At 71.6% G+C, this 57671-nt stretch carries 43 protein-coding genes and 4 pseudogenes (1 of these 47 running past the window's edge); 25 read left to right on the top strand and 22 right to left on the bottom strand.

Annotated features, from left to right (window positions below):
- A protein-coding gene (locus FM051_RS41385; protein WP_238413020.1) for an RICIN domain-containing protein crosses the window boundary here: on the bottom strand, nt 1–191 show its start. The gene continues 1249 nt to the left of window position 1, outside the view; 191 of the gene's 1440 nt are visible here — the first part of the coding sequence; the start codon lies at nt 189–191; the stop codon falls past the left edge of the window.
- A gap of 177 nt (nt 192–368) precedes the next feature.
- Nucleotides 369–1679 (bottom strand): RICIN domain-containing protein, encoded by a 1311-nt coding sequence (locus FM051_RS50995; protein WP_202919288.1) that lies wholly within the window; start codon nt 1677–1679, stop codon nt 369–371.
- A 1416-nt stretch (nt 1680–3095) separates the two neighbouring features.
- On the opposite strand from FM051_RS50995, the gene FM051_RS41375 reads away from it, so the two are divergent.
- The 5 genes and pseudogenes from FM051_RS41375 (at nt 3096) to FM051_RS54190 (ending at nt 9339) form a co-directional block, all read left to right on the top strand.
- A complete protein-coding gene (locus FM051_RS41375; protein WP_158852569.1) occupies nt 3096–4190 on the top strand; it encodes an SGNH/GDSL hydrolase family protein in 1095 nt (364 codons plus the stop codon).
- A 566-nt stretch (nt 4191–4756) separates the two neighbouring features.
- On the top strand, nt 4757–5410 hold the full coding sequence (locus tag FM051_RS41370) for a (2Fe-2S)-binding protein (RefSeq protein WP_238413019.1): 654 nt from the start codon (nt 4757–4759) through the stop codon (nt 5408–5410).
- A gap of 6 nt (nt 5411–5416) precedes the next feature.
- Nucleotides 5417–6397: an FAD binding domain-containing protein gene (locus FM051_RS41365; protein ID WP_158852568.1), complete on the top strand. Its 981-nt coding sequence runs from the start codon at nt 5417–5419 to the stop codon at nt 6395–6397.
- Nucleotides 6394–8028, top strand: a pseudogene (locus FM051_RS54195) (xanthine dehydrogenase family protein molybdopterin-binding subunit); the annotation flags it as partial. The gene FM051_RS41365 and the pseudogene FM051_RS54195, both read left to right, overlap by 4 nt.
- Before the next feature lie 286 nt (nt 8029–8314).
- Nucleotides 8315–9339: pseudogene (locus FM051_RS54190) on the top strand (LLM class flavin-dependent oxidoreductase).
- Nucleotides 9340–9772: 433 nt separating this feature from the next.
- On the opposite strand, the gene FM051_RS41350 reads toward FM051_RS54190, so the two are convergent.
- Nucleotides 9773–10456: a TetR/AcrR family transcriptional regulator gene (locus tag FM051_RS41350; protein WP_158852567.1), complete on the bottom strand. Its 684-nt coding sequence runs from the start codon at nt 10454–10456 to the stop codon at nt 9773–9775.
- Nucleotides 10457–10573: 117 nt separating this feature from the next.
- On the opposite strand from FM051_RS41350, the gene FM051_RS41345 reads away from it, so the two are divergent.
- The 5 genes from FM051_RS41345 to FM051_RS54185 all read left to right on the top strand — a co-directional run bounded on the left by FM051_RS41345 (nt 10574) and on the right by FM051_RS54185 (nt 13491).
- A complete protein-coding gene (locus FM051_RS41345) occupies nt 10574–11284 on the top strand; it encodes a dioxygenase family protein (protein ID WP_158852566.1) in 711 nt (236 codons plus the stop codon).
- Nucleotides 11281–11721: a nuclear transport factor 2 family protein gene (locus FM051_RS41340; protein ID WP_158852565.1), complete on the top strand. Its 441-nt coding sequence runs from the start codon at nt 11281–11283 to the stop codon at nt 11719–11721. The genes FM051_RS41345 and FM051_RS41340 overlap by 4 nt, the downstream gene beginning before the upstream one ends.
- Before the next feature lie 39 nt (nt 11722–11760).
- Nucleotides 11761–12441 carry an SDR family NAD(P)-dependent oxidoreductase gene (locus tag FM051_RS41335; protein ID WP_158852564.1) on the top strand — a complete coding sequence of 227 codons (681 nt, stop codon included), beginning with the start codon at nt 11761–11763 and terminating at the stop codon, nt 12439–12441.
- Nucleotides 12442–12572: 131 nt separating this feature from the next.
- Nucleotides 12573–13055 (top strand): alcohol dehydrogenase catalytic domain-containing protein, encoded by a 483-nt coding sequence (locus FM051_RS52445; RefSeq protein WP_238413016.1) that lies wholly within the window; start codon nt 12573–12575, stop codon nt 13053–13055.
- Between the two features lie 256 nt (nt 13056–13311).
- A complete protein-coding gene (locus FM051_RS54185) occupies nt 13312–13491 on the top strand; it encodes a zinc-binding dehydrogenase (protein WP_420803657.1) in 180 nt (59 codons plus the stop codon).
- A 118-nt stretch (nt 13492–13609) separates the two neighbouring features.
- Here the strand turns inward: FM051_RS54185 and FM051_RS41325 are convergent, their stop codons facing one another.
- Nucleotides 13610–14521: a helix-turn-helix transcriptional regulator gene (locus FM051_RS41325; RefSeq protein ID WP_158852563.1), complete on the bottom strand. Its 912-nt coding sequence runs from the start codon at nt 14519–14521 to the stop codon at nt 13610–13612.
- 178 nt (nt 14522–14699) lie between these two features.
- On the opposite strand from FM051_RS41325, the gene FM051_RS41320 reads away from it, so the two are divergent.
- Nucleotides 14700–15740, top strand: a complete 1041-nt coding sequence (locus FM051_RS41320; RefSeq protein WP_158852562.1) for an NAD(P)-dependent alcohol dehydrogenase — start codon at nt 14700–14702, stop codon at nt 15738–15740.
- On the opposite strand, the gene FM051_RS50180 is transcribed toward FM051_RS41320, so the two are convergent.
- Nucleotides 15707–15973 carry a hypothetical protein gene (locus tag FM051_RS50180; RefSeq protein WP_162470792.1) on the bottom strand — a complete coding sequence of 89 codons (267 nt, stop codon included), beginning with the start codon at nt 15971–15973 and terminating at the stop codon, nt 15707–15709. The genes FM051_RS41320 and FM051_RS50180 overlap by 34 nt on opposite strands.
- Nucleotides 15974–16261: 288 nt before the next feature.
- On the opposite strand from FM051_RS50180, the gene FM051_RS41310 reads away from it, so the two are divergent.
- The 4 genes and pseudogenes from FM051_RS41310 to FM051_RS54180 form a co-directional block, all read left to right on the top strand.
- Nucleotides 16262–17401, top strand: coding sequence for an ABC transporter substrate-binding protein (locus FM051_RS41310; RefSeq protein WP_158852560.1), 1140 nt, complete (start codon nt 16262–16264; stop codon nt 17399–17401).
- Between the two features lie 180 nt (nt 17402–17581).
- Nucleotides 17582–17722, top strand: coding sequence for a hypothetical protein (locus FM051_RS41305; protein WP_158852559.1), 141 nt, complete (start codon nt 17582–17584; stop codon nt 17720–17722).
- 9 nt (nt 17723–17731) lie between these two features.
- Entirely contained in the window at nt 17732–17941 is a 210-nt protein-coding gene (locus FM051_RS41300) for a hypothetical protein (RefSeq protein ID WP_158852558.1), read from the top strand.
- A gap of 29 nt (nt 17942–17970) precedes the next feature.
- Nucleotides 17971–18288 (top strand): annotated as a pseudogene (locus FM051_RS54180) (histidine kinase dimerization/phosphoacceptor domain-containing protein); the annotation flags it as partial.
- A 356-nt stretch (nt 18289–18644) separates the two neighbouring features.
- Here the strand turns inward: FM051_RS54180 and FM051_RS41290 are convergent.
- Nucleotides 18645–19322, bottom strand: coding sequence for a hypothetical protein (locus FM051_RS41290; protein ID WP_158852557.1), 678 nt, complete (start codon nt 19320–19322; stop codon nt 18645–18647).
- Between the two features lie 118 nt (nt 19323–19440).
- Between FM051_RS41290 and FM051_RS41285 the strand changes: the two genes are divergently transcribed.
- Nucleotides 19441–20274, top strand: coding sequence for an alpha/beta fold hydrolase (locus FM051_RS41285; RefSeq protein WP_158852556.1), 834 nt, complete (start codon nt 19441–19443; stop codon nt 20272–20274).
- A gap of 110 nt (nt 20275–20384) precedes the next feature.
- Here the strand turns inward: FM051_RS41285 and FM051_RS41280 are convergent, their stop codons facing one another.
- Entirely contained in the window at nt 20385–21353 is a 969-nt protein-coding gene (locus FM051_RS41280) for a methyltransferase (RefSeq protein ID WP_158852581.1), read from the bottom strand.
- 114 nt (nt 21354–21467) lie between these two features.
- On the bottom strand, nt 21468–21998 hold the full coding sequence (locus tag FM051_RS41275; RefSeq protein ID WP_158852555.1) for a hypothetical protein: 531 nt from the start codon (nt 21996–21998) through the stop codon (nt 21468–21470).
- 411 nt (nt 21999–22409) lie between these two features.
- On the opposite strand from FM051_RS41275, the pseudogene FM051_RS54175 reads away from it, so the two are divergent.
- The 3 genes and pseudogenes from FM051_RS54175 to FM051_RS52435 form a co-directional block, all read left to right on the top strand.
- Nucleotides 22410–22559, top strand: a pseudogene (locus tag FM051_RS54175) (ATP-binding protein); the annotation flags it as partial.
- Nucleotides 22560–22641: 82 nt separating this feature from the next.
- Nucleotides 22642–23055, top strand: a complete 414-nt coding sequence (locus FM051_RS52440; RefSeq protein WP_238413015.1) for a hypothetical protein — start codon at nt 22642–22644, stop codon at nt 23053–23055.
- 361 nt (nt 23056–23416) lie between these two features.
- Nucleotides 23417–23746 (top strand): hypothetical protein, encoded by a 330-nt coding sequence (locus FM051_RS52435; RefSeq protein WP_238413014.1) that lies wholly within the window; start codon nt 23417–23419, stop codon nt 23744–23746.
- Between the two features lie 51 nt (nt 23747–23797).
- On the opposite strand, the gene FM051_RS41265 is transcribed toward FM051_RS52435, so the two are convergent.
- Nucleotides 23798–24328: a YbhB/YbcL family Raf kinase inhibitor-like protein gene (locus FM051_RS41265; RefSeq protein WP_158852553.1), complete on the bottom strand. Its 531-nt coding sequence runs from the start codon at nt 24326–24328 to the stop codon at nt 23798–23800.
- A 353-nt stretch (nt 24329–24681) separates the two neighbouring features.
- Here FM051_RS41265 and FM051_RS41260 point away from each other — a divergent pair, with 353 nt between their 5' ends.
- Nucleotides 24682–26094 carry a SulP family inorganic anion transporter gene (locus FM051_RS41260; protein ID WP_202919293.1) on the top strand — a complete coding sequence of 471 codons (1413 nt, stop codon included), beginning with the start codon at nt 24682–24684 and terminating at the stop codon, nt 26092–26094.
- A gap of 2 nt (nt 26095–26096) precedes the next feature.
- Here the strand turns inward: FM051_RS41260 and FM051_RS41255 are convergent, their stop codons facing one another.
- Nucleotides 26097–27035 carry a S41 family peptidase gene (locus FM051_RS41255; RefSeq protein WP_158852551.1) on the bottom strand — a complete coding sequence of 313 codons (939 nt, stop codon included), beginning with the start codon at nt 27033–27035 and terminating at the stop codon, nt 26097–26099.
- 257 nt (nt 27036–27292) lie between these two features.
- On the opposite strand from FM051_RS41255, the gene FM051_RS41250 reads away from it, so the two are divergent.
- Entirely contained in the window at nt 27293–28114 is an 822-nt protein-coding gene (locus FM051_RS41250; RefSeq protein ID WP_158852550.1) for a bifunctional DNA primase/polymerase, read from the top strand.
- A gap of 9 nt (nt 28115–28123) precedes the next feature.
- Here FM051_RS41250 and ligD read toward each other — a convergent pair whose 3' ends face one another.
- Complete coding sequence (ligD, locus tag FM051_RS41245; protein WP_158852549.1) at nt 28124–29065, bottom strand: non-homologous end-joining DNA ligase; 942 nt, start codon at nt 29063–29065, stop codon at nt 28124–28126.
- Between the two features lie 631 nt (nt 29066–29696).
- Between ligD and FM051_RS41240 the strand changes: the two genes are divergently transcribed.
- The gene (locus FM051_RS41240; RefSeq protein WP_158852548.1) at nt 29697–31859 is read left to right on the top strand and encodes an AfsR/SARP family transcriptional regulator; all 2163 of its coding nucleotides are present in this window, start codon (nt 29697–29699) and stop codon (nt 31857–31859) included.
- A gap of 4 nt (nt 31860–31863) precedes the next feature.
- On the opposite strand, the gene FM051_RS41235 is transcribed toward FM051_RS41240, so the two are convergent.
- Nucleotides 31864–32142, bottom strand: a complete 279-nt coding sequence (locus tag FM051_RS41235) for a winged helix-turn-helix transcriptional regulator (RefSeq protein ID WP_338019523.1) — start codon at nt 32140–32142, stop codon at nt 31864–31866.
- Nucleotides 32143–32319: 177 nt separating this feature from the next.
- Nucleotides 32320–33846, bottom strand: a complete 1527-nt coding sequence (locus FM051_RS41230) for an aspartate aminotransferase family protein (protein WP_158852546.1) — start codon at nt 33844–33846, stop codon at nt 32320–32322.
- Nucleotides 33847–34028: 182 nt separating this feature from the next.
- On the opposite strand from FM051_RS41230, the gene FM051_RS41225 reads away from it, so the two are divergent.
- Both FM051_RS41225 and FM051_RS41220 read left to right on the top strand, forming a co-directional pair.
- Nucleotides 34029–34547: a flavin reductase family protein gene (locus tag FM051_RS41225; protein WP_238413013.1), complete on the top strand. Its 519-nt coding sequence runs from the start codon at nt 34029–34031 to the stop codon at nt 34545–34547.
- A gap of 19 nt (nt 34548–34566) precedes the next feature.
- Nucleotides 34567–34977, top strand: a complete 411-nt coding sequence (locus FM051_RS41220; protein WP_158852545.1) for a YybH family protein — start codon at nt 34567–34569, stop codon at nt 34975–34977.
- Between the two features lie 146 nt (nt 34978–35123).
- Here the strand turns inward: FM051_RS41220 and rfbH are convergent, their stop codons facing one another.
- The 9 genes from rfbH to FM051_RS41175 form a co-directional block, all read right to left on the bottom strand.
- Complete coding sequence (gene rfbH / locus FM051_RS41215) at nt 35124–36428, bottom strand: lipopolysaccharide biosynthesis protein RfbH (RefSeq protein ID WP_158852544.1); 1305 nt, start codon at nt 36426–36428, stop codon at nt 35124–35126.
- A gap of 14 nt (nt 36429–36442) precedes the next feature.
- Complete coding sequence (locus FM051_RS41210; protein ID WP_158852543.1) at nt 36443–37519, bottom strand: glucose-1-phosphate thymidylyltransferase; 1077 nt, start codon at nt 37517–37519, stop codon at nt 36443–36445.
- Between the two features lie 16 nt (nt 37520–37535).
- Nucleotides 37536–38792 carry a nucleotide disphospho-sugar-binding domain-containing protein gene (locus tag FM051_RS41205; RefSeq protein ID WP_158852542.1) on the bottom strand — a complete coding sequence of 419 codons (1257 nt, stop codon included), beginning with the start codon at nt 38790–38792 and terminating at the stop codon, nt 37536–37538.
- A gap of 180 nt (nt 38793–38972) precedes the next feature.
- A complete protein-coding gene (locus tag FM051_RS41200; protein ID WP_158852541.1) occupies nt 38973–40409 on the bottom strand; it encodes a flavin monoamine oxidase family protein in 1437 nt (478 codons plus the stop codon).
- A gap of 177 nt (nt 40410–40586) precedes the next feature.
- Nucleotides 40587–41765, bottom strand: a complete 1179-nt coding sequence (locus FM051_RS41195) for an acyl-CoA dehydrogenase family protein (protein WP_158852540.1) — start codon at nt 41763–41765, stop codon at nt 40587–40589.
- A 336-nt stretch (nt 41766–42101) separates the two neighbouring features.
- Nucleotides 42102–42983, bottom strand: coding sequence for an NAD(P)-dependent oxidoreductase (locus FM051_RS41190; protein ID WP_420803656.1), 882 nt, complete (start codon nt 42981–42983; stop codon nt 42102–42104).
- 100 nt (nt 42984–43083) lie between these two features.
- Complete coding sequence (locus FM051_RS41185; protein ID WP_158852538.1) at nt 43084–43443, bottom strand: nuclear transport factor 2 family protein; 360 nt, start codon at nt 43441–43443, stop codon at nt 43084–43086.
- Entirely contained in the window at nt 43440–44843 is a 1404-nt protein-coding gene (locus FM051_RS41180; RefSeq protein WP_158852537.1) for an FAD-dependent oxidoreductase, read from the bottom strand. The genes FM051_RS41185 and FM051_RS41180 overlap by 4 nt, the downstream gene beginning before the upstream one ends.
- Nucleotides 44840–45262 (bottom strand): YybH family protein, encoded by a 423-nt coding sequence (locus FM051_RS41175; RefSeq protein WP_158852536.1) that lies wholly within the window; start codon nt 45260–45262, stop codon nt 44840–44842. The genes FM051_RS41180 and FM051_RS41175 overlap by 4 nt, the downstream gene beginning before the upstream one ends.
- Before the next feature lie 276 nt (nt 45263–45538).
- Here FM051_RS41175 and FM051_RS52430 point away from each other — a divergent pair.
- The coding region (locus FM051_RS52430) for a type I polyketide synthase (RefSeq protein ID WP_238413012.1) at nt 45539–57671 on the top strand (12133 nt) is incomplete at its 3' end.

Below are 57671 nucleotides of genomic sequence, written 5' to 3'. Positions count from 1 at the left end.
TTGGCCCGTACCGTCGCGTTGCTGTCGGACTGGCTCAGGCCCTGCACGACGAGCGTGCCGGTGCTGAAGTTGTCACCCAGCACGGCCCAGTTCATGCCGCGGAATTGGCTGGTGGCGGCCTGGGCCGGCGACGCGACGACGACGAGGCTCGCCACCGCGGTGAACGCGGCCACCGCAAGGGTGATCAGCAACCGGCGTAACGGCCGAGTGCTTCGCGGTGGTCCTGATGGGTGACCACCGGACGCCATGATCAATCTCATCACATGTCCAATCACTAGAACTGTGCTGGGTGCGAGTGGCGTCGCCGGCCTGCGACGACGCGGAGAGGCCCGTGGGTGCTGCGACGGCGCTCGACTTGCCGGTCGGACTCAGACCTGGGTGCGGCTCCACTGCTGGTTGTTGCCGCTGCCGCAGGTGTACTGCTGGATGTCGGCGCCGTCGCCGGTACCGGAGTTGACGACGTCGAGGCACTTGCCGCTGTGCCGTGCGACGATCCGGAAGTAGCTTCCGGTGGCCTGCCACTGCCATTGCTGGTTCGTGCCGCTGCCGCAGGTGTACTGGATGATGTTGGCCCCGTCCGCGGTTGAGCTGCTCGGCACGTCCAGGCACTTGCCGCTGTTCTGGTTGACGATGCGGAAGTAGCCGCTGCCGGCGTCCTGGAACTCCCACTTCTGGTTGCCGCCGCCGTTCCAGGTCCACTGCTTGATCTCGGCGTTGTTCGCGGTGGAGGCCGACACGACGTCCATCACCTTGCCGCTGTTGCGGTTGGTCACGCGGTAAGCCGGCGCCGAGCCGGGCACGTCGGCTACCGGCAGGATCGTGCCGTGGCGGCAACCGGGGCACGTGATCTGGCTCAGGCCCGACCAGGAGTTCAGGTTCGAGCTGGTGGCCGTCCAGATGCCGCCGTTGGTGTACTTGTCGATCCAGATGCGCCAGGAGCCGTCGCTCATCCGCAACACGGCCGGTCCCTCGTAGCCCGAGCTCCACAACTGGCCCTGGTTGCTCCACCCGCTGGTGAGGCTCGTGCTGGTCCAGTGCTCGATGTACTTGGAGGTTTCGTTCTTGGTGAAGGCGTGGTAGGTGCTGCCCGACTTCACCACGTAGGTGTCGATGTAGTTGTAGCCGAGGCCACCCATCTGCACCGGCCCGCTCCAGGAGGTCAGCGAACTGTTCTGGGCGGTGAAGATGTAGGGACGAAAGCAGTTGGAGCACGTCGTCTGGGAGATGCTCACGATGATCCGGATGGTGCCGCCCTCGACGTAGAACTCGGGCGCCCACGTGAATCGCGTGTTGGCGACGCCGGAGTTGACGCTGGTCACGTGCGTCCAGTTGACCAGGTCGGGGCTGGAGGCGATGTTGAAGTGTGTTGAGTTCGTGGTCCATGACTGGACGGTGTGGGCGATGTAGTAGAGCCCGTTGTGCTGGATGATGCTGGGGTCGCGCAGCACGCCGGACGGGCCGCGGTAGTTGGTGTCGGCCAGCACGCTGAAGTTCGTGCCGTTGGCCGATGAGTAGACCCAGAGCTCCTGGTCGGCAGCGGCGTCTCCCTTGAACGTGGTGTAGACGTAGCCGGGGGCGGCTTGTGCGGGTGATGCGACGGCCACCGCAGTGCCGGCGGCGGTGAGCGCCACGAGGCTGAGTCGGGCCAGCCAGCGTCTGACCTTCAGCTGTCTGTTCACGGATGATCTCCTCGCAGGTGAAGTGCCGGCGAAAGTCGGCCTGGGACGAGGCGACCGCCGGGCAGGGCACTGTGTGGTTTCGGCAGAGCTGTCGCGCGGCTGCGGCTAGCGCTGGAAGTCGCACCGCTCCAGGGCCGTCGGGCGACATCGGGAACACGAGGATCGTGGTGGGTGTGCGCGGCACTGGGCGGTCGACATCGGCGTCTCCACTCGTGTGTCCGCCGACGTGGTCGGCGCAGGCGGCGGCTGAGCCCGGGAAGCGGTGCAGCGGCCCTGTCGAGGAGGGGCACTGTTTGGCGGTGTGACGGGCGCCACCGTTCTGTGCGGACGCTAACAGGACGTGGCCTGCCCGCTCAAGAGTGAATTCTGGACTACGGGCAATGCACGCCTGGTGGATTGTCGATGCGTTTCGCTATCTCTGTTATCGCTAACGGACCGCGTCGGACTTGTGGTCTGTGACGATCATGTCGACGACCGCCGGGCGTACAACCTGGACCCGGCTACTTCTCGTGCCTGGCACGCCATCAGGGGAGAAGGGTCAGGTGGCAGCTTGACGGTCTCGTCAGGCCCGCTCTATGGTACGACAGGTAAGCGCTTTCCGCGAGCTCCGCAACACCGCTTCTTCTAGACCGTCGGCCCCAGTCGTGGCGATGTCGGCTGCCATGTCACCTGTTGGCCTTTCGAAGGAAGGTCGAATCCGTGTCGAATAAGGAATCGAACACATCGACACGCAGGTCGCCACCGCACGGTACGGCTATCGCCGGATCGTCCCGGTGCTGTCGGAGATCACGGTGGCCGCACCCAAGTAAGACGGAGTCACCCCATCCACAACGGCACCGCGGTGGCCCTGTTCGTGGACCAGGCGGACGATCTCGCCGTCCCCCCCGCGGTGATGATCGGCACTCGACCGCCTCATCACCGGGGGCTGACCGAACGCCCCGGAGGTCCCATCGCGACGGCGGCCCGCTACGAAGCCGCAGCAGCGACCTCCACATGCGACTGTCTCACTGAGGCCAACCACGGCGACTGCTGCGGCACCGGCAACGCGCTTGGCGCGACAGCGCGATCGGCCGTGGCGTGGGGCACGCACTGCGTAGGCGGACCTGGGGCACGCCGCCACGACCGTGACCGTCGACGGCTGAGGTGCCGGCCGGGCACTTGACGGCGTCGGCGCGGTCAGCGGCGGTGGCGGCAACAGCCACCGGCCGTACGACTACCCGGAGCCGAGGCGCACCCTTGGGCAACCAGAGCGCCGGCAGCGCGTATCTGTACAGGGACCTCGGCCGGTGAGGTCAAGTGGAACACCGGTTCGACCGATGCCACAACGGCCGGACCGGGCGGCCGACGGGGGGACTGCAGCGGCCGGACGGACCAGTAGGGGATCGATTCTGAAACCCTGATCACGGAGGAGAAGCAATGCGGACACTCGTCAGATCGCTGGTCGCCGTCGCGGCCCTGGTCGCCGGGGCGGTGTCGTCGACCGGACCCGCGGTTGCCGAATCGAACGGCGGGGTGCGCGTGATGCCGTTGGGTGATTCGATCACCGACGGGTTCAACGTCCCCGGTGGTTACCGGATCGGGCTGTGGCAGCGGTTGGGGTCGGGCAATTACCGGGTGGACTTCGTCGGCTCGCAGTTCAACGGTCCGGCTTCGCTCGGGGACCACGACCACCAGGGCCACTCCGGCTGGCGCATCGACCAGATCGACGCGAACGTCGTCACCTGGCTGCGGAACACGACCCCGCGCACGGTGCTGCTGCACATCGGCACCAATGACGTCATCCAGAACCGCGATCTCGCCAACGCGCCGGCCCGCCTGTCGGCGCTCGTCGACCGCATCACCGCGACGGTGCCGAACGCCGACGTGTTCGTCGCGACGATCACCCCGCTGTCCAACTCCGGGCAGGAGTCCGCCGTCCGCACGTACAACGCCGCGATTCCCGGCATCGTGCAGAGCAAGGTCAACGCGGGCAAGCGCGTGCGCCTGGTGGACATGCACGCCGCGTTGACAACGGCCGACCTGGCCGACGGCATCCACCCGACCGCCACCGGCTACGACAAGATGGCCGCCACGTGGTACTCGGCGCTGCGGTCCGTTCCGGGATCGATCGGCGACCCGACCGCTCCGTCGGGTCGGCAGATCGTCGGTGCGGACTCGGGCCGCTGCGTGGACGTGCCGAACGGGAACACCACGAACGGCACGCAGGTCCAGCTGTGGGACTGCAACGGCCAGTCGAGCCAGTCGTGGACCTATACGTCCGGCAAGCAGTTGATGTCCGGCGGCAAGTGCCTCGACGCGTACGGCAAGGGCACCGCCAACGACACGAAGGTGGTCGTCTGGGACTGCAACGGCCAGACCAACCAGCAGTGGAACGTGAGCTCGAACGGCGCCATCACCGGCGTCCAGTCGAACCTGTGCCTGGACGCCTCCGGCCACGGAACGACCAACGGCACCAAGCTGATCCTCTGGTCGTGCAGCGGCCAGGCGAACCAGCAGTGGGCCCTGCGCTGACCGGATGACACCTCCGTCCGCGGCGGTGCGGACGGAGGTGGTCGCTGTCGTCCGGCGACCACCTCCGACCCGGAGACCTGCCCACGTGCTCCGACGCCAACCCGTCGTTGGCCGGGACACCCGGCGTCCTGTCGGCGGTGCCCGGCATTTGCTCTCATCCACTTTGATCGCAGCTCGGGTTGGTGGGCGTCCGGTGCGTCGACGCGCGGTGTGGTCCCGCTTTGGGGCCACGAATCTGCGGTGACCGCGAACCAGAACCGGAATGTTCGGAGTCCTTCGATCACCAGAGCATGCTCTCAAGCGGGCGTCTGTACTGCTCCACCAGCGAGGACGACTTTTCGAGCGGCACAGCCGTGGACGTTGCCGCCGGCAATTGCCTGTAGCAGTCCTGTCGTCAGATTGCTGTGAGGGCATGAGTGTGGCGTCCAGCCAAACAATGTTACCGGTATTCCGGTCGGCGTGGGAGGCCCTGATAACTCGATTGCGGACAGGCCCCCTCACAATGGTCGGGGGTGGACGTAGCGTTCTGATGACGCCACTGGCCTTCATCGAATTGAGAAGCACGCATGCCTACTGAACTTCCCGATTCCGGTGTTCCTCCCACCACACGCACCCCGTCAACGTCGTCGACGTTGTCCCGGCGCGCGTTCATCGCGACCACCGGTGTCGCGGCGAGCGGTGCGGTCGTCGCGCCGTCGTTGCTCGGCACCGCCGACTCGGCGACTGCCGCCGAGTCCGCGGCAGCCACCGCGGGACCGGGCGGTCGCGTCTCGTTGACCGTCAACGGCGCCCGGCAGACCGTGACGCTCGACAACCGGACGTCGCTGCTGGACCTGCTGCGCGAACACCTCGGGCTGGCCGGGACCAAGAAGGGGTGCGATGCCGGCGCCTGCGGGGCGTGCACGGTGTTGGTCGACGGCCGCCGGGCCAACGCCTGCCTGACGCTGGCCGTCCGCTTGGAGGGCGCCGAGGTCACCACGGTCGAAGGGCTCGCGGGCGACAAGTTGCACCCGTTGCAGCAGGCTTTCATCGACCAGGACGCGTTCCAGTGCGGCTTCTGCACGCCGGCCAGATCATGTCGGGCGTCGCCTGCATCCGTGAGGGCCACACCCCGCTCGGCGGAGGAGATCCGCGAGTGGATGAGCGGGAACCTCTGCCGCTGCGGCTGCTACGTGAAGATCGTCAGGGCGGTCCAGCAAGCCGCTGCACAGGGGCGGTGACGCGGCATGTTCCCCTTCTCCTGCACCAAGGTCTCGACCGTGCGCGAAGCGCTCGCGGCAGGGCAACGGGGTGGTCGCTTCATCGCCGGCGGGACCACGCTGGTCGACCTGATGAGGGAGACCGTCGAACGTCCTGGCGCGCTGGTCGACATCAGCGCTCTGCCGATGCGGGACGTCCGGGTCACGGACGGCGGCGGTGTGCGGATCGGCGCGCTGGTGCGGATGGCCGACGCCGCCGTCAACCGGACGGTGCGCGCCGCTTACCCGGTCATCGCCGAGGCACTGGAGCTGAGCGCTTCCGCGCAACTGCGGAACATGGCCACGATCGGTGGCAACATCATGCAGCGCACCAGGTGCACGTACTTCCGGGATGTTTCCGCACCCTGCAACAAGCGCCGGCCGGGTTCGGGGTGTGCGGCGTTGGGCGGGTACAACCGCACGCACGCGATCCTCGGCGGCTCGGAGCACTGCGTGGCCACCCATCCCTCGGACCTCGCCGTGGCCTTGACCGCGCTGGAGGCGACCGTGCACCTGGCAGGACCGGCAGGGGAACGCCGGGTGGCCTTCGCCGACTTCCTGCTCCGGCCGGGGAACACACCGGATCGGGAACAGGCCCTGCGCCCCGGTGAGCTGATCACCTTCGTGGAGGTCCCGGGGCTTCCGCGCACGTCGCGATCCGGGTACCTGAAGGTGCGCGACCGGCAGAGCTACGAGTTCGCCCTGGTCTCCGCGGCGGTCGCGCTCGACATCCGCGGTGGAGTGATCCGCACGGCGAGGGTCGCCGCGGGCGGGGTGGGCACGGTGCCCTGGAAGCTGTCCGCCGTGGAGCAGCACCTGGTGGGCAACCGACCGTCGGCGAAGCTGTGGGCCGAGGCGGCCGAACGGGCGGCGGACGGGGCTCAGCCGCTGGAGCACAACGGATTCAAGGTGGACTTGCTCAAACACACCGTGGAACGCCAGCTGCGCGTCGTGGGAGGCAACAAGTGAACCAGGCCGTCGGGGCGCCCCTGTCCCGTGTGGACGGAAAGCTGAAGGTGACCGGACAGGCGCCCTACGCCGCCGACCACCACGTCGACGGCGTCGCCTACGGGGTGATCGTCGCGAGCACCGTCGGAGCCGGGCGGATCACCGGTATCGACACCGGACCCGCCCTCGCGCAGCCCGGCGTGCTGACGGTGATCACGCACGGCAACGCGCCCAGGCTGCCGTACCGCCCCTACCGCAACTTCCTCGTCCCCCAGGGCGAGCGGCTGCACGTCTTGCAGGACGACCAGGTCCACTTCTTCGGTCAACCGGTCGCGGTCGTGGTCGCGGAGACCCTGGAGGCCGCGCAGCACGCCGCGAGCCTGGTCGACGTCGCCTACGACAGCCGGCCGCCGACCCTCGACTTGACCGGCGCCCCGACCAACGAGCCCTTCACCTACGCGCGGGGGGACGCGGAGGGCGCGCTGGGTTCGGCCGAGGTTCGGCTGGAGATGACCTACCGGGCCGCCCGCAACCACCACAACGCCCTGGAGCCGCACGCCACCATCGCCCGCTGGGACGGCGATCGGCTGACCGTGTGGGACAAGACCCAGTACCTGGTCGGCACGCAGGGCGAACTCGCCGCCGTGTTCGACATCCCGGTAGAGGCGGTGCGGGTCATCTGCCCGTTCATCGGTGGCGCGTTCGGCAACGGCCTGCGGTGCTGGCCGCACACCACCGTCGCGGCGCTCGCCGCGCGCGTGACCGAACGCCCGGTCAAAGTGGTGCTGACCCGCCGGCAGCTGTACTTCGGCGTGGGATACCGGCCCACCTACGAGTACGGCGTGCGTCTCGGCGGCGACCGGCAGGGCCGGCTCAGCGCCATGACCCACGACGCGAGGTTCGAGACCTCACGCTACGAGCGGCATGGCGAAGGCATCCAGGCCCTCGGGCAGATGCTCTACGAGACGCCCAACGTCAGCCAGACGTTCCGGAACGTGCCGTTGGACGTGAACACCCCCACGTGGATGCGCGGGCCCGGCTACTCCACCGCCGCCTACGCCATCGAGTCGGCGCTCGACGAACTCGCCCATGAACTGGGTGTCGATCCGATCGAGCTGCGGCTGCGCAACGAACCCGACGACGACCCGGCCAGCGGGCTGCCCTTCTCGACGCGGCGGCTGCGCGAGTGCCTTGCGGTCGGCGCCCGCGAGTTCGGCTGGCACAAGCGCAAACCCGAACCGCGCTCCACGGTCGACGGTGACCGGCTCATCGGCATCGGCATGGCCGCCGGCGCCTACCACACGCTGCGGGGCGCGGCGCGGGCCTACGCGCGGCTGACCGCCGAAGGCACCGCACTGCTCCAGGCAGGGGCCGGCGACATGGGGCCGGGCACCTACACCTCCATGACCCAGATCGCCGCCGACGCGCTGGGCATGCCCATGAACACCGTGCGGTTCGAACTCGGCGACTCCACCATGCCCCAGGTTCCGCCGCACGGCGGCTCGCAAACCATGGCCAGCGTCGGCTCCGCCGTCCAGAACGCCTGCGACCAGCTCCGACAACAGGCCATCACCCTCGCTGTCACCGACGAACGGTCGCCTCTGCACGGGGTCAAGCCCGAGGACGTCATCGTCCGGGACGGCCGCATGAGGGTGAAGAACGACCCCACGCGCGGGGAGACCACACCGTCATCGCCATCTGGGCCAACCCCGACGCGGCCACCCTCGATCGTGCTGTCGGCCGGCACGTCGACGGGACCAGCCGGGTGCACCTGCAGTACACCTATCAGCTCGACCAGGCGCCGGCCGCCTTCGCGGCGTTCACCGGCGGCGCGCTCGGCAAGCTGGTCATCACGACCGCCTGAGCCCACGAGGCGGGGTCAGAGCCGCAGGGGAGTGACCCCGCCCCCCAACACTCAGATCCAGCAGGGAGCACCTCATGGAGCTCGGCGTGATCTCGCTCAGCGACATCCAGACCGACCCGGCGACCGGCCGGCCGTTCCCCTACCAGCAGCGGGTCGAGGAGATCGTGGGGTACGCCACCCTGGCCGACCGGACCGGCCTGGACGTTTTCGCCCTCGGCGAGCACCACACCCTCGACTTCGCGGTGTCCTCACCGGCGGTGGTGCTGGCCGCGGCCGCCGCTCGCACGAGCAGGATCCGGCTCACCAGCGGGGTGACCGTGCTGCCGGTGCTCGACCCGGTCCGGGTCTACCAGGACTTCGCCACCCTCGACCTGCTCTCCGGCGGTCGCGCCGAGATCACCGCCGGTCGCAGTGCCTTCACCGAACCCTTCGACATCTTCGGTGTCGACCTCGCCGACTACGACGCCGTGTTCAGCGAGAAGCTCGACCTGCTCCTGCGACTGCGCGAGGACGACCACGTCACCTGGTCCGGCAAGTTCCGCCCACCACTGCACCACGCCCCCGTCACCCCGCGCGCGGTCCAGCAGCCGCTGCCGGTCTGGCTCGGGGTGGGCGGCTCCCGGACAGCGCCGAACGGGCCGGCCGGCTCGGCCTGCCCATGGTCCTCGGCTACATCGGCGGCCCCCTGTCCCACGCCCGCCACGCGGTCGACATCTACCGCGCCGCCGGCGAGCGCGCCGGTCACCCCGACAAGCTGCGAGTCGGCATCTCCACCCACTTCTACGCCGCCGCCACCCCCGAGGACGCTCGGCGGACCTTCCCGTACTACCACGAGTACCTGCGTCCCAAGACCCCCGGCGGGCGCGGGTTCGTGGTCGACCAGGCCCAGTTCGACGCCGGAACCCGGCGCGGCAACGCCATCATGATCGGCTCCAGCGAACAGCTCATCGAGAAGATCCTCGACGCCCACCAAACCCTCGGCTTGGACCGGTTCCTCGGCCAGATCGACTGGGGCGGCCTGCCCCGCGCCGCCGTCTCCGACTCCATCCACCGCTACGCCGAAGAAATCGCCCCCGCCGTCCGCGCCACCACCGCCTGATCCACGCAGAAAGGTCATCGCCATGCAGGCCGCTGACGTACGCCGTTTCGTCGGACTGGCCACCCCAGCGTGCCCGACCCCCGCGACCAGCCCACCCTCAAGGCACGAGTACTGCCCGTCCTCGCGAACCTGATGTTTTCCAACGCCCTCCGCGACCTCCGCGGCATGACCCAGGCCGTCACCGACTCCGGCCTGGACTGGACTGGACTGGACTGGACGATCGCGCGAATCACCAACCCCGCCAACAAACCCGCGACCGGAACCATCCGAGGACGTCGCCGACATCGTGGCGTTCCTCGCCTCCGACCAAGCCCGTTGGATCACCGGGGCGTTCATCGACGCCACCGGTGGCAGCCTTCTCGGCTGACGCTGCCCGACGCCGATGGCACGCCGTTCCCGGCCGACCGCCTCCCCGGGGCAGCGAGGTGACGCCTCACAGCTCGTTCGTGGCGGGCCGTCCGAAGCGGGTCATGGCGCGGTCCAGGTCGGTGGGCGGGGGTGCTTCCGGCAACGGGGGGAGTGGGGCGTCGGGCGTGGCGTAGGCGCGGAGCATCTGTCCGACGAGCCGGCGCCAGGTCTCGGGTGCGTCGTGGCCGGTGGCGGCGATGACGCCGGCGTTGGCCATGAGCAGGACGACGAGGTCCTCGGCGACGAAGTCGGCGCGGAGGTGTCCGGTGGTCTTGGCGCGGGTGATGAGTTCCAGGAAGCCCTGGTAGGACTCGGCGCGTCGGGCTTCGAGGGCCTCGGCGGTGGGGAAGGTCATCACGAGGACGTCGGCGAAGCCGCGGTCGGCGGCCTGCATCGCGCAGACGGCCTCGATGTAGCGGGTGAAGCCGTGCCAGGGATCGGGGTCGGCCAGCGCCTCGGCGGTGGCGGTGGCGTAGCCGTCCATGCGGTCGGCGAAGACCGCGTTGATCAGGTCCTCGCGGGTGGCGAAGCGGCGGGACAGGGTGGCTTTGCCGACACCGGCCTCGCGCGCCACCGAGGCCATCGACACCCCGAGCCCTTCGGTGGCGTACAGGCGGCGGGCGGCGGCCAGGATGCGTTCGCGGTTGCGCTCGGCGTCCGCACGCAGGGCGGTTTCGGACTGCTGACCTGGCGCTTCGGGCGGTGTCATACCGGCACTCTACTAAGTGGACCGTCCTTCCCGCTTTTCTGCTACGGTGGTGACATAGAAACGGGAAGGCCGTTCCACTTGTTGGTTCCCCTTGGAATCTCGGAAGGGATCTTCGGCATGACCTCAACGACCCCTGCTCCGTGGGAGACCGTCGACCCGGCCCTGATCAACCCTCGTGCGGTGCGTCTGGTGGAGGCGTTCAAGGACGCCCTCGCGCGCCTGCGTGACGAGCACGGCCTCACGTTCGACGACCTGCACACGGTCACCACGCTGCTGACGCAACTGCGCGACGCCACCGGTGTGCCGCTGTCCCTGTGCGCGATGCCGCTGTTCAGCGAGGTCTTCCAGGGCGGCGGCGACGGCTACACGATCTCCGAGGACGTCGACAGCCCGACCTACATCCCCGGCTCACCGCTGATCGACAACCCGGGCCGGCTGCCGATGCGCCCGGACGAGCCGGGCGTCCCGTTGATCGCGTCCGGCCGCGTCCTGGACGGGCACGGTCGCCCGCTGGCGGGCGCGGAGCTGGTGATCTACCACGCCTCCAACGACGGCATCTACTCCGGCATCTGGGACGACGGCCAGCCGAAGGACAACCTGCGCGGCCGCCAGCGCACCGACGCCGAATGTCGTTACGCGTTCACCACCGTCACCCCGGTGCCCTACTCCAACGCGCCGAGCGAGGCGGTCGAGGCCGTAGCGGCGGCTGCCGCGGCGCTGGGCCGCAGTCTCTACCGGTCGGCCCACATCCACTACGAGATCCACTTCGTCCTCAAGACCCGCACCAGCCCCGAGACCGCCGCCGTCCGTCCACAGGAGACGGCATGACCACCGGCAACATCGAAGACGCGGTCGCCTGGAGTCTGGCTCGACTGAACACCGCGTTCATCCACCACTACGACCGCCGTGAGTACGACGAGGTCCTGGCGCTGTTCACCCCGGACGCGGTCTACCAGGTCCGTGGCCGGGCACTGCACGGCCACGCCGAGATCAAGGCGGCACTCGACGCCCGTCCCGGACCCGAGCTGACCGTGCGCCACCTCGTCACCAACCTGCCCTTCCACACCATCACAGACACCTACGCCCACGGCAGTTCCTGCCTGACCGCCTACGCCGGCCCCACCGCCGGTGTAGGCCCGGCCCGCTACCCGGCCGCGAACGCGGGCCACATCGTCCAAGTGACCGACCGCTACACGGTGCACGACGGCCGCTGGAAGATCGCCAGGCGCATCGCCGACGAACTTCTCGCCCCAGCCGCCGGCTGACAAACCCCCTGGTTCCCAAGCGAAGTTGAAAGGATTGCCGTGCCCACCATCGCCATCGTCGGAGCCGGCCCCGGTATGGGCCTGGCCATCGCCCGCACGTTCGGCACCCGGGGCTTCGACGTCGCCCTTGTCTCCCATAACCGCACCAAGCTCGACGACCTGGTCGGCCAGTTGAAGGGGGATGGCATCACCGCCGCGGCGTTCACCGCGGACGTGCTCGACCGTGACTCGCTCACCCAGGCACTCAAGGATGCCGCCACACGCTTCGGCGGCATCGACGTACTGGAGTACTCGCCGGCCCCACATTCCCCGGTGCCCGGCTTCACCACGGCCGCACCGTCGGAGGTCACGGTGGACAACCTGCAGCCGCAGATCGAGTACAACTTCTACGGCGCCGTCACGGCCGCCCAGGCGGTACTGCCCGCCATGCGGGAGGCCGGCGCCGGGACCCCGCTGTTCACCACCGGCGGTGGCTCCGTGGACCCGGTGCCGATGTTCGGCAACGTCAACGCGGCCGGCGCCGCTCTGCGCAACTGGGTGATCAACCTGAACAAGGAGCTGACAGGCAGCGGCGTGTACGCCGCCCACATGGCGATCAACGTCTGGATCGGCAGGGGCGGCCCGGAGGGCATCCCGACGGCCACGCCCGAGCAGATCGCCCCCCTGTACTGGGACCTGCACGAAAACCGCGACCGCTCCGAGGCCGTCTTCAACGTCTGACCGGCCGGCCCACCCCGCTCCCGAGAGGGGCCTGCACCTCGCCCCACCCAGCGATACCGCGTCGTGGACAACGACCGAGCCCTCGTCTTTCCAGCCACTCGAATATTCCGAAATCGAGCGAACGAGGAGCCATGCCCAAGGCATACGTCTTCACCGAGTACGGCGGTCCCGAGACGCAGACCTTTGTCGACCTGCCCAGGCCCGTTCCCGGACCGGGTCAGCTTCTGGTCGCGGTGCACGCGGCCGGGGTGAACCCGGTGGACTGGAAGCTGCGCGCCGGTTGCCTGCGGGAGGTTCTTCCTCTGACGCTCCCGGCAGTCTTGGGTACGGAGGTCTCCGGTGTCGTCGAAGAGATCGGCGACGGGGTCGAGGGGGTCGGGATCGGAGACGAGGTCTTCGGGGCTCTGCCGTTGGTCGGCGGCTACGCCGAATACGCGCTGCTGCCGGCCCAGGCCGCAGCACACAAGCCGGCCGCCGTGTCGTTCACGGACGCCGCGAGCCTGTCGGTGTCGGCGGCCACCGCCCACCAGGGCACAGGCCGACTGAACCTCAAGCCCGATGCCACCCTGCTGGTGAACGGGGCCGGTGGTGGTATCGGTGTTGCCGCCGTATAGATCGCCCGCGGCCGGGGCGTCACCGTGGTCGGCACCGCCGGCCCGGGTAAGGCGGAGTTCGTTTCCTCCCTCGGAGCCACCCACGTCGCCTACGGAGAAGGAGTGGCCGACCGGGTTGCCGCGGTCGCCCCGAACGGCGTGGACGCCATCTTCGATCTGGTCGGCGGCGAGGCCCTGTACGCCGTCGCGGGTCTCGTCGGGGACAAGTCCAGGATCATTACCGCTGTAGATCCGACGACAGCGTCCGAACTCGGCGGTGGCTACTTCCAAGTGGTGCAGAGCGGGGAGGTGCTCTCCCCCCCTCGCTGGACTCGTCGAATCCAGTGCGCTCGACCCCCACGTCACAAAGGCCGTGCCCTTCGCTGAGGCAGCGACGGCTCTTGCCGCGGTCGAAGCCGGCCACGCTCTGGGTAAGACCGTCCTGAAAGTGCGGTAACGGACGCGGTACAACCGACCCGGAGGGTTCCGCGGCGTCCACGGATTCGTCTGCCCAGAAGCCCCGGCTGTCGGCGATGCGGCGGCTGATGCGGGAGGACCTGGGCGTCGGCGACTGATCACACCTGAGGGGCTGCCGACCCCTTGCCCGCCCGCGTCGCGTCCGCCCCCCAGCTCGCCAGCAGGCGCAGGGCCTCGGCGGAGGGGGAGCCCGGTTCGGCGTGGTAGGTGATGAGGAGCTGCTCCGTGCCGTCGGCGAGGGGGAACGTCTCGAAGTTCAGGGTCAGGTCGCCGACCAGCGGGTGGCGCAGCTGTTTGACGCCGTAGTTCTTCTCCTTGACGTCGTGGGTGGCCCACAGGCGTCTGAACTCCTCGCTCTTGACGGAGAGTTCCCCGACGAGGGCGGACAGGCGGGGGTCGTCGGGGTGGCAACCGGCGTCCATGCGTAGATAGGCCACCATGTCGGTGGCCTTCTGCTCCCACGGCATGAACATCTCCCGGTACTCCGGCTTCAAGAACACCATCCGGGCCCAGTTCCGCTCCTGCGGCGGCAGCTCCGACCAGTCCCCGAAGAGCGCCGCCGCCATCCGGTTCCAGGCGAGGATGTCCGACCGGCGCCCCAAGACGTACGCCGGGACCTCGATCAAGTCCAGCAGCTGCCGTACCGACCCGCGCACCTGCTCGGTCCGCGCGGCCGGCTTCTTCTTGTGCTGCTTGGGCTTGGCCAGGCGGGTGAGGTGCGTGTGCTCGGCGTCGGTCAGCCTCAGCGCGCGGGCGATGGAGTCGAGGACCTCCGCCGAGACGTTGTGCCCGTTGCCCTGCTCCAGCCGCGTGTAGTACGCCACCGAGACGCCCGCCAGCTGCGCCAGCTCCTCCCGGCGCAGCCCGGGCACCCTGCGGTGCCGCCCGAAGTCCGGCAGCCCCACGTCCTCGGGCTTCAGCCGGGCCCGCCGGGTGCGCAGGAACTCGCTGAGCTCGGCGCGCCGGTCCGGTGAGCCGCCGCCGGGCTGTTCCTCCACCGGTTCGTCCATATCTCCAGTATCAACGGTCCTACGCCCAGCACCCTGTCCCCGCCAGTAGTAGGACCAGTGGACGTACGCAAAGCCGTGACCTGGGTGGACGGTGATCCGCGCGGCAAGCTGTGCAACGTGCCCGGACGGATGGACAGAAGGCAGCCGGGCACACACCCTTTCCGAGGAGAACCCCTTCATGACCGCTGTTGCCGCATACGCCGCTTCCGCCGCCAAGGCCCCCTTGGAGCGCACCACCATCGAGCGCCGCGCGGTCCGCGAGTTCGACGTGCTGATCGACATCAAGTTCGCGGGCATCTGTCACTCCGACATCCACCAGGTCCGCGAGGGCTGGGGCGAGGCCGTCTTCCCGATGGTCCCCGGCCACGAGATCGCCGGTGTCGTCTCCGAGGTCGGCCCCGGTGTCACGAAGTACAAGGTCGGCGACCGCGTGGGCGTCGGCTGCCTGGTCGACTCCTGCCGCGAGTGCGAGAACTGCAAGGCGGGTCTGGAGCAGTACTGCACGGGCGGCATGGTGCCCACGTACAACGCCCTCGACAAGGACGGCGAGCCCACATACGGCGGCTACGCCGAGAAGATCGTCGTCGACGAGAACTACGTCGTCCGCATCCCCGACGGCCTGTCCCTGGACGTCGCCGCGCCGCTGCTGTGCGCCGGCATCACCACGTACTCCCCGCTGCGCCACTGGAACGCGGGCCCCGGCAAGAAGGTCGCCGTCGTCGGTATGGGCGGCCTCGGCCACATGGGTGTCCAGCTCGCACACGCCCTCGGCGCGGAGGTCACGGTCCTCTCCCAGTCCCTGCGCAAGCAGGACGACGGCCTGAAGCTGGGCGCCGACCACTACTACGCCACCAGCGACCCGAAGACCTTCCAGGAGCTGAGCGGCACCTTCGACCTCATCCTCTCCACGGTGTCGGCCCCGCTGGGCCTGGACTCCTACCTTTCCCTGCTCAAGACGGACGGCGCCCTGGTGAACGTCGGCGCCCCCGAGGAGCCGGTCAGTCTCAACCTGTTCTCGCTGCTGGCCGGCCGCAAGACCCTCGCCGGCTCCGGCATCGGCGGCATCCGCGAGACCCAGGAGATGCTCGACTTCTGCGCGGAGCACGGGATCGGCGCGGAGATCGAGCTGATCACCGCCTCCGAGATCAACGAGGCGTACGAGCGGGTGCTCAGCAGCGACGTGCGCTACCGGTTCGTGATCGACGCGGCGACGATCTGAGCGCTCTGACAGACTGACCCGATCCGTTGATCGGACCAATTGAGCAGCCGGGAGAAGGCCGGTTCGGCCTCGGTGATGTGCCGCTCGACCGCTGGGACAAGACGTGCGACGTCCGCGTCGTCGAGCACGTCCGGGTGCGCGCCGCGCCACCACTCGATGCTCTCGGCGAACCGCGCCGACAGGGACATCCACATCCCGGCCCACGCCCCCCACGGCCCGTGTATCGGCTTCATCGGCGTCCTGCCCGAACACCGGGGTCACGGCTACGCCTATCGATGTCCCCTGACCAGCCGCCGAACGCCTCTTCATCCGCGAACTCGCCTGCTGGAGCAAGAGAATCACATCACACTGGGGTCGGCAGATACCTGACGAGACAGATACTGTTGCGTCAGGTGGATTGCTGGGCTTCCGCCGAGCCCGCATTCCCCTTCCTGCTGACAGGAGCCGTGACGAGCACGGTCGATCGACCGTTCTCGATCCCGGCTTCGACACCCCCTTCCCACTCAGAAAGGGTTGCCCCAGTGACCAGCCTTCCCAGTCGGCGGCGCTTCCTCGCCGCCGGAGCGGGCGCAGCGCTCGGCATCGGCACGCTCGGTGCCACCGCCTCCATGGCCGCAGCCGCCCCCGCCGACACTCAGCACGACTTCGGCGCCGAGGAGACCAGGACCCTCGACGAGTTGTACCGGGACGCCCTCGCCGAGGGCGGCAAGCTCGTGATCTACGCGGGCGGGGACCTCGCCAACTCGGGGAGCGGCGCGGGTGCCCGAGCGGCCTTCCGCCAGCGGTTCCCGGAGATCGACCTCAATCTCATCGTGGACTACAGCAAGTACCACGACGTCCGCGTGGACAACCAGTTGGCGACCAACACCCTGGTCCCCGATGTCGTGCAGTTGCAGACGCTGCACGACTTCACCCGCTGGAAGCGCGAGGGGCGGCTGCTGCACTACAAGCCCGCCGGATTCGGCAAGCTCCACAGGAAGTTCAAGGACCCCGACGGCGCCTGGGTGGCCGGAATGGTCATCGCCTTCAGCTACCTGTACGACGTGGCGGCGGCTGGGACCAACGCGCCGCAGACGCCGCTGGACCTGGTCGACCCGCGCTGGAAGGGCGCCATCGCCTCGTCCTACCCGCACGACGACGACGCGGTGCTCTACCTCTACGCCCTCTACGCCGAGACCTACGGCTGGGACTGGGTCGCCGGCCTCGCCGCCCAGCAACCGAAGTTCGCCCGTGGCTCCTTCTCGCCCGGCACCGCGATCAACAACAAGGAGGCGATCATCGGTGTCGGCACGGGCGGCAACCCGACCAGCACCGGCCCGGTCCGCATGGGGATGGCCGACGGACATTCGTTCATGGCGTGGGGCCAGCGGATCGCGATCCTCAGGCAGGCCGCCAACCCGACAGCGGCCAAGCTCTACCTGAACTGGCAGCTGTCCACCGAACGCCAGACCTCCAACAACTGGTCGGTGCGCACGGACGTCGCCCCGCCGACGGGCCTGAAGCCGATCTGGGAGTACCCGAACGCCAACGTGGACGGTTTCCCCCGGTTCATGGAGGACCGTGCCCGGGTCGAGCGGCTGAAGCAGACCTTCGCCCTGTACTTCGGCGAGGTCAAGGGTGACCCGACGCCCGGCTGGCTCGGCCTGCACCCCGGAGCCTGACCCTCCGCAACACACCTTGACATCTCCTCGAACGGCCGCTTCCGCCACGGCGGAAGCGGCCGACAACCCCACGAAAGGATCACCGTGCCACGGATGTCCAAGCGAGCAGGTCGCGAGTGAACTGTTCGGCGCCAACGGGCTGCCGACCTGCGGCGATCGCGCATCACCGTCGGCTTGGCGGTGGGCGGCGTCTGGGAGCCGATGTCGGCGGTCACGCTGTGGGGGATCTCGGCGTTGCACGCGGTGACCGGGGTCGCCGGGGGTCTCGCGGTGTGGCACTGGTGGTTCGTGGTGGCGCACCCGCAGTGGTGGGACCGCTGAGTGTGGCCGATGGTCGGGTACTTCGTCGGCCTGCTCGCGTTCACCTCCGTCCTGGTGCTGCGCGGCGAAGCGTTCCAGCTGTTCGTCCCCATGTGCTACGTGCTCGCGTTCGTCGCGCTGCCGGGGTGGCCCGCGTACGCCGGCGTGGTCGCGGCGAACATCCCGTGGCTGATGGTCCTCGGACGGACCCGCGCCGGTTGCTGCTCAACCTCGCCCTGAGCACGTCGCTGGCCGCGCTGGTCGGCGGCATGATCAGGGCGATGGAACGGGAGGCGATCCGGCGCCGGGAGACCAACGCCGAACTGGTCGCCGTGGCCGCGGAGAACGCCCGGCTGCAAGGGCTCCTGGTCGAGCAGGCCAGGGCCACCGGAGTCGCCGGGGAACGCGCGCGGCTGGCCCGGGAGATCCACGACACCGTCGCCCAGGGGCTGACCGCGATCGTCACGCAGCTGGAGGCGATCGACGAGCGCGCCCTCCCACCCGGTCCGGCGCGTTCCCGGCTGGAGATCGCCGGCGGCCTGGCGCGCACCAGCCTGGTGGAGGTCCGCCGCTCGATCGAGGCGCTGCGCCCCGGACCGCTCCAGGACGCCCGCCTGGGTGACGCCGTGAGGCAGGCCGTGGCGACGTGGCGGGAGCAGTACGGCGTCCCCGCCACCTTCACGGTGACCGGAACACCCCAGCCGCTGCACTCGGAGGTCGAGGTGACCGTCCTGCGCGCCGCCCAGGAGACCCTGTCCAACGTGGGCGGACACGCGCGGGCGCAACGCGTGGACGTCATCACCGTTGGGACCACCCCCGCTCGCGCGGGGAAGACCAGATCGGGCACGCTCCGCGCCATCTGCGGCAGTTCCTCGACGAGAACTTCGCGATCTTCGGCCACGGGGCCGCGGTGTGCCGGCGGAACGACGTCCGGCGGGCGGTTTCAGCGCGATCCGGTGAACAGGTCGACCAGCGGGTCCCACCGGTTGCGGCGGCCCGGTGGGAACCTCCGCAGCGCCTTGGCCAGCCGTCGCGAGCCCGGTCGGTACCAGCGGCGGGCCCACGGTGATCCCGGGCGGGCGACGCGGCACGTGGCGAACAGGGCCAGCAGCGGCACGAACAGCCCGCAGATGCCCAGCAGCGTCCGTCCTTTCAGGATCGCGATCACGGCGAACACCAGGTTCACCGCCACCACCAGCACCGCGGCGAGGCTGCCGTCGTCGGGGTCGTCGTCGAACGGCGAGAACCCGGCGAGCAGCAGCAGCCCGACGACGACGGTGACCAGCACGGCGTCCACCGACCGCCGTCCCTCCGGCCCCCAGTACACGTCGTCCAGCCGCAGCCACAGCGCGAACTCGTCCAGCGTCAGCGCCGCCCCGATCCCGAACCCGACCGCGGTGGCGTCGGCCCAGCCGTCCGCCGGGCGGAACACCAGGGAGATGGCGCCGGTGCCCAGGAGCAGGAAGATGCCGAACACCTGGTGGTGCACGTGGACCCCGCCGGCGCTGATGTCCCGGAACGGCCCGCGCCCGGCTCGGATCATCCGCGTCACCAGCCGCGTGACGACGAACGCGACCACAAAGGCCACGAGCATCCACGCCACGACCGACCGATCCGCCACGCCAGGCACTGTCCCACTCCGCCCGCGTTCCCGCAGGACGTCACAGCACGTGAGGCCCTCTCCGGTCACCACGATCTCGATCAGGTGAACTGCGGGAGGCTGCTGTTACGCTCCGCTGGTGGTAGCGGAGATCGATGTCGAGTTGGACGACGGCCGCACGCTGCACGCGTACGACTCGGGCGTGGGCGATCTGGCGGTCTTCTGGCACCACGGCACGCCGAACACCGGTGCACCCCCGACCCCGCTCTTCCCCGACGCCGCACGGCTCGGCATCCGGTGGGTGTCCTACGACCGCCCCGGTTACGGCGGGTCGACGCCGCACCCCGATCGGGATGTCGCGTCCGCCGCCACGTGCGCCTCCGCCGTCGCCGACGCCCTGGGCATCGACCGGTTCGCGGTGTTCGGGCACTCCGGTGGCGGGCCGCACGCTCTCGCGTGCGGCGCACTGCTGCCGGAACGGGTCCTCGCCGTGGTGAGCGCGGCCGGGCTCGCCCCGTACGGCGCGGACGGGCTCGACTGGTTCGCGGGGATGGCGGCGTCCGGGGTGGCGTCGTTGCGGGCGGCGGCAGCGGGCCGTGCGGTGAAGGAGCGGTTCGAGGCGTCGGACGTCGTGTACGACCCGGAGTTCACCCCGGCGGACCTGGCCGCACTCTCCGGCGACTGGTCGTGGTTCGACGACGTCGTAGGGCCTGCCGTGAAGGCCGGGCCCGGTGCCCTGATCGACGACGATCTCGCCTACGTCAACCCGTGGGGCTTCGACCCCGCCGACGTGACCGCGCCGGTGCTGCTCCTGCACGGTGGACGCGACCGCGTCGTGCCCAGCTCGCACGGCGAGTGGCTGGCACGCCGGTGTCCAACGGCCGAGCTGCGCGTGTCCGAACAGGACGGCCACATCTCGGTCCTCACCTCGGCCGCATCCGCTCTGGACTGGCTCCGCGCGCGGACCGGGTGACGCCGAACGCCGCCGACCGTTGGCTGGTGCACTGTCCGCACCTTCGAGCACTGACCCGAGCTGTCGGGCACCGCGACGCCGTCGTTATCTCATCGGCCGGCGGCGAAATCTCATTGGCCGGCGGCGAACTGGAATTCGAGAAGGCAGCGTTGATCGGTCAGGTCGGTCACAGCGTCGAGGACCAGGCCGTGCGACGAGGCGAGCGCGCGGAACTCGTCGATCCGGCGCTCGCGACCGCCGAAGATCACGAGCATGTCCAGGTCGCTCTGGCTGTTGGCCCGCAGCCCGCCGACCCCTTCGATGACCAGAACGCGCCCGACTGGGCGAGCGGCCTCAACGCAACGGCTCAGGATGCGGTGGGCGTGCTCGTCGTCCCAGTTGTGGAGGATGTCGAACAACAAATAGGCATCCGCTCCTGCCGGGAGCGGGTCGAAGAAGCTCCCCGCCGTCACCTGCGTCCGCTCATCGAGATCGTGCGCGCTGAAGGTGTGGCGGGCCTCGGCGGCAGTCGGTTCGAGATCGACCAAGTGGCCGTGCATCCCAGGATGGGCCGCCAGGATCGCGGCGAGCAAGCTGCCTTGGCCACCACCCACGTCGACGATGGTGGAAAACCGGGACCAGTCGAAACCGGCGACGATCCGCGGAATCTGCTCGCGGAACCGGTGCGTCATCTGCCGGTCGAACGACTCACGGAGGTGCGGATACTCGGCCAGATCGGCGTAGAAGTCCTGCCCGTAGCGGCGTGGGTAGGCCGCTTGACCGGTGCTGACGCTGTGGGCGAGTTCGACAAAAGCCAGTTCGGCGCGGCCACCGGCGGTGTCCAGACGCAGGAGGTCGGTCAGGCCATTGCCGGCATCGACACAGAGGTTCGCGCCGTACGCGGTCGTCCGGTAGCCGGTGGAGGTGCGCTCGACGACCCCGAGGGTCGCGAGGTGGTTCAGCAGGAGGTCGAGCGCGACCGGGGCAACGTCGAGCTCGACCGCGAGTTCGTCGATGGAAGCGCCGTCGCCGAGTAGCCGATCCGGCAGACCCAGGGTCACCGCGACCCGCAGCGTCATCGGCGTAGCCAGCCCGGCCATACGACGGATCGTGTCGATGTCGTTGTGTTCCACGAAAATCCACTATGTCGTACGTGTCAACGGAAAATCGATCCTGCCCTTGCTGCGCCGGCCTCGATCCTCTTCGCGGCGTGATCACCCGACCCCGCACTGGCCGTCCGATTCCGCCATCCGTCGACCCTGTGGGCGGCCGTAGAGGCCCGGGTAGTCGCAACCGGTGAAGTAATCCGCGAAGGGGCGGATCGCGGCGGTGAGTCGGATCAGGGCGCCGTCGCGTTCCAAGGTGTGTTGGATCACCGGGAAGTGGCCGGGGTGCGCGCCGAGCACCACGATCACTTCGGCCACGTGTTCCGCCTTCACCGCCTCGCCGATCGGCGCGAGGCATTCGCGCACGGCCGCGGCGTCGGCGCGGGCGATCCGCCGGCCCACGTCCGCCATCCTGGTCGGGTCCGCGGTGAGCGCCGCGGTGAATCCCCGCACCGCGATCTCGTCGCACGCCACGTCGCCGAACTCCGCGAGCAGCGCCAACGACAGCATCTCGTACCCGGCCCGGACCCGTTCGGCGCCGATCGACTGCGGTGCGATGCCGAACCCGCGCACCAACCGCTCCGCCGTCGCGACCACGTCCCGCCGCCGCACGATGCCATCGACATTGGAATCGAACAACCGCAGTCGGTGCGCAAATCTTTCGACGAGGTCACTGTCTGCGTGACGAACCTCAATGTGATTCATGAGTTCCCCCTGTACCGATGTTATCGGCAGCGGCCACTCATTATCACTACCCGAAGGGATGAAACACGTTCCGATTTCCCGACGCATCCACCGCGACTCAAGTCGAACAGGTCTTACGCCTCCTTGACGTCCTCGAACCGACCTTCCGCCCGGACGACCGCCTCTACGACAGTCGGTCATGGCTCGACCACATGGAGGTGATGGTGGGCGCGATGTGGAGGGCGACCGTCGCGGCGGTCCGCGCTTTGGCGGCCACCGACAAGTCCGGTCATAGTGTTTGAACGCTCGAAGTTGGGGCTGTTCCGAGAGGTAGGGGACACGCTGGGCTCAGGGGCGGTGGCGTTGATGCGAACAGAGCTGGTCGGACGGGAGCGCGAGTTCGCCGTGCTGGCGGACGGTCTCGCGGCGGCGCTCGACGGCCACCCACGCGTCGTGCTCTGCCTGGGCGAGCCGGGCATCGGCAAGACACGCTTGGCCGAGGAGTTGTGCCGGTGGGCCCGGCACCAAGGACGTCTCAGCGGTCTGGGACCGAGCGGCGGGCTCGGCGGGCACGCCGCCGTACTGGCCGTGGCGGCAGGTGCTGCGCGCCGCGTCCACCATCGTCGACCTGACCGCGATTGCCGACGAGCACCGACTGACCCGGGATCTCGGCCCGCTGGCACCGGACGTCTTCACCGGCGCCGAGGAGCGTGCGGACGGCACCGCATCGGTCGAGGACCGGGTCCGGCGGTTCGATGCGGTGGCAATCCTGCTGCGGCAGGTGAGCCTTCGATTCCCGCTGGTGGTCGTGCTCGACGACCTGCACGCGGCGGATCGGCCATCGCTGCTGCTACCGCGGCATGTCGCGGGAAACCTGAGTGGCGAGCGACTGCTCATCGTGGCGAACCATCGCGACAGGCCGGCGCGTCGGCCACACCGGTCACCGCCGGCGTGCGGGACGCGATCAGTGCGCGGCTGGACCGACTCCCGTCGGAATGCGTCCGGCTGCTGAGGGCCGCCTCGATCGTCGGCCAGGAGTTCTCGCTGGCCGTCGTCGCGGAGATGGTCGATCTGCCGGTGCCAGCGTGCCTCCACGCGCTCGACGAGGCAGCCGCGGCGGGGGTGGTCGAGCCTGCCTCCACTCCGGCGCGGCACCGCTTCTCGCACGCCATCATCCGTGATGCCGTCGAAGCCGGCCTGGGCACTCCCGAGCGGGTGACGCTCCACCGGACGGCGGCTGAGGCCGTCGAGCAGGTGTTCGCGGGACGACTCCAACCGCACGTGTTCGACCTCGCGCGCCACTGGGCGGTTGCGGCGGTCCTCGGTGACTCGGCCAGGGCGTCCGGCTGGATCGAGCGCGCCGGGACGAGGCGATGCGCCGCCACGCCTACGAGGAGGGCGCCCGACTGTTCCGCTTGGCACTCGATGTCGGCGCCGGTGAACTCGACCAAGCCGGTCGCTGTCGCCTCCTGCTGGCCCTCGGCGGGGCGCTTTACCTGTCGTCCGACCTGCCCGGCGGTCTTGACGCGTGCCCGGAGGCCGCGGCTCTCGCGGCCGACATCGGGCGACCCGACCTCGTGGCGCGAGCGGCACTCGTCACCGAGCCCACCTTCCAACCGGAGACCGACCTCGTCACCGTCGAGTTCATCCCGGTGATGAACGCCGACGACCTGCAACGGGGACTCGCACAGTCGCGGGCCTGATGCCGCCGAGGTGTGTGGTGCCGGGTGGTCGGGCCACCCGGCACCAGGCGGTCAGCGGCCGAACAGGCCGACCAGCGTGCCGTGGGCCAGCACGTGTCCCTCGACCGCGCTGCGCAGGTCGTCCGCGGTGAGGCCCTCGCCGAGGCCGAGCGGTCGGTCCACGGCGTACAGCCGGAAGAAGTAGCGGTGCGGCTCGTCGCCCACCGGTGGCCGCGGCCCGGCCCAGCCCTGCTTGCCGAAGTCGTTGCGGCCGACGACCGCGCCCGGCGGCACGGAACCCTCTTCGATCGCGGTCACGTCCGCGGGGATGCCCGCGACCACCCAGTGCACGAACGTCCCGCCCGGCGCGTCGGGGTCCTCGCACAGCAGTGCCAGTTCCGCCGTGCCCGCCGGCACGTCCGACCACTCCAGCGGCGGCGACGTGTTGCCGCCGTCGTACGAGTACCGGTCGGGGATCATCGTGTGACCGCTGAACGCGGCGCTGCGCGCGTGCAGGCCGCCGTCCTCCTCGACTCCACCCCCGCCGCCGGCCGGACCGGCCGCGCGGCGCACGTCGTAGGCATGGCTACCGGGATCGGGCATGGTCGGCTCCCTTCCGATCGTCCGAACTAGGGGCCTACCCACGTCCTCCGCCGGTACACCTGCCTCCCCACTCGGGCGGGTGCCTGCTCACGGGCCGGTAGGATGCCCGCGGTGGTGAGGCCCGCGCCCACCCCGAGACCGGTGCCGACGACGTCCCGGTTCCACTCCACCCGATTCCCGACCGCCGTGGTCACCCCCTGACCGGCGAGCCCACGTTTCGCGCGCCTCGGAGCGCGCCCGAGCACGACAGGGTGGTTGTGAACCCCTCCGCACCGAACACGCCTCCGACCTCGCCGGACGTCCACTCGGCACGACGCCCGGCCTGGCTGGACCCGAAGGTGCTGCGCACCGAGGTGCTGGCGGGGCTGGTGGTCGCCCTGGCGCTGATCCCGGAGGCGATCTCGTTCTCGGTCATCGCCGGGGTCGCGCCCAGCGTCGGCCTGTTCGCCTCGTTCACCATGGCCGTGGTCATCTCGGTCGTCGGCGGACGTCCGGCGATGATCTCGGCCGCCACCGGCGCGGTCGCCCTGGTCGTCGCGCCGCTGACCCGTGAGCACGGCCTCGGCTACCTCTTGGCCGCGGTCATCCTGGGCGGGCTGATCCAGATGGTGCTCGGCGGGCTGGGCGTGGCCGGGCTGATGCGGTTCGTGCCGCGCTCGGTGATGGTCGGGTTCGTCAACTCCCTGGCCATCCTGATCTTCCTGGCCCAGGTGCCGGAGCTGGTCGACGTGCCGTGGGTGGTCTACCCGCTGGTGGTCGGCGCGCTGGTGCTGATGGTGCTGTTCCCCCGGCTGAGCAAGGTGGTGCCCGCGCCGCTGGTGTCGATCGTGGCGCTGACCGCGTTGACGGTGGGCGCGGGCATCGCCGTGCCGACGGTCGGCGACCGGGGCGAGCTGCCGTCGTCGCTGCCGGTGCCCGGCCTGCCCGACGTGCCGTTCACGCTGGAGACGCTGCGGATCGTCGCCCCGTACGCGCTGGCGTTGGCGCTGGTCGGGCTGATGGAGTCGCTGATGACGGCGAAGCTCGTGGACGACCTCACCGACACCCGCTCGAACAAGACCCGCGAGTCGATCGGTCAGGGCGTCGCCAACGTGGTGACCGGCTTCTTCGGCGGTATGGGCGGCTGCGCGATGATCGGCCAGACCATGATCAACGTGAAGAACGGCGCCCGCACCCGGCTGTCGACGTTCCTGGCCGGGGCGTTCCTGATGGTCCTGTGCGTGTCGTTCGGGCCGGTCGTGTCGGAGATCCCGATGGCGGCGCTGGTCGCGGTGATGGTGCTGGTGTCGTTCGCGACGTTCGACTGGCACTCGATCAAGCCTGCGACCCTGCGCCGGATGCCCGCCGGCGAGATCGGCGTCATGGTCGTCACCGTGGCGGTGGTCGTGGTCACGCACAACCTGGCCATCGGTGTCGTGGTCGGCTCGGTGGTCGCCATGGCGGTGTTCGCCCGCCGTGTCGCACGGGTGGCCACCGTCGAGGCGCTGCTCGACCCCGACGGCGACCAGGTCGTCTACACGGTGACCGGCGAGCTGTTCTTCGCGTCCAGCAACGACCTGGTGCACCGGTTCGACTACGCGGGCGACCCGGACCGGGTGGTCATCGACCTGACCGCCGCGCACATCTGGGACGCCTCCTCGGTCGCCGCGCTGGACGCCGTCACCGCGAAGTACGCCGACCGCGGCAAGACCGTCGAGATCACCGGTCTCAACCGGCACAGCGCCAAGCTCCACGGCACCCTCACCGGCGAGCTGAGCAGCCACTGACCTCAGCCGTGCAGGGCGGCGCGCACCTCGGCCAGTGCCGGTGAGTCGCCGCCCCGGCGGTCGAGTTCGGCCAGCGCCTCGCGGTGCGCGCGGTCGAGGGCGTCGGCGGCCGGGACGTCGATGTCCGGTGCCACGCCGACCAGTTCCCAGTTCGTGCCGGACACCGGGTTGACCGCCCGCGCGGTCGGGATCGTCGCCTCCAAGTGCGGGTGGACGGTGAAGCCGCGGCGTGGGTGCGCGCCGCCGCCGGTGCGCTCGCCGACGATCGTGGCGCGGCGGAGTTGCTGGAGGTCGTACGCCAGCTCCTCGGCGCCGGAGAACGTCTTGCCGCTGGTCAGCACGTACACCGGTTTACTGCCGCCGAACCGCCTGCCCGGCACGTGCGTCTGGCTCCAGAACTGCCGGGAGGCCTCGCCTGCCCGGTCGTGCATGGTGTTGAGGTGGGTCGCCTCGTCCAGCAGGTGGGTGCACACGAGTGCGACGGTCTCCGGGTCGCCGCCGGTGTTCCCGCGCAGGTCGATGATCAACGCCTCGCCGCGCGACGCCAGCGTGAACGCGGCGGTGATGCCCTCGGCGGCCCACTCGACCGGGAACAGCGACGGCGCCAGCTCCAGGTGCACCACCCCGCCCGCCAACCGGCGCAGCTGCGGGACACCGCCCAGGGACAGGTCGAATTCGCGGGCGACCTGCTGCATGACCGCCGAGTCGTCACCGTCGGGCACCTCGTCGGCGTGGAACTTCAACCGCAGGTGCCGGTCGCCGTTCACCGACTGGAGATCCGCAGTGACCACGGCACCCAACTCCTCGGGTGACGCCACCTCGTACGCGCCCGAGGCCAGCCGTGCGGCGAGCAGCGCGTCCAGCTTCTCGGCGACGTCGGGGAAGACGTAGTGCTCGACCAGCAGCTCACGGGTCCGGTCGATGATCGCTCTGGTGTCCACACCGCGAAGTAGAGCACGGGCCCGCGCTGCCGGACGCCCGCTTTTCGCACCAGGCCGCGCACCCGTGCCGACCAGCCGACTCGGCGCTCGGCCCGGTTGCCGACGAAGTCCGGCGGGTACCCCGGAACCAGTGCCGGTGTAGCGGGACGACGAAGCCGTGCACGGCGTCCTGGTGGCCCTGTACCGGCAGTCCTGACACCGGCACACTGGAAACCGGCGGCGCTTCCCCCGTTGCCCGAACACTAGGGGGAACGACCATGACCAGGTACCGGGCGGCGTTGGCCGCCGCCGCGCGAGGGTGGCCCGTGATGCCGTTGCGCCCGCACGGGAAGGTGCCCGCGCTGCGCGGCTGGGACGAGGAGGCGACCCTCGACCGGGACCGGATCAGGCACTGGTGGTCGCGCCGGGCCTACAACGTCGGCATCTCGTGCGGCCCGGCCGGGTTGCTGGTGGTGGACCTCGACGTGCCGCACGGCCGCGAGGCGTTCGCCCGACGCGCCTGGCAGCACGGCGAGGAGGACCCGCGCGACACGTACACCGTGGCCACGCCCAGCGGGGGAGAGCACCGCTACTTCCGGGCACCGGACGTGCCGCTGGGCAACACCGTCGGCAAGATCGCGCCGCACGTCGACACCCGTGGCGTCGGCGGGTACGTGGTCGCCGCAGGTTCGCTGCTCGGCCACCACAAGTACCGCGTGGTGCGGGACGCCCCGGTCGCGCCCGCCCCGGAGTGGCTGGTCGCCGTGCTGACCCCACCGCCGCCCGAGGACCTGCCGATCCCGGCCCAACGGCCGTCGCCGCGCCGGGTCGACGCCTACCGCGCCGCCGTGGTGGACGGCGAGGTGGAGCGCGTGCACGAAGCCCGACCGGGTGCACGGGCGCACATCGTGTTCACCGCCGCCTGCCGGCTCGGCGAGCTGGTCGGCGCGGGCTGGCTGGACGAGGCGACCGCGACGTCACTGCTGTTGGCCGCCGCCTCGACCCACAACGGCATCGAGGGGTGGACCGAGCGGGAGGCGCTGCACCACATCGGGAACGGCATCGCGCTGGGCCGCCGGCAGCCGCGCGTGCTGCGGTGAACCGAAAGCTCATTCGGGCGGTTCGACGCCGTCCCGGTCAGCCCACTCCAGCAACGGTTCCAGCGAGAACACCGCGTCGTCGATGCCCGCGTGCAGGTCGCCCAGTTCCGCGAACCGGGCGGGCACCGACGCGATGGTGAAGTCACGCGGGTCGAGCGAGTCGATCTCGTCCCACCGCACGGGTGTGGACACGGTCGCCTCCGGCACGCCCCGCACCGAGTACGCGCTGGCGATCGTGTGGTCACGCGCGTTCTGGTTGTAGTCGATGAAGAGGCTGCGCGGGTCGCGGTCGCGCCGCCACCACGTCGTGGTCACGTCGTCGGGCACCCGCCGCTCCACCTCGCGGGCGAACGCCAACGCCGCGCGCCGCACGTCGGCGAAACCCCACTCGGGCTTGATCCGCACGTAGACGTGCAGCCCGGCCCCGCCCGAGGTCTTCGGCCAGCCCACCGCGCCCAACTCGTCCAGCACCTCGTGCGCCACGTGCGCGACCCGCCGCACCCGGGAGAACGGGCAGTCCGGCATCGGGTCGAGGTCGATGCGCCACTCGTCCGGCTTCTCCGTGTCGGCGCTGCGCGAGTTCCACGGGTGGAACTCCACGGTGGACATCTGCACCGCCCACACCACGTCCGCGATGTCGGTCACGCACAGCTCGTCGGCGTGCCGGTTGTACCGGGGGAAGTGCACCCGCACGGTGCGCACCCACGGCGGCGCGCCCTGCGGCAGCCGCTTCTGGTGCACCTTCTCGCCGGTCACCCCGGACGGGAAGCGGTGCATCATGCACGGCCGCTCACGCAGCGCGCGGACGATCCCGTCGCCGACCGCCAGGTAGTACCGGGCGAGGTCGAGCTTGGTCTCCCCGCGCGCGGGGAAGTAGACGCGATCCGGGTTGGAGATCCGCACGGTGCGGTCCCCGACCTCCAGCTCCACCGAAGGCACCTTTCCGGCCATGCGGGCAACCTAACCCGGATCACGCCGATCAGCGCGTCACCAGCCTCCTCTCGGCGTGGTCACCGTCGGCACATCCCAGCGAGGTGGAGAGCGACCCGCGCTCGGGTGAGGAAAATGAGCACAAACCCCAGTCCGGATCGGCCCGCCGGCGGACCACCCGCTCGCGCGGGGAAGGCGGGTGGTCGGCGACTTCCTGCGAGACGCGCGGGCTCGGGGTCGCGTCGATATGAACTCCGGGGCGAACAGATTCTCCCCCTTCGGACTGGCGATTGTTCCTCATCACATTTGTGGCAGTTACCTCCTGGTAGCCGGATAATGGCGCATCCACGCGTCGCGAGCGCCTTGCCCGCAATTCGCTCCGAGTGTCACTCGAATGGTCTAGTTCTAAGGTTGCGGTTTCGTCGGAAGTTGACCTGATCGCTTACCTCCAGGTCAGTACTTACCCTGCGGTTGGGTGTCCGCTATGGTCGGTTTCAGGGTGCGGCAATGCGGCCGATCTGCCGGCCGATCTGGGGGCTCACTGGTCAGGCCCTCCTGCCGTGCCCGTGGTCGACGATCTCGTGAATCAATTTCGCGACGTCTGCCGGGCGATTTGACAACACAATTTGGGGGAATTGTGCACTTCCGTGTCTTGGGGCCGCTCGAGGTTTCCGACGGATACGAACTGCTGTCCCTGGGCGGGACGAAGCAGCGGGCCACGCTCGCCTACCTGCTGCTGCACGCGAACCGCGTGGTGCCGACCAGCCAGCTGCTGACCGCGCTGTGGTCCGTCGACGGCGCGCCCACCTCGGCCCGCAAGATCCTGCAGAACGCGGTGTGGGGCTTACGCCGGGTGCTGTCGCCCGCCAACCAGCGCGAGCAGGGCGCGCGGCTCCTCACGCAGGCGCCGGGCTACCAGCTCGCGCTCGACCCCACCACGGTCGACCTGCACCGCTTCCAGCAGCAGGTGGAGGTGGGTCGGCAGCGGCTCGACGCGGGCGACGCCGAGGCAGCGAGCCGGCTGTTGCGCGAGGCCACGGGCCTGTGGCGCGGCCGGGTGCTGGCGGACCTCGCCGAGGCGGGCGTGACCTGGCCGGAGATGGGTGCCGTGCAGAACACGCTGTGGGACGCGATGGAGGACTACTTCGAGGCCGAGTTGCGCTGCGGTCGCCACCTGGCGATCGTGGGCGAGCTGGAGGTGATGATCGAGAGCGCGGCCGTGCGGGAGCGTTCGTTCGGCCAGCTCATGCTCGCGCTGTACCGGGCGGGCAGGCAGGTCGACGCGCTCGGTGTCTACAGCCGCGCCCGAGCCAAGATGATCGAGGAGCTGGGCCTGGAACCGGGCCGTGAACTGCAGAAGCTCCAGCAGGCGATCCTCGCTCACGACCCGGCGCTGTACCAGGTCCCGAGCACCGGGGCGAGACCTCGGGTCGTGGTGGAGGTGCCCGCCGCCGAGGTCGCGCCCGTGTCCGAGGTCGTGCCCGAGGTCGCCGCCGCGCCCGAGCCGCCGCTGGTGCCCAGGCCGCGGGAGGCCAAGCCCGAGCGCGGCGTGGTCAGCGTCGTGCTGGTGCGCGCCCAGGCCGGGCCGCTGCCGTCCCGCGACCCGCACGCCGTCGACCAGCTGCTGGAGGACGTGTCGCAGCACGTCCGCGACACCGTCGAGCACTTCGGCGGCACGCTCTCCGCCATCGTCGGGTCCGTGTCGGTGGCGTTGTTCCACGACTGCGGCGCCGTGGACGACGACGCCGAGCGCGCCGTGCTCGCCGCCCTGGCCATCCGCGACGACCTCGAGGCGTGCGCGGCCGATGACCCGTCCTGCGGGCTGGTCGTCAGCGCCGCCGTGGTCACCGGCGAGGCGCTGCTGCGCTCCCGGGACGGGGCGCGCGCGGGCTCCGCCATCCGGGGCGCGCTGCTCGACCGGGGGCACGCGCTGCTGTCGTTGGCCGAGCCGGGGGAGATCCGCGTGTGCGAGGACACCCGGGCGGCCGCCGGGGCGACGATCGGCTACGAGCGCACCGCCGACCGCGCTTACTGGGCGGTGCAGGGCATCCGGCTCGACGCCATCGGGCAGAACCACGTGCCGACCGTCGAGCGGGAGTTCGACCTGGAGGTACTGCGGTCCCTGCTGGACCGCGCGGGGCACTGGTCCACCGCGCACCTGGTCACCGTCCTCGGTGAGGCGGGCACCGGCAAGACGCGGCTGCTGGCGGAGTTCGGCCGGTTGCACGGCGACCGCGCGCACCTGGTGCACCTGTGCCTCGGCCGCATCGCCGCGTCCGGCAAGGACGCCACGCAGGTCGTGCAGGATGAACTGGCTCGGGCCATCCGTGCGGCCGAGGGCGCGGCGCCGTCCGTCCCGGACGGTCGGATCAACGTGGTCGGAGGGGACGGCACGAGCGTGTCCTGGCACCGGGTCCTGGCGCACGCGGCGCTCGACCAGCCGGTGGTGCTGGTGATCGACGACCTGCACCGCGCCGACGACGCCCTGCTGGACTTCGTGGACGGTCTGGCCGACCACGCCGACACGCCGCTGCTGGTGGTGGGCAGCGCCCGGCCGGACCTGCTGCGCCGCCGCCCCGGGTGGGGCCTGGGCAAGCGGCACAACAGCACGCTGACCCTGGAGCCGCTGACCGACGCCGGGGTGGACCGGCTGATCGACGGGCTGGTGGCGGGCGAGAACGTGATCAGGTGGATCCGCTGGCACCGGGCCGGGACCAACTCGTGGAACACGGTGCAGAGCTGGGGGCCGCTGCTGGACGTCCTGTCGACGCGCCGACAACAGGGTGGCCGAGTGGCCGACGCCGTCGGCCGGTGACCGATCAGACGCGGACGAGGTAGCGCAGGCTCCAGTCCGTGAGCGGTTGCAGCGCCTTGGTGAGCTCGAGGCCGGCCTGCGTGAGCGAGTACTCCACGCGAGGCTGGGCGCCGTCGTGCGACTCGCGGCTGACCACGCCGTCGGCCTCGAGCTCCCGCAACTGCTGGACGAGGACCTTCTCGCTGATACCGGGAACAAGGCGGCGGAGTTCGCCGAACCTGCGCGGTTGCTCGCGCAGCTCCCACAGGATGAGGATCTTCCACTTCCCGCTCAGGACGTCCATCGCGGCGTCCAGACTGCAGAAATGAGGTCTCGCCCGCGGGCTCATGCTCACACCGCCTTATCCACGTGTCGTTCGATCGAGGGCGGCTGACACCACCGGCTACTTGAACAGAGAGTAGCAGCGGAGTGATGCCTTGTGACTGATACGTCCGGATTCGCCGACAGTGGTCTGAACCGGTCAGCCGCCCAGCAGGGCCTGCCCGTCAGCCCTGGAGAGCAGGTCGCACACGGTGCGCAGGGCCACGTCGAGCCGGTCGACCTCGGCGTCGGTGAGTTGCAGCGACGGCTGGAAGCGGAGCGTGTTCACGGCGCTGGCGGTGGGGAACGTGCGGATGCGGTGCTCGCGCAGCAGGTGGCCTGAGATCGCGTACCCCAGGAAGCCCGCACGCGCGCTCGCGCCGATGGCCTCGGACGCGGAACCCGACTGGTCGTGGAACTCCAGGCCGGCCATCAGGCCGCGCCCGCGCACGTCCTTGACGACGTCCGGGAAGTCCGCGCGGATCGCCCGCAGCGCCGACAGCAGGCGCTCGCCGCGCTCGGCGACGGTGCGGTACGCGCGACCGCCGTCGGCCTCGAGCAGGTCCAGCACTTTGAGCGCGATCGCGCTGGAGAAGCCGTCCTTGGCGAACGTCGAGCTGTGCACGAACTCGAACTCCGGCCGGTACCGCGACTGCCGGACCAGCACCGCCGAGGTCTTGGCCAGGCCGCCGCCCAGGCTCTTGCCGAGCGCGACGTAGTCGCCGAGCAGGCCGATGTGCGAGGCGGCGAAGAACGCCCCGGACCGGCCCGTGCCGCTCTGCACCTCGTCCACGATCACCGGGCAGTCGACCTCCGCGCACACCCGCCGCACCTCGTCGGCGAACTCGCGGGTGAGCGAGGTGATGCCGCCCTCGCCCTGGATCGGCTCCAGGACGAACGCGCAGAACGCGGGCGCGGGGCGGTCCACGACGCGGACCGCGGCGCCGTCCACCACGACGTCCCGCAGCGTCAGCGACTCCTCGTCCACGACCCGCTTCAGCTCCTCCGGCCGCCCGGCGGGGACGAACCGGGCCTGCGCGCCCAGGGCCGCGAACGGCTCGCGGAACTGCGGGTTGTGGGTGAGCTGGACGCTGCCCATCAGCTTGCCGTGGAAGCCGCCCTCCAGGGCGAGGAACAGCGGCGGCCGGGCCAGCTGCTCGGCGTTGTGGCGGGCCACGTCGTCCAGGTCGACGTCGCCGTCCGGCACCGCGCCGTCGGCCAGGGCCGCCCGTGCGCGTTCGACGTTGGCCGCGATCTCGGCGGTGACGGCGCCCAGGCGCAGCACGCGGTCCAGCTCGGCGTGCTTGATCGCGGCCTCGATCGCCTCCGCGCCGGTGTTGGCGAACACCACCTGGTAAGGCTCGTGGGTGTCGAACTCGCGGTGCAGGATGGCGTTCAGCCTCTCGGCCACCCGGTCGGCGAGCGGGTGCCGGGACAGCTGCGCCAGCACCGGCGTCCCGGCGTCGAGCACCCGCTTGGCGTGCTCGACCAGCTCGGGGTGGTGGTGGCCGAGCAGCAGCGAGCCGTACCCGCCGGTGAGGTCGAGCACGGGGACCTCGCGGCCCTGCTCGTCGAGCCGGTAGAGGGTGGTCCCGGCCGCGCGGACGTACTCCACGTCCAATCCCACGGTGGACAGCCAGTCGCGCATGTGCGGTTCGGCGAGTCGGCGGTCGACGGACGAATTCATTTGCAACACCCATTTCGCGTTTCGGCGACTGTCGGGTACTTTTCGCGCCAGCCTAGTGGCGGCGCGTTCCGGTCACGGGTGCGCGCGGTAATGGGGTGGTAATCGACCGGTTGATTACCTGCCGGTGGATCCGCGTCGATACCGTTGGGGTTCCGTTTTGAGGAGCGCTTCAGGGGATCGACGTGTCTGATGATGACGGGATCGGCGCGCTGGCGGTCCGCGAGGACGTGCCGCTGCGAACGGCCATGGCGAGGTTCGCCAGTGGCGTCACGGTGCTCACGGTGGCCGGCAAGCGCGTGCACGGCATGACCGCCAACGCCTTCTCCTCGGTGTCGCTCGACCCGCCTCTGGTGCTGTGCTGCGTCGCCCACAGCGCCGTCATGCACGACGCGGTCGTGGAGGCCGGGCACTTCGCGGTGTCGATCGCGGCGGCGGGGCAGCAGGCGGTGGCGAGCCACTTCGCGGACAAGGCCCGCCCGGACGGCCTCGCGCAGTTCGAGGGGATCGGCTGGGCACCGGGGCCGCACACCGGCGCGCCGTTGCTCACGGGCGCGGTCGCGTGGCTGGAATGCGCTTTGGTGGAATCGCACGTCGCCGGCGACCACACCATTTTCATCGGTGCGGTGCTGCAATCCACGTGCGGTCCGGACCGAGAGCCGTTGCTGTACTTCGACGGCGGATACCGACGGGTTTCAACGTGAACCGGAACGGAGTTTACCGATGACCGCCAGTGTGAACCTGGACAACCTCGAGCTGACCGACGACCCCGAGATCCAGAACGCGGTGTTCAAGGCCGCGTTCAACTCGGGGCGGGTGGAGGTCTTCGACGGCCTCTACCGGGAGGACTCCATCTCGAACCTGTCGGGCGTGCCGCTGAGCGGCGACGCGCGCCGCGAGGCCGCCGCGCAGATCCTGGCCTCCGGGCCCAAGATCGACCCGAAGATCCGCTACGCGCACCGCGCCGGTGACGTGTCGCTGGTCGTCGTCGACTTCACGCTCGACATCACCGGGCCGGACGGGCAGCCCGTGCGGCTGACCGGCAGCTGCACCGACGTGCTGCGGCGGGACCCCGACGGCACCTGGTACATGTCGGTCGACCGGCCGGTGCTGGACCAGGAGCTGCCCTGGTGACGCACGCGACCCGGGGCTGACGGAGACCACCGCGGGCGCCGGGACCGGTCACACGACCGGTCCCGGCGCCCGTTCCCGCACCACCACCCGGACATGCCGGTGCCCGCCCCCGGCCGTCGCCGGCCGGGGGCGGGCATCGCGGGCGGTCACCGGTTGCCGTCGACGAACTCCCGGATCGAGGCCACCACGTAGTCGACCATCTCGTCGGTGATGGCGGGGTACACGCCGACCCAGAACGTCCGCTCGGTGACGACGTCGCTGTTGGTCAGCTCGCCGGATACCCGGTAGTCGCGCCCGGCGTAGGCCGGGTGGCGGGTGAGGTTGCCCGCGAACAGCAGCCGGGTGCCGATCCGCCTGTTCTCCAGGAAGTCCACCATCTCCTTGCGGCCGAACGGGGCCGCCGGGTCGATGGTGATCACGAAGCCGAACCAGCTCGGGTCGCTGCGCGGGGTCGCCTCGGGCAGCACCAGGTGCGGCACGCCGTCGAGACCCTCCCGCATCCGCCGCCAGTTCCGCCGCCGCGCCGCGCCGAACTCGTCCAGTTTGGACAGCTGGCTCAGGCCGAGCGCCGCCTGGATGTCGGTGGCCTTCAGGTTGTAGCCGACGTGGGAGAAGATGTACTTGTGGTCGTAGCCCTCGGGCAGCGTGCCCATCTGGTAGTCGAACCGCTTGAGGCACTTGTTGGTCTCGCCGGGCTCGCACCAGCAGTCCCGGCCCCAGTCCCGCAGCGACTCCACGATCCGCGCCAGCGCCAGGTTGGACGTCAGCACGCAACCGCCCTCGCCCATCGTGATGTGGTGCGCCGGGTAGAAGCTCACGGTCGTCAGGTCGCCGAACGTCCCGGTCAGCTTCCCGTCGTAGGTGGAGCCGACGGCGTCGCAGTTGTCCTCGATCAGGAACAGCTCGTGCTCTTCGGCCAGCTGCGCCACCTCGGTCGCCTGGAACGGGTTGCCCAGCGCGTGCGCGATCATGATCGCTCTGGTCCGAGGCCCGATCGCCCGCTCGATCCGCTCCGCGGTGGTGTTGTACGTGCCCAGCTCGATGTCCACGAACACCGGCTTGAGGCCGTTCTGCAGGATCGGGTTCACGGTGGTGGGGAAGCCGGCCGCCACCGTGATCACCTCGTCGCCCGGCACCAGTCGGCGGTCCTCCAGCAGCGGCGAGGTGAAGGCCGTCAGCGCCAACAGGTTCGCCGACGAGCCGGAGTTGGTCAGGTGCGCCTTGCGGTGGCCCAGCTTCCGCGCGAACGCCGACTCGAACCGCCGCGAGCTGACGCCCGCCGCGATCCGCATCTCCAGCGCGGCCTCGACCAGCGCCGCCCGGTCGTCGGCGTCGAGCACCGCGCCGGATGGCCAGATCTCCGTGACACCGGGCGTGAACCCCGCCACGCCCTCCCGATCGGTGTGGTACTTGCGGGCGTGGTCCAGGACGGACTGCTTGTGATCGCTCAAGGCGGTTCCTTCCTTCACGCGGCGATCTCGACGCTGGAGTGGTCGCCGAGCACCAGGCGGAGCCCGGTGTCCGGCTCGGGCCGCGCGGACCGGGCGGTCACCGTGGCCGACTTGCCGATCAGCGAGTGCGACAGGCCCGGCACGGCGTCGATCGCGGCGCCGTCCAGGACGATGGAGTCCGCGATCCGGCTGGCCCGCAGGACGCAGCCGCGGCCGACGGCGGTGTTCGGGCCGACGTGGCTGTCCTCGACCAGCGTGTCCGGGCCGATGATCGCGGGACCCTCGATGCGCGACCGGACCACCCGCGCGCCCGACCCGATCACGACACCGGCCCCGACCCGGCTCGCCGCGTCCACCTCACCCGCGACGTGCGAGCGCAACCCGCCGAGGAGGTGCGCGTTGCACGCCAGCACGTCCTCGATGCGGCCGGTGTCGCGCCAGTACCCGTCGTACTCGCTCGCGGTCACCGCCCGACCGTTGGCCAGCAGCCACTGGATGGCATCGGTGATCTCCAGCTCGCCGCGCGCGCTCGGCGCGATCGCCGCGACCGCCTCGTGGACGGCGCGGGTGAAGAAGTACACGCCGATCAGGGCGAGGTCGCTGCGCGGCTCCTGAGGCTTCTCCACCAGCTGCAGGATCCGGCCGTGCGCGTCGAGTTCGGCGACCCCGAACGCCCGCGGGTCGGGCACCTTGTGGACGACCACGTGCGCGGCCGGCCGGGACGCGCGGAACGCGTCCGCGATGTCGACCACGCCGTCGGGCAGCAGGTTGTCGCCCAGGTACATCACGAAGTCGTCGTCGCCGAGGAAACCGCGCGCGATCCGCACGCAGTGCGCCAGGCCCAGTGGGCGGTCCTGGCGTAGGTAGGTGATCCGCGCGTTGAACCGCGCGCCGTCACCGATCGCGTCGGCGATGACGTCCGCCCGGTCGCCGACGACGATCCCGATGTCCTCGATGCCGAGGGCGCGGATGTTGTCCAGGACGTGTTCGAGCACCGGGCGGTTCGCGACGGGGATCAGCTGCTTGGGTGTGGAGTGGCTGAACGGCCGCAGGCGGGTGCCCGCCCCGCCCGAGAGCACGAGTGCCTTCACGATGCCTTCTCCCGGCTCACCGGCGGGCGCGGTGGCGCTCGGTCAGCCGCTCCAGCATCGGCACCAGGTCGGTCGGCGCCGGCGCGTTGAGCACCTCGTCGTGCAGCGCCCGCGCGCCCGCCGCGTAGGACGGGTCCTGCACGACCTCGTGCACCTGCTTGCGGATCTCCTCCACCGACGAGGCGATCGGGTCGACCCCGATGCCCGCGCCGCGCGCCGCGACGAACTCGGCCGTGGTGACGGCGAGCCCGGCCTCGTCCACGGCGATCACCTGCGGCACGCCGTGCACCAAGGCGGCCGTGAACGTGCCGGTGTTGCCGTGGTGGACGACCGCCGAGCACGTCGGCAGGAGCTGGTTGAGCGGCACGTACGCCATCGTGCGCACGTTGTCCGGGATCGGCGGCAGGCCGGTGAGCTGCGACTCGTCCAGCGTGGCGACGACCTCGATGTCGAGGTCGCCGAGCGCGCTCAGCAGCCGCGCGATCCGCTCCTCGCTGTCCTTGTAATACGTCCGATTCGTCACGCCCAGGGTGAGGCAGACGCGGGGCCGCTCGGGCTGCCGGTACAGCCACTCGTCGAACGGCGCGGCGCCGTTGTAGGGCGCGGGGCGCATGGGGACGTAGAGCGTGTCGACCGGCAGGCGCATCCGGCCCGGCATCTGGTCGATCGTCCAGTGGCCGAGCACCAGCTCGTCGTCCACCTCGACGCCGTGCCGCTCGGCCAGCGGGCGCACCAGCTCGTCGATCGGGTTCTCCGACGCCCCGGCCGCGACGAACCGCTGCCGCGCCCAACCCATCATGTCCGGGCCCCACAGCAGGCGGGCGTGGGCGGCGCCGGCGACGCGCGCCGCGACCGGCGAGCTGACCCAGGTCGGGTCCCACAGCACGAGATCGGGCCGCCATTCCTTCGCGAAGTCGACCAGGTCGTCAACCAGCAGGCGGTACTCCTCGGGCGTGGTGTTCTCGTCCGGGCGGAACCGGGACAGCTCCGGGAGCATCATGTCGTACACCGTGTCCCAGAGGTGCCGCTCGTCCGCGGACAAATTCAACTCCTCGCCGGACCGGCGGGCTTTCTCGGCGTCGAACCGCTGTTCCGGAATGAGGTCGTCGGCGCCGAGCACCACGGCGGGCAACCCGACCGTCGTGGCCTCCTCGACGACGTCGCTGTGCGCGGCGAGGCACACCTGGTGGCCCGCGGCCTGGAAAGCCCAGGCGAGGGACACCACCGGGTACAGATGGGCGGACGCGGGCAGGATGGTGAACAGAATGCGCATGGATGCCTCTTCGGACAATTCCGATCGGAAAATTCCTGGCGTTCGCGACGCTAGCGCAGGGCCGACCACCCGCCGCCCATCGCCAAGTAATCGGGAATCCGGTCCGCGAGTAAAAGAAAAAGTCGTCCGACGCGCCGGTGGTGGGCGCGCGGACGACGGGTGGTCGGCCGGTGACCGGGGTCAGGCGGCCATTCGCGACATCATCGACACGACCTGGTCGGCCGCGCGCTGCCCGGACTCGATGGCGCCGTCGATGTAGCCCGACCACGCCAGGGCGATGTCGCTTGTGGCGAACGTCAGCCTGCCGCGCGGTGCCTGCACAGCCCGCAGGCTCGTCGTCATCTGGCCCGGTCGGCGGAACGACCAGCCTCCGAGGGAGAACTCGTCGGAGCCCCAGTCCTGCCCCTTCACCGACACCACCTGGGCGTTCGGCGCGAACACCCGCACGCCCCTCTCGATCGCCGCCCGGTCGTTGACGTTCAGCGCCGGGTCGACGCTCGACGCGATCATGATCTGGCCGTCCGACACGTCCCGGTACGGGAACACCGCGGCCAGCGGGCCCGCGCCCTCCGGTGATTCGCCGAGGAAGTGCCCGACGTCGCCGCGCACGTGCAGCCACATCTTCTTGGCGTTCGGCGCACCGACCGTCTGCGTGGACAGGCTGGTGTGCTCGGTCGGCAGGCCGGGGGTGAAAGAGATCCGCTTCCACACGTTGACCGGCACGGCGACCACCGCGGCGGACGCGGTGAACTGCTCGCCGGACCGCGTGGTTACCCGGACGGTCCGCCCGTCGTCGTCCACCGACTTCACCGGCGAGTTCAGCTTCAGCGTCGCCTTGCTCGCCTCGGCGAGCATCGCCTTGGCCAGGGCGTTCATCCCCGGCGCGAGCCGCTGCACGTTGATGCTGCCCAGGCCCTCGTACGTCCGTCCGCACAGCGCCCACCAGTGGGCGAGCATGGTCAGCGCGCCGCGTGCGCTCGACCCGCCCGCGTACGACGAGGTGAGTCCGTTGATGGACAGCTCCTCGTCGGCGGTGAGGTTGAGCTGGTTGAGCCGGTCGCGCAGCGACAGCCCGTCGACCGAGGCGAGCAGGTCGGACCGGGAGAACGCGTCGTACGGGTCGGGCAGGTAGTCCTGCGAGCCCTCCATCAGCCGCTGCACCAGCGGCGCCTGGCGCTCGACGACCTGGGACATCGTGAACCGCTGGTACCCCGAGGACGTCGGCAGGATCGCGAACTCGGCGTCCAGGTCGGTGACCAGGGGCATCCCGTGGCGCTGGACCTCGCGCCACGTGTTGGGCTGCTTCGGGTCGACCCAGGTGCCGCCCATCTCCACCTGCATGTCGTTGAACGTGGTGGTCCACGCCCGGCCGCCGATGCGGTTGCGCGCCTCCAGGACCAGCGGGCGCAAGCCCCTCGCGCTCAGCGCGCGGGCGGCGGTGATCCCGGCGAACCCGGCGCCGATGATGATGACGTCGTACGTGGTGGACTCGCTCGCGTGCGCGGTCCACACGCCGCCGGAGGCCGCTGCCGCCGCCAGGCCGGTGAACCCGGCCCGGAGGAGCGTGCGCCTGCTGAGACCGGACCGGGTGCCCGGCGACTGGTGACCTGATTCCATGACTTCCTTCGATCTGATCTGTGCGGTGGGGACTGATCTGGTGCGACAGGTGACACTCTGTTCGCATTAGCGAACGTGTGACCGCGGCGGTCGTTCGGGCGGTCGAGTCGTGGCGCGCGAGCGCGGCTGGTCGTCGTCGCGGTCGCGGGAAGGGGGGAGGCGGGCGCCGTGCGGCGCTCAGAGCAGGTCGGTGTCCGGCGAGAGGCCGAGCAGGACGCGCCCCTGCACCTCGAGGTTCGCGTTCGGGGTCATCATCCCGTGCAGCGACAGGCCTTCGAGATCGCGGTAGAACCGCTGGAAGTGGGCCTTGCGGGCGATCGCCGAGCCGCCGCTGATGTCGTGCAGCCCTTCGACGGCCTCCTTGACCAGCTGGATGGCGAACCCGCACTGACCGCGGATGGCCGCGCGCTCCTCCAGCGTTGGCTGCACGCCTGCGTCCGCGCGTTCCTGGAGCAGCCGCAGGTAGCCGTCCGCGAGCGCCTCGGCGGCGGCGATCTTGTTCGCCGCGGTGGCGACCCGGATCTGGGTCAGCGGGTGCTGGCTCTGCTCGGCCCAGTTCGTGTAGGCGATGCCCTTGCCCGGGAGCTGGGCGACGAACAGCTCGTACGCGGCCTTGGCCATCCCGATGTAGGTGGCGACGGACTCGGCCATCACGACGCCGACCAGGCCGTAGTTGCGGCCGGTCGCGCCGGTGTTCGAGCGGTCGCCCGTCGTGCCGGCCAGCGCCTCCGCGGCGTCGGCCACCCGGTGCGCGGGCACGAACACGTCGGTCGCCGTCGTGGTGGAGCTGCCCGTGCCGATCGCGGCGGAGACGTGCCAGTCGTCGGCGATCGTCAGCTCCGACATGGGGACCATCGCGTACATCGGCTGGTACTCGCCGCCGGGATGCTCGATCAGCGCCGCCAGCAGGTCCCAGTCCGCACCGCGGCACCCGGAGTTGAACCGCCAGCTGCCGTTGAGGATGTACCCGCCGTCGGTCGGCACGAGGGTGGCGGATGGCGTGAAGCCGCCGGAGACGCGCACCGAACCGTTGGCGAAGATCTCCTCCTGCGTCTTGTCCGGGTACAGCGTGGCGAGCCAGGCGCCGGACACCCAGGCGACCGACACCCAACTCGTCGAGCCGCAGCCCCGGGCGATCTCGGTCAGCACCCGCACCTGGTCGGCCAGCGGGAGGTCAAGGCCGCCGAACCGGCGGGGCACCGCCATCCGGAACACGTCTGCCTGTTCCAGAAGTTTGACGTTTTCGTCGGGGATCCAGCGGCGGTCCTCTGCCTCGACGCCGTTGTTCCTGAGCGTGGGGACAATTTCCCGGACCGCGTTCAGAATGCGTTCGGCCTCGGCCGTGATCGAGCCCATTCCAAACTCCTCTTCCACGGGTTCTCAAAGCGGTGGTGCGGGGTTTTCCCGGACCGCGGCGGCGGTGTGGACCGCTACGCCGAATCGGCTGCCGGAATCGCGATGGCGACTCCGTCCCCGCCGGCAGAAGCGACCCTACCGTCGGTGACGGCGGGCAGTGGAAAACTCCGCTCATGGAGTGGTAATCGGACGCGGCTTACCGGCTGATGGGTGAACGATTACCGCTTCGAGATCACCGGGCGTGACGACGGCCCGGCGCGGAAAAGAAACCGGGAGGATCGCCGCGGCGATCCTCCCGGTTCGGGGAGAGGCGGCTGGGGTCCGCCTGTGGTGTGGTCAGGCGTGATCCTTGATCGACTGGATCGGCGCGATGACGTCGGGTGCCACGCCCTGCGTGGCGGCCGTCTCGATGATGTTGGCGAGCGCCACCTGCTCGACGAGCTTGCGCTCGTGCGAGATCTCCGCGCCCGAGTCGACCTCCTCGGCCAGCATCGGCAGGACCGCGACCATGGAGTTCAGCCACGGCATGAGCAGCGACTCGGTGAACTCGACCGCGGTGACCTTCTCGGTGCGCACCATCGCGATGGCGTTGTTGACGCCCGCGAACATCCCGTACATGGCGCTGAGCAGGGCGAGGTCGTGCAGCGCGGCCAGGCCCGCGTCGGAGCCGAGGAACCTGCTGGTGCCCCACGTGGCGAGGGCGTCGGCGTGCTTGTCGAAGGCCTCGCGCGACCCGCTGTAGAGGATCACCGCCTCGGGCGAGCCGATCACCGGCGGGATGGCCATGATCCCGCCGTCGACGTACTCCGCGCCCAGGCCAGCGGCCCACTCGGCGGTCGAGCGCGCTTCCTGCGCCGTGCCGTTGGTGACGTTGACCAGCACCCGGCCGGACAACTTCGCGGCGACCGGCTCCAGCACCGCCCGCACCGCCGGGTAGTCCAGTACGCAGACCACGACCAGCGACGCGGCCTCAACCGCCTCCGCGACCGTCTCGGCGCGCACGGCGCCCTCCGCGACCAGCGGCTCGGCCTTCGCCGCCGTGCGGTTCCACACCGTCGTCGGGTGGCCGGCGCGCAGGAACGCGGCCGCGAGTGCCTGACCCATGGCGCCGAGGCCGATGACCGTCACCGGGGAACGACCGGTGTCCATCATGTAGTTCATCCTTCCGTGGTTCGCGGCCCGACAGCGGTGAAGGCGACGTCGCGCATGTTCACGCATGTTCCGGTGCAGCGATTGTGAGCTCGTTCAGCTTTGTGGCCGTGCGACGTCGGCGCAAGTACTTACAAATAAGTAAGTAGTTACCGGAAAGTGTGCCCGATCAGTTCAGGAAGCCGAGGACGCGCTTGATCCGGCCGTTTTCGAACAGCACCGCATCGGTTCCGCTCGCGGCCGACCCGGCCGCGCCCGGGGCACCCCACTTCCAGGTGAACAACGCCATGTCGTGGTGCACGCTGATAATTCCCACGAGGGTGAAGATGTGCTCCGGGAAGTTCTCGTGGAAGTACGCCATCTGCTTGTCGAGCGCATCCCGGCCGACGGTCGCCTCGGGCAGCGCGTCGTCGATGTACGACCCGTCCTCGGTGAAGACGCGGTCGATGATCGCGCGCCGGCGCGCGTGGTCGCGCTCGTTGTTGGCCTCCATGTAGTCGTGGACGAGCCGGACGAGGTCGGCGGTCATGGTGTGTCGTCCCTTCCCGTGGTGGGTTGTGGTGGCGCGGTGACCCGGGAGGGCCGGGTCGGAGGGGTTCGGGGCGCCCGTGCCAGGGCGCCCCGCAGGACGCGCAGCAGCGTCGCCGGGCGCAGCAGCGCCGTCGGCGGGTCGATGAGGCCGACGACGCGCAGGAAGGCGTCGGCGACCCGTTCGTCACGGGTGGCGGCGGCCTGGACCAGGGCGCCGTAGGCGTGGCTGATCCTCACCTTGGCGGTGCGGTCGCCCTCGACGCCGGGGAAGGCGAGGTCGTTGTCGATCATCATCTCCCACGGGCCGTCCAGCGCCTCGGCCGCGAGGTCGCGGAAGTAGGCGGTCGGTCGGGGCGTGGCGCCGGTCGACAGGTGGCGGCGCAGCGTGAGCGCGCCGAGCGCGGCCACCGTCATGCCCTGCGCGTAGGTCGGGTTGAAGCTGCACACGCTGTCGCCGAGCGCGAGCAGGCCGTCGGGCAGCCGGGGCGCCTGCTCGTAGCGCCGTCGCAGGTTCGCCGGGAACCGGTAGGCGACCGGGTCGCCGAGCGGTTCCGCGCCCCGCAGCACCTGGCGCACGTCGGGCACCGGCAGCGAGTCGACGAACGCGTCGAACCCGTCCGGGTCGGTGGGCGGGTGGTCGCCGAGGATGCCGTACGCGGTCAGCAGGACCGTGTCGTGCTCGACCTTCGCGCACACCGCGCCGCGTGGGTGCCGGGGCGACGCGACGACCGCGACGGTCACGTCGCCGTCGTAGGTGTCGGTGAGAAGGCGGTAGAGACGGGTGGTGTAGCCGAGGCCGATCTTCGACTTCTCCTCCTCGACCTTCGGATAGCCCGCACCCAGGAGCCACGCGGGCACCCGGGACCCCCGGCCCGAGGCGTCCACGACGAGGTCCGCCGTCAGGGTCGAGGGGGCCGCGTCGCCGTGCCGGACCTCCACACCGGTGACCCGGGTCCGGTGGGCGTCGAACACCAGCGCCTGGGCGTCGCACCGGTCGACGACCCGGACGTTCGGCAGCGCCGCCACCCTGGCCCGCAGGTGCGCCTCGAAGAACGGTCGGCTCGCGGCGATGGCGGGTCGGCCGGCGGTGAAGTTCCGCAGCCGGCCGGCCGGGAAGTACCAGCGCGTGTCCCGGCCGACGTCGCTGGTCACCGCGCCCGCGTCGGCCAGCTCGGCGGTCACGCCGGGCAGCAGCTCCTCGACGATCCGCTGGCCGCGGGCCTGCAGGCCGTGGATGTGGCGGCCCTGCGGCACCCCGCGCCGGTGGCCCGTGCCGCCGCCCAGGTCGTCGCGGTCCACCACGGTCACCTCGGCGTACGCGTCGGCGAGCACCCGCGCGGCGAGCAGGCCGGCGATGCTCCCGCCGAGGACGACCGCGTGGGCTCCGAGGCGGCTCACTCCTTGCCCGGACCGTACGGGTGGCTCTCGCCGTACGGGTCGTCCACGGCGTACCGCCACTTGCCGTCCTCACCGAGCCGCAGCACGTCCAGTCCGATGCCCGCGGTGGTCAGCCGCTCGCCGTCCTCGCCAACCGACTCCATCGTCCAGTCCACGACCAGCAGCGCGGTGTCGCCGGTGACGTAGGAATGCCGCATCTTCGCCGTCATCCGCGGACCGGTGGCGAGAAAGCCGGCCACGTACTCCTCGCGCGCCCGCCCGGTCAGCGGCTCACCTGGTTCCCAGACCGCGACCGCTTCCTCGGTGTACAAGCGGTTGAGCGCTTCCGCGTTTCCGGAGTTGAACGCCCGGACGTAGAGTTCGAGGTGCTCATCGACGTCATCGGTGAGTTCGATGATGGTTTCCGAATCGGTGCTCATGACCCGCACGCTCCTGTTTTCGGGTGTTTCGGGCATTGCTCGCCCAAACGTATCCGCCCTTTGCCCACCAACCGCTCATCGGTGGGTAACGAGTAGCCCCCGGTAGTCGGTTACCAGGGCATGACCACAGGTAGGACGTTTGCCCCCGGGCTGCCCGTAGTGTGGTCGAACAGCCGCTACGCATCGCCGCGGGCGCGATTCCCATTTATGGGCGCGCCCCTTCGGCGTGCGTGCGGAGCCGTCCCCGGAATCAGCGAGGAGAGGCAGCCGAGCGTGATGACGAGCAACAACCGGGTCGGGGAAATCGCGATCATCGGAATGTCCTGCCGATTGCCGGGAGCAACCGGTCGGGACGAGTTGTGGGCGCTGCTGAGCGCCGGCGCGAGCGCGATCACCGAGGTGCCCGAGGGGCGCTGGTCGAACGCCGTCGAAGTGAGCCGGGGCGGTTTCCTGCCCGACCTCGGCGACTTCGACGCGGACTTCTTCGGCATCTCGCCGCGCGAGGCCGCCGCGATGGACCCGCAGCAGCGGCTGCTGCTGGAGCTGGCGTGGGAAGGGCTGGAGGACGCGGGCATCGTGCCCGGGAACCTGCGGGGCACCTCGACCGCGGTGTTCGTCGGGTCGTTGCGCGACGACTACGCGAGCCTGGTGAACCAGCACGGCGCCGCGGCGATCACCCAGCACACCATGGCGGGCGTCAACCGCGGCGTCATCGCCAACCGGGTGTCCTACCACCTCGGTCTGCGCGGTCCCAGCCTCGCGGTGGACTCGGCGCAGTCGTCGTCGCTGGTGGCGGTGCACCTGGCCGCGGAGAGCCTGCGGGCGGGCGAGTCGACGCTGGCGATCGCGGGCGGCGTGAACCTGAACATCCTCAGCGAGAGCGCGTTGGCGGAGGAGCGGTTCGGCGGGCTGTCACCGGACGGCGAGTGCTACACGTTCGACGCCCGGGCCAACGGGTTCGTCCGGGGTGAGGGCGGCGCCGCCGTGATCCTCAAGCCGTTGGAGCGGGCACTGGCCGACGGCGACCGGGTCTACGGCGTGATCCGGGGCAGTGCGGTGAACAATGACGGCGCGACGCCGGGGTTGACCGTGCCGAGCCGCGCGGCCCAGGAGGACGTGCTGCGCCTGGCCCACCGCTCGACCGGCATCCCGTTGGACGAGGTGCAGTACGTCGAGCTGCACGGCACCGGGACGCCGGTGGGCGACCCGATCGAGGCGGCGGCGCTGGGTGCCGCGCTCGGGTCGGCGCGGCGGCCCGGCGACCCCCTGGTGGTCGGCTCGGTGAAGACGAACATCGGCCACCTGGAGGGCGCGGCGGGCATTGCGGGCCTGATCAAGGCGCTGTTGGCGATCAACCGGCGGTGGCTGCCGGGTAGCCGGAACTTCGCCACGCCGAACCCGGACATCCCGCTGGACGAGCTGAACCTGGAAGTGCGTCGGGAGGGCGGCGAGTGGCCGCACCCGGACCGGCCGCTGGTGGCGGGCGTCAGCTCGTTCGGCATGGGCGGCACGAACTGCCACGTGGTGCTCAGCGAACCGTCCGCCGCCGTGGCCGAGCCGGTGGCATCCGACGCGGTCGGGGCCGACGGGGCTCGGACCGGCGTGGCCGGGACCAGCGCGGACCGGGCGGACCGGGCGGACCGGGCTGGCGGGGCTGGCGGGGCTGGCGCGGACCGGGCTGGCGGGGCTGAGGACGGTGTCGCGCGGCTCGGTGGGTCGGTTGTGCCGTGGGTGTTGTCCGCGCGGAGCGCGGCGGCGTTGCGCGCGCAGGCCGAGCGGCTGCGGGAGCACGTCGAGGCGGGACCGCGCCTGGAGCCGTCGGACGTCGGGTGGTCGCTCGTCACCTCCCGCACGCGGTTCGAGCACCGGGCCGTCGTTGTCGGCGCGGACCGCGACGAGCTGCTTGCCGGGCTGGCCGCCGTCGCGACGGGCGAGCCCGCGTCGAACACCGTCACCGCGACCGACACGCGTGCCGGCGACCGGGTGGTGTTCGTCTTCCCCGGCCAGGGCTCCCAGTGGGCCGGGATGGCGGTCGAGCTGTGGGACGCCTCGCCGGTGTTCGCCGAGCACATGGCGGCCTGCGCCGAGGCGCTGGCCGAGTTCGTCGACTGGGACCTCGCCGACGTGCTGCGCGGCGCGCCCGGCGCGCCCGCCCTGGAGCGCCCGTCGGTCGTGCAGCCGGCGCTGTTCGCCGTGATGGTGTCGCTGGCCGGGATGTGGCGCGCGCACGGCGTCGAACCAGCCGCCGTGGTGGGCAGCTCGCAGGGCGAGATCGCCGCTGCCCACGTCGCCGGCGCGCTGTCGCTGCGTGACGCGGCACGGGTCGTGGCCCTGCGGTCGCGGGTGTTGGAGGAGTTGGCCGGGCGGGGCGGCATGGCGTCGATCGCCGAGCCGGCCGAGCGGGTGGCCGAGCGCCTCACCGAGTGGGGCGACCGGCTGTCCGTCGCCACGGTCAACAGCCCGGTGTCCACTGTGGTCGCGGGCGAGGACGCGGCGCTGGACGAGCTGCTGGCCCGGTGCGGGCGCGACGGCGTGCGGGCGCGGCGGATCGCCGTGGACTACGCCTCGCACTCCGCCCAGGTGGAGCGGATCGAGCAGCCGCTGGCCGAGGTGCTGGCCGGGCTCGGCCCGCGTGCCTCCGCCGTGCCGTTCTTCTCCGCCGTCACCGCGTCCGAAGTGGACAGCTCGACGCTGGACGGCGCCTACTGGTACCGGAACCTGCGGCAGACCGTGCGTTTCGCCGATGCGGTGGCCGCGATCCTCGCCGACGGCGACGCCGTGTTCCTGGAGATGTCGCCGCACCCCGTGCTCAAGTCGGCGATCGAGGAGATCGCCGAGGCGGCGGGCGCCGAGCGGTGCGCCGTCCTCGGGTCGCTGCGCCGCGACGAGGGCGGCCCGCGCCGGTTCCTCACCTCCCTCGCAGCGGCCCACGCGCATGGCGTCGAGGTGGACTGGGCGCCCGTCTTCCCCGGCGCACGGCGGGTCGAGCTGCCCACGTACGGCTTCCAGCGCAGGCGGTTCTGGGTGGGGGAGGAGACCCGCTCGGCCGACGCGGGCGCGCCGGTGCGACCGTGGCTGGTCGACGCCGACGCGCGGCGGCAACGGCGCGAGCTGAGCCGGTTCGTCCGCGCTCAGGTCGCCGCCGTCCTCGGCCACGCGCCGGACGAGGTGGACGAGACCCGCACGTTCAAGGACCTCGGGTTCGACTCGCTGACGTCCGTCGAGCTGCGCGACCGCCTGAACGCGGCGGCCGGGTTGCGGCTGCCGTCGTCGCTGCTGTTCGACCACCCGACGCCGGCCGACCTGGTGCGCCTGCTGGCCGAGCAGGCCGTCGCCGACGAGCCGGTGGAGCCGGTGGAGGCGGCCCCGGCCGCCGAGGAGCCGATCGCGATCGTCGGCATGGCCTGCCGGTTCCCCGGCGGTGTCACCTCGCCCGAGGACCTGTGGCGGCTCGTGGCCGAGGAACGCGACGCGATCTCCGCCTTCCCGTCCGACCGGGGCTGGGACCCGGACCTCCACGACCCCGACCCGGGCCGGGCCGGCAAGAGCTACGTGCGCGAGGGCGGGTTCCTGCACGACGCGGGCGAGTTCGACGCCGCGTTCTTCGGCATCTCGCCGCGCGAGGCCACGGCGATGGACCCGCAGCAGCGCCTGCTGCTGGAGCTGTCCTGGGAAGCCGTCGAGCGGGCCGGGGTGGACCCGCGCAGCCTCGCGGGCACCCGCACCGGTGTGTTCGTCGGCGCGACGGCGCTGGACTACGGCCCCCGCATGCACAGCGCGCCCGAGTCGGTCGAGGGCCACCTGTTGACCGGCGGCCACACCAGCGTGATCTCCGGTCGGGTCGCCTACCACCTGGGCCTGTCCGGTCCGGCGGTCACCGTCGACACCGCCTGTTCGTCCTCGCTGGTCGCGCTGCACCTCGCCGTGCAGTCGCTGCGGCGCGGCGAGACGTCGCTCGCCCTGGCGGGTGGCGTCACGGTGATGGCGACGCCGGGCATGTTCGTCGAGTTCTCCCGTCAGCGGGGCCTCGCGCCGGACGGTCGCTGCAAGCCGTTCGCCGCCGCCGCGGACGGCACCGCGTGGTCCGAGGGCGCGGGCGTGCTGCTGGTCGAACGGCTGTCCGACGCGCGCCGCAACGGCCACCGGGTGCTGGCCGTGGTCTCCGGGACGGCGATCAACTCCGACGGCGCCTCGAACGGCCTGACCGCGCCGAACGGACCGGCGCAGCAGCGCGTGATCCGCCAGGCGCTGCGGGACGCGGGCCTGTCCGCTTCGGACGTGGACGCGGTCGAGGCGCACGGCACCGGTACCACCCTGGGCGACCCGATCGAGGCGGAGGCGATCATCGCCACCTACGGCGCCGGTCGCCCCGCGGACCGGCCGCTGTGGCTGGGTTCGCTGAAGTCGAACGTCGGCCACGCCCAGGCGGCGGCCGGCGTGGGTGGCGTGATCAAGGTGGTCGAGGCGATGCGGCACGGCGTGCTGCCGAAGACCCTGCACGTGGACGCCCCGTCGCCGCACGTGGGCTGGGACGCGGGCGCGGTGTCGCTGCTGACGGAGGAGCGGCCGTGGCCGGAGGTGGACCGCCCGAGGCGCGCCGCGGTGTCGTCGTTCGGCATCAGCGGCACCAACGCGCACGTCATCGTCGAGGCGGGCGACGAGCCGCCGGCCCCGGCGCCCGACGTGCCGTCCGCCGTGGAGCCCGACGTGCGGTCCGACGGGGTCCGGCCGTTCGTGCTCTCCGCGCGCGGAGAGCACGCGCTGCGGGCGCAGGCCGCGCGGCTGCACGCCCACCTCGACGCCGCCGGCGCGGTGGGCCTGGACGACCTCGGCCGGTCCCTGCTCACCACCCGGTCGGCGTTCGAGGACCGCGCCGCGATCCTGGCGACCGACCTCGCGGGCGTGCGGGACGGCCTGGCCGCCCTGGTCGCGGGCGCCGAGTCGCCGCTGGTCGTCCGCGCCACCACGACCCGGCCCGCCGCCACCGCCGTGCTGTTCACCGGGCAGGGCGCGCAGCGGTTCGGCATGGGACGCGAACTGCACGCCCGCTCCGCCGTGTTCCGCGACGCGCTGGACGCCGCGTTCGCCGCTTTCGACCCGCACCTGGACAAGCCGCTGCGCGACGTGGTGTTCGGCGCCGACGACGAACTCCACCTGACCGCCTACACGCAGCCCGCGCTGTTCGCCGTCGAGGTCGCGCTGTTCCGGCTGGCCGAGGCGCACGGGTTGGCGCCCGACCTGCTGGTCGGCCACTCGATCGGCGAACTGGCCGCGGCCCACGTCGCCGGCGTGCTCGACCTGGCGGACGCGGCGGCCGTCGTGGCCGCGCGCGGCAGGCTGATGCAGTCCGCGCCCGGCGGCGGCGCGATGATCGCCGTGCAGGCCACCGAGGACGAGATCGCGGCGGACCTGACCGACCGGGTCGTGCTGGCCGCCGTCAACGGGCCGGACTCGGTCGTGGTCTCCGGCGACCGGGACGAGGCGGAGGCAGTCGCCGCCCGGTGGCGGGAGCGCGGCCGCAAAGTGCGGTCGCTGCGGGTCAGCCACGCTTTCCACTCCCCGCACCTGGACGGGGTCCTCGACCGGTTCCGCGAGGTCGTCGCGGGCGTCGCCGTCCACGAGCCGCGCACCCCGATCGTGTCCACGGTGACGGGCAGGCTGCTCACCGGGGAGGAGCTGCGCGACCCGGACTACTGGGTGCGGCAGGCGCGCGGCACGGTGCGGTTCCTCGACGCGGTCCGCACGGCCGCCGCCGAGGGCGCGGCGGTGTTCGTGGAGGCCGGTCCGGACGCTGTGCTCACCGCGATGGCCGCCGAGGCGCTGGACGACGTCGTCGCCGTGCCGCTGATGCGCGCGGGCAGACCGGAGCACACCGCGTTCGTCGAGGCCCTCACCACCGCCCACCTGCACGGCGCGGCGGTGGACCTGGCGTCGCTGTTCCCCGCCGGGACGGCGGTCCCGCTGCCCACGTACGCGTTCCAGCGGTCCCGGCACTGGCTGGCCCCCACCCACCGCGCGGACGGGCGCGGCCTGGACCGGTCCGGCCACCCGCTGCTCACCGACGCGCTCGACCTGGCGCACTCCGGCGACGCGGTGATCGCCGGCGCGCTGTCCGTCGCGGACCACCCGTGGCTGGCGGACCACGTCATCCGGGGGCGGGTCCTCGTGCCCGGCACGGCGCTGCTGGAACTGGCCGTGGCCGCCGGCGGCCGGGTGGGCGCGGACCGGGTCGAGGAGCTGACCCTGGAGGCCCCGCTCGAACTGCCCGACCGGGGATCGGTGCGGGTGCAGGTCGCCGTCGCGGACGCCGACGACGAGGGCCGCCGCGCCGTGGCGATCCACTCGCGTGCCGGCGACGGCGAGTGGACCCGGCACGCGTCGGGCTCGCTGACCACGGCGGCGGGCGTGCCCGCGCCGGTCGAGTGGCCCGAGGACGTCGCCGAGGTGCCGCTGGACGACGTCTACGCCCACCTGGCCGGGCGCGGCTACGAGTACGGGCCCGCGTTCCGGGGCCTGCGGTCGGTGCGGCGGGTCGGCGCGGACGCGTTCGCGGAGGTCGCCGTCGCCGACGAGCGGCACGCGTTCGCCGTGCACCCGGCGCTGCTGGACGCCGCCCTGCACCCGGTCCTGCTGGACGACGACACCCGGCTGCGGCTGCCGTTCGCGTGGACCGGCGTGACCGTGCACCGGCCCGGCGCGGTGGCGGCGCGGGTGCACCTGACGCCCACCGGGACCGACTCCGCCGCCCTGACCCTCGTGGACGACACGGGGCAGCCGGTGGTGACCGTGGACGAGGTGGCGTTCCGCGAGGCGCAACGCGGCGCGGAACCGCTGCGCGTGCTGGACTGGCAGGTCGTCCCGACGCCCACCGCGCCCGCACCGGACTTCACCGTCCACGCCTTCCCGGAGCTGACCGCGCACTCGCCCGCCACCGCGCGCGCCGAGCTGCACCGCGTGCTGGAGTTGGTGCGAGGGACCGACGGCCCGCTGGCGTTCGTCACCCGCCACGCCGTGGCCGCACAGCCCGGCGAGGACGTGCGCGACCTGTCCCGCGCCCCGCTGTGGGGCCTGCTGCGCGCCGCCCGCGCCGAGCACCCCGACCGCGTGGTGCTGGTCGACCTGGACACCGACGACCCGGCGCTGCTCGACGCGGCGCTGGCCACCGGTGAGCCGGAGATCGCGGTGCGCGACGGCCTGCTGCGCGCACCGCGCCTGGTGCGCGCCCCGGCCCCGACGACCGCGCCCGATCTCACCGGCACGGTGCTGGTCACCGGCGGCACCGCCGGCCTCGGCGCGCTGGTGGCCCGGCACCTCGCCCGCGAGCACGACGCGCGGCGGCTGCTGCTGGTCAGCCGGCGCGGTCGCGGCACGCCGGGCGTGGACCGGCTGCTCGACGACCTGGCCGCGCTGGGCGCCGAGGTCGCGGTGGAGGCGGTGGACGTGGCCGACCGCGAGGCCGTCGCGGGCCTGCTCGCCCGGCACGACGTCACGGCGGTCTTCCACGCGGCGGGCGTGCTGGACGATGCGAGCGTCGCGACGATGCGGCCCGAGCAGGTCGACGCCGTCGCCGGCCCCAAGATCGACGCGGCCTGGCACCTGCACGAGCTGACCGGCGACCTCACGGCGTTCGTGCTGTTCTCGTCCGTGTCGGGTGTGCTCGGCTCGGCCGGCCAGGCGAACTACGCGGCGGCCAACGCCTTCCTCGACGCCCTGGCCGCCCACCGGCGGGCCAGTGGCCTGCCCGCGACGTCGATCGCGTGGGGCCTGTGGTCGGAGGAGGGCATGGGCGCCGCGCTCGGCGAGGCGGACCTGGCGCGCTGGGCGCGCGTGGGCGTCCGGCCCGTGCCGCCCGCCGAGGGCCTGGCGCTGCTGGACGCGGCACTGGCGACGGACGCCGCGCTCACCGTGGCCGCCGGGCTGACGCCCACCGCCGACCACCCGCTGTTCGGCGGGCGCCGGCGGCCACGCGCCGAACCGTCGCCCGCCGCGCTGCCCGAGGCCGACCGCGAGGCGGCCGTCCTCGACCTGGTCCGCTCGGTGGCCGCGTCGGTCCTCGGCCACGGCTCGCCGTCGTCGGTGGACCCGTCGCGGGCGTTCAAGGACTTGGGCTTCGACTCGCTGGCGGGCCTGGAGCTGCGCAACCGGCTCGGCGCGAAGACCGGGCTGCGGCTGGCCGCCACGGTCGTGTTCGACCACGCGACGCCCGCCGCGCTGGCCGCCCACGTCACCGAGCGCCTGGCCGGGACCAGGACCAGGACCGCCGTCGTGCGGCGGGAGCGCACCGACGAGCCCATCGCCATCGTCGGCCTGGCGTGCCGCTACCCCGGTGGCGTGCGTTCGCCGGAGGACCTGTGGCGGCTGGTCGCGAGAGGCGCGGACGCGATCGGCGACTTCCCGGTCAACCGCGGCTGGGACCTCGACGCCCTGTACGACCCGTCGCCCGACCGCGTCGGCACGTCCTACACCCGGCAGGGCGGCTTCCTGCACGACGCCGACCAGTTCGACGCCGAGTTCTTCGGGATGTCGCCGCGCGAGGCCGTGGCGACCGACCCGCAGCACCGGCTGCTGCTCGAGGTCGCGTGGGAGGCGTTCGAGAGCGCGGGCCTCGACCCGGGCGCGCTGCGCGGCAGCCGGACGGGCGTTTTCGCGGGCGCGATGTACGACGACTACGCGTCACGGCTCGGCGCGGCCCCGGCCGAGATGGAGGGCTTCCTGCTCGCGGGCAGCTTGTCCAGCGTGGTGTCCGGCCGCGTCGCCTACACCTACGGCCTGGAGGGCCCGGCTGTCACGGTGGACACCGCGTGCTCGTCGTCGCTGGTGGCGATGCACCTCGCGGCCACCGCGCTGCGCCAGGGCGAGTGCGAGCTGGCGCTGGCCGGTGGCGTGACGGTGATGGCGAGCCCGAACACGTTCGTCGAGTTCTCCCGCCAGCGGGGCCTCGCGCCGGACGGCCGGTGCAAGGCGTTCGCCGCGTCGGCCGACGGCACGGGCTGGAGCGAGGGCGTCGGCCTGGTGCTGCTGGAGCGGCTGTCCGACGCGCGCCGCAACGGACACCGCGTGCTGGCCGTGCTGCGCGGGTCGGCGGTCAACCAGGACGGCGCGTCCAACGGCCTGACCGCACCCAACGGCCCGTCACAGGAACGGGTCATCCGGCAGGCGCTGGCCAACGCGGGCCTGCGGCCGTCCGATGTGGACGCCGTGGACGCGCACGGCACGGGCACGACGCTGGGGGACCCCATCGAGGCGACGGCCCTGCTGGCCACCTACGGCGCGGACCACCCGGCGGACCGGCCGCTGTGGCTGGGCTCGCTGAAGTCGAACATCGGCCACACCCAGGCGGCGGCCGGCGTCGGCGGCGTGATCAAGATGGTGCAGGCGATGCGGCACGGCACGCTGCCGCGGACCCTGCACGTGGACGCCCCGTCGCCGCACGTGGACTGGGAGTCCGGCGCGGTCGCGCTGCTGACCGAGGAACGGCCGTGGCCGGAGGTGGACCGCCCGAGGCGCGCCGCGGTGTCGTCGTTCGGCATCAGCGGCACGAACGCCCACGTGATCCTGGAGGAGGCCCCGGCCGAGGACGAGCCGGAGCGCACCGCACCGGCGGCGCTGCCGCTCGCCCTGTCCGCCCGCACCCCGGACGCGCTGCGGGCGCAGGCCGCGCGGTTGGCGGCGCACCTGCGCGAGCACCCGGACATCGAGCCGCTGGACGTGGCGTACACGCTGGCGCAGCGGCGCGCGGCGGCCGAGCACCGCGCGCTCGTGGTCGGGGACGGCCTCGACCCGCTGGCCCGGGGCGAGGAGTCGCCCGAGGTCGTGACCGGGCGGGCGGACGTCGAGGGCAAGGTGGTGTTCGTCTTCCCCGGCCAGGGCTCGCAGTGGGCCGGCATGGGCGCGGAACTGCTGGAATCGTCGCCGGTGTTCGCCCGGCGGATGGCCGAGTGCGCGCGGGCGCTGGCGCCGTTCGTGGACTGGTCGCTGCTGGACGTGGTGCGCCAGGTGGACGGCGCGCCGTCACTGGACCGGGTGGACGTCGTGCAGCCGGTGTCGTTCGCGGTGATGGTTTCGCTGGCGGAGCTGTGGCGGGCGTCGGGCGTGCGGCCGGACGCCGTGGTCGGCCACTCGCAGGGCGAGATCGCGGCGGCGTGCGTCGCGGGTGCGCTCACCCTGTCCGACGCGTGCCGCGTGGTGGCGCTGCGCAGCCGGGCCATCGCCGCCGAGCTGGCCGGACTGGGCGGCATGGCGTCCGTGGCGCTGCCCGCCGCCGAGGTCGCGGCGCGGCTGGGCGAACCGGAGCTGGGCGAACTGGAGCTCGCCGCCGTCAACGGGCCCGCCTCGACCGTCGTCGCGGGTGACGCGCGGGCGCTGGACGAGCTGGTGGCCCGGTGGAAGGCCGAGGGCGTGCGGGCGCGGAAGATCCCGGTGGACTACGCCTCGCACACCTCGCACGTCGAGCTGATCCGCGACGAGCTGCACCGGCTGCTGGCCGACGTCCGGCCGCGGCCGGCCGACGTGCCGCTGTACTCCACAGTGGACGGTGAATGGCTCGACACCACGACCATGGGCGCCGACTACTGGTACCGCAACCTGCGGCAGCCCGTGCGGTTCGCCGAGGCCGTCGACGCGCTCGTCGAGCAGGGGCACCGGGCGTTCATCGAGGTCAGCGCGCACCCGGTGCTGGCCATGAGCATCCAGGACGCGATGGACGCGCACGGCGCGCCGGCCGTGGTGACCGGTTCGCTGCGCCGCGACGAGGGCGGCCTCACCCGGTTCCTCACCTCGCTGGGCGAGGCGCACGTGCGGGGCGTCCCGGTGGACTGGCGGGCGTTCTTCGAGGGCAGCGGCGCGCGGCTGGTCGACCTGCCGACCTACCCGTTCCGGCACCGCCGCTACTGGCTGGAGGGCGGCAGCCGCGTCGGCGATGTCGGGTCGGCGGGCCTGGACGCTGCCGGCCACCCGCTGCTGGGCGCGGAGGTCGGCGTCGCGGGCGCCGACGAGACGGTGTTCGCCGGCCTGCTGGACGTCGGCTCGGCCGGGTGGCTCGCCGACCACCGCGTGCTCGGCGTCGTGGTCGTGCCGGGCGCGGTGCTCGCCGAACTCGCCGCGTGGGCGGGTGGCCGCACCGGCTACGCCTCGATCGAGGAGCTGACGCTGTCCGCGCCGCTGGTGCTGCCCGAGACGGGCGCGGTGCGCGTGCAGGTGGTGGTCGGCGCCGCACTGGACGGCCGCCGGGCGGTGCGGGTGTTCTCGCGGCAGGACGACGAGTGGGTCCTGCACGCCGAAGGCGTGGTCGGGCAGCCGGTGCCGGAGGCCGCCGCGGACCTCGGCGCGTGGCCGCCGGCCGGCGAGGAGGTGGACCTGGACAACGTGTACGCGGCACTGGCCGAGCGCGGCTACGGCTACGGGCCGGTGTTCCGGGGCCTGCGGCGGCTGTGGCGGTCCGACGGCGTCGTGCACGCCGAAGTGACGGCGGGCGACGAAGGCTGGAGCGGCCTGCACCCGGCGCTGCTCGACGCGGTGCTGCACCCGCTGCTCACCGCCGACGACCGGCTGCTGCTGCCGTTCTCCTGGTCCGGCGTGCGGCTGCGCCCAGGGGGGTCGACCCTGCGCGTGCGGCTCAGCTGGACCGGCACGGACGAGCTGTCCGTCCTCGCGGTGGACGAGTCCGGGCGCGCGGTCGTGGAGGTCGAGTCGCTGGTCGTGCGGCCGGTCGCGCCGGGCGCGCTGCTGCGGGCCGACCACGTCGCCCGCGACGGCCTGCTGCGGGTGGACTGGCGCGAGGAACCGGTGTCGCCAACCCCGGCCGACCCGGCGCTGGTGTTCCACCGCGTGCCGGTGCGCGAGGTCGCCTCGGGCGCGGACGTGCGCGCCACCGTCATCGAGGTCCTGCGCCTGGTGCAGGAGTGGCTGTCCGACGACGGGGCGTCGCGCCTGGTGTTGGTGACGCGCAACGCTGTCGCCGCGGGCGCGGACGTCGACCCCGCCCACGCGGCGGTGTGGGGCCTGGTGCGGTCGGCGCAGTCGGAGAACCCCGGCCGGTTCGCGCTGGCCGACCTGGACGACAGCCCGGACGCCGAGTCGCTGGTGGCCGGCGCCCTCGCGGCGGGCGAGACGCAGGTGGCCGTGCGCGGCAGCCGGGTGCTGGTGCCGCGCCTGGCACGGGTGGGCGCGGTGGACCGCGACGCGGCACCCGACCTCGGCTCCGGCGCCGTGCTCGTGACCGGCGGAACCGGACTGCTCGGCGGCCTGCTGGCCCGGCACCTGGTGGCGGAGCGCGGCGTGAAGCGGCTGGTCCTGGTCTCTCGCAGTGGTCTTGATGCGTCGGGTGCGTCGGGGTTGCGGGAGGAGTTGGTGGCGGCGGGTGCCGTGGTGGATGTGGTGGCGTGTGATGTGGCGGATCGGGATGCGGTGG

The sequence above is a fragment of the Saccharothrix deserti genome, from assembly GCF_009769385.1.
GTDB classification, from domain to species: domain Bacteria; phylum Actinomycetota; class Actinomycetes; order Mycobacteriales; family Pseudonocardiaceae; genus Actinosynnema; species Actinosynnema deserti.
The sequence above is the reverse complement of the archived record's forward strand: the minus strand, read 5'-3'. Positions and strand labels throughout refer to the sequence as shown.

What these genes read in the sequence shown, in the direction of transcription:
- FM051_RS41185 (WP_158852538.1), bottom strand. Translation starts at nt 43,443, where the DNA reads ATGACCGCCGACCTCGTCCGGCTCGTCCACGACTACATGGAGGCCAAC.
- FM051_RS41230 (WP_158852546.1), bottom strand. Translation starts at nt 33,846, where the DNA reads ATGAATTCGTCCGTCGACCGCCGACTCGCCGAACCGCACATGCGCGAC.
- FM051_RS41340 (WP_158852565.1), top strand. Translation starts at nt 11,281, where the DNA reads ATGACCACCGGCAACATCGAAGACGCGGTCGCCTGGAGTCTGGCTCGA.
- FM051_RS41235 (WP_338019523.1), bottom strand. Translation starts at nt 32,142, where the DNA reads ATGGACGTCCTGAGCGGGAAGTGGAAGATCCTCATCCTGTGGGAGCTG.
- FM051_RS41300 (WP_158852558.1), top strand. Translation starts at nt 17,732, where the DNA reads ATGGTCGGGTACTTCGTCGGCCTGCTCGCGTTCACCTCCGTCCTGGTG.
- FM051_RS41365 (WP_158852568.1), top strand. Translation starts at nt 5,417, where the DNA reads ATGTTCCCCTTCTCCTGCACCAAGGTCTCGACCGTGCGCGAAGCGCTC.
- FM051_RS41175 (WP_158852536.1), bottom strand. Translation starts at nt 45,262, where the DNA reads ATGAGCACCGATTCGGAAACCATCATCGAACTCACCGATGACGTCGAT.
- FM051_RS41190 (WP_420803656.1), bottom strand. Translation starts at nt 42,983, where the DNA reads ATGCGTGAACATGCGCGACGTCGCCTTCACCGCTGTCGGGCCGCGAAC.
- FM051_RS41220 (WP_158852545.1), top strand. Translation starts at nt 34,567, where the DNA reads ATGACCGCCAGTGTGAACCTGGACAACCTCGAGCTGACCGACGACCCC.
- FM051_RS41205 (WP_158852542.1), bottom strand. Translation starts at nt 38,792, where the DNA reads ATGCGCATTCTGTTCACCATCCTGCCCGCGTCCGCCCATCTGTACCCG.
- FM051_RS41195 (WP_158852540.1), bottom strand. Translation starts at nt 41,765, where the DNA reads ATGGGCTCGATCACGGCCGAGGCCGAACGCATTCTGAACGCGGTCCGG.
- FM051_RS52435 (WP_238413014.1), top strand. Translation starts at nt 23,417, where the DNA reads ATGCGCCGCCACGCCTACGAGGAGGGCGCCCGACTGTTCCGCTTGGCA.
- FM051_RS41345 (WP_158852566.1), top strand. Translation starts at nt 10,574, where the DNA reads ATGACCTCAACGACCCCTGCTCCGTGGGAGACCGTCGACCCGGCCCTG.
- FM051_RS41350 (WP_158852567.1), bottom strand. Translation starts at nt 10,456, where the DNA reads ATGACACCGCCCGAAGCGCCAGGTCAGCAGTCCGAAACCGCCCTGCGT.
- FM051_RS41325 (WP_158852563.1), bottom strand. Translation starts at nt 14,521, where the DNA reads ATGGACGAACCGGTGGAGGAACAGCCCGGCGGCGGCTCACCGGACCGG.
- FM051_RS41370 (WP_238413019.1), top strand. Translation starts at nt 4,757, where the DNA reads ATGCCTACTGAACTTCCCGATTCCGGTGTTCCTCCCACCACACGCACC.
- ligD (WP_158852549.1), bottom strand. Translation starts at nt 29,065, where the DNA reads ATGGCCGGAAAGGTGCCTTCGGTGGAGCTGGAGGTCGGGGACCGCACC.
- FM051_RS41375 (WP_158852569.1), top strand. Translation starts at nt 3,096, where the DNA reads ATGCGGACACTCGTCAGATCGCTGGTCGCCGTCGCGGCCCTGGTCGCC.
- FM051_RS41200 (WP_158852541.1), bottom strand. Translation starts at nt 40,409, where the DNA reads ATGGAATCAGGTCACCAGTCGCCGGGCACCCGGTCCGGTCTCAGCAGG.
- FM051_RS50180 (WP_162470792.1), bottom strand. Translation starts at nt 15,973, where the DNA reads ATGAAGCCGATACACGGGCCGTGGGGGGCGTGGGCCGGGATGTGGATG.
- FM051_RS41265 (WP_158852553.1), bottom strand. Translation starts at nt 24,328, where the DNA reads ATGCCCGATCCCGGTAGCCATGCCTACGACGTGCGCCGCGCGGCCGGT.
- FM051_RS41320 (WP_158852562.1), top strand. Translation starts at nt 14,700, where the DNA reads ATGACCGCTGTTGCCGCATACGCCGCTTCCGCCGCCAAGGCCCCCTTG.
- FM051_RS41280 (WP_158852581.1), bottom strand. Translation starts at nt 21,353, where the DNA reads ATGGCCGGGCTGGCTACGCCGATGACGCTGCGGGTCGCGGTGACCCTG.
- FM051_RS52445 (WP_238413016.1), top strand. Translation starts at nt 12,573, where the DNA reads ATGCCCAAGGCATACGTCTTCACCGAGTACGGCGGTCCCGAGACGCAG.
- FM051_RS41250 (WP_158852550.1), top strand. Translation starts at nt 27,293, where the DNA reads ATGACCAGGTACCGGGCGGCGTTGGCCGCCGCCGCGCGAGGGTGGCCC.